A 57671-nucleotide genomic window follows, 5' to 3' on the forward strand; every position below is an offset into this window, starting at 1 on the left:
GTATAGCCCCATTCGTATGTCATGAGAAGCACCGTATTGGCTGCCTCTCCCAGCAGCCGGTAGTCAATACCCTCGTACAAAAGTCCGGGCTGATCGGCAGATACTTTTGGAGCCAGCGCGACGGAGACCATGACCCCGACGGCGTTCATCCTCCGGGTCAGATTCCTCACGAATTCCACATAGGGGATCCTGTCTTCTGCCCGTATAAACTCAAAATCCACATCAACCTCCTGGTAAGGCTTTTGGGAAACTGTTTGAAGCAGATTTTCTATAACTCTGTTCTGCACCTCCAGGTTATTGGTAACTAATGTAACCAGATTATTATCAAAGCTCCCGCTGGCCGAAAACGGCGTGAGCACTAAGACACACCGGGTATCAAATTCCCTGGCCATAGAAATCAGGGGCCCGTCGTCCACAGGAATCAATTCCCCCTCCGGTGTAAATCCATAAGAAAAAATGGAGAGAGCTGTCAGATAGGGAAGTGTCTGCCGAAGGAGGGGACGATTTATAAAGGGGTATGCGTAACCATCTGTCTCCATACTCCCTGTTTTTCCGCCCTCGTAACGAATGATGAGATATTCTCCGGGAACCAGGTAAGGCTGGTTTGATAAAAAGGGGTTATTGCGCAGAAGCTCAAGGGCAGAGATACCGTACTGACTGGATATGGAACTGGGGGTATCCCCGGGGAAGACCTCATGGACCAGTTCCGGTCTCAAAACCAGAAGTGCCTGCCCTACCACCAGATGTGTCTGTTCATTCAGTTGATTGTCATAGGAGAGGCGGGAGGGAGAGACGCCGTACCGTGCAGCAATGGAGGCGATAGTATCCCCTGGGGCAACAATATGAATATCCATATAAATCCTTTTTCTTTTAATGTATGCAGCCATGTTTTTCTTATTGCATACCCAGGGGGAAATTCTGTGACAGCAGGTGTATGCTATAAGAAAAGAAGGCTGGTGAAAAAACATAAGTTCGAATTGTAAACTAGATAGGCAGGTAGAAGTTAAAATACATAGACAAATATTGAAGTAAAATGACAAAATGTAGCTCAAATGTTAATTGATATATCAATTATCTTAAATTAATAATAAGTCTAATTCATTTTCAACACAAGTGTTCCGCATAATGATAAAATAATAATATTAAAGGAAGTTCCTTTTGGCGTTTGATATGAAAAGAGAAAAGGAGTGAGTGTATGAAAAGAAATAGACTATTCGTGTTGGGCTGTGGGCTATTATTAACTGTATCATGTGTTGGAGCAGGTACGGCGGGTATGTTAGTCTACGCCGGGGTACAGGAGCCTGTACAGTTAGAAACTCCTGCTATTGAGGATACAAAGTCTGTCGCAGAGGAGCAGAATCTTGAAAGCGGTGAGGGTGAAAGTAATACCCTTGGTGAGGAGGCGTCCCCAGTGGAACTGCCGGGTGAAACAGAGGAAGTTTTGACAGACATGTATAATGAGAATGAGGCTGTGGGAGATGCCTCTGAGCCGGTTATAGAGGAAGAGCTTTTAGAGGCAGCGGTGGATGAAAGCCAACTGCATCTGGAGGTGAACCGTGCATTTCTAATAACTCTTGATGTGTCAAAGGGAGAGCCTCCATATCAGATCTATGAGTATAACGGACCTGATTGGGCATTTGTTAGAGGAACAGAGATTTTAGGGACACCTAACGAGCCCGGAGAGTATTTATTTACATATAAAGTTAGAGATGCAAATGGCAAGTCCACCACGGGATTAGATTTGACACTTGTGGTAGGCGAGGAGGTTGGAACCATACCAGATGTAAAGCTTCCGTCAGATGACGGGGTGATAACTCTGGTGGCGGGAGAGGCATTTAAACTGCCGTTGGGAGTAATAGGGGGAACACCGCCTTTTACTTATGAGTTTCATGGAGCTCCTGAATGGATGAAAATAGAGGGCGACTATCTTGTGGGTAAGCCGGATAAGGTATATGAGGAGTTTTTAATTGGATTAGGCGTCGCAGACGCTAACAACCTGTCAGGGAATGTCTGTGAATATACAATTAAAGTGATTGAAAAAGAGACGGAAAAACTGCCGGATGCTCAGGATGAGAAAAAGGGGCCTAATACTGCCGAAACTTCTGCTCACAAAATAGATGCAGTTCAAACCAGGGATGCGGCTCCTGTCAGAACGCTGGCCGCCACATTACTTGCCGCATGCACAGGCGCCATTGCCATCATAAAAGGAAAAAGGATAGGGGATGTAAAATAAATAGCCTGAAAAAGGGAGGGGGGTGACAAAGATAAATCACACCCCTCCTTTTCAAATTATTTTTCTCCCCCTATTGAGAGCAGTGATTCGTTAAGCTGCATGCTTAATCTTTCTTCTTCACAGGAATCCAAATCTCACTATAGTATTTTTCATCCTGAACACCATTGGGATATTTGGAAGGATCGTGATACATCTCAATATTATATCCGGCTGCAAACTCGTAGTCTTTACAGTTGGGCAGCCATTCGGAGAAGATTTTCCTGCAAACGTCCTGCATAGCATTTGGCATACTCCCTCTGCAGGGAAATACCGCCCATGTAAATGCAGGAATTGTTTTCGTGACAAAGCCGTCGGGTACCTCAGTCCCTTCCTTGTAATCGTCTGCTATCAGGTATTCAAATTCCTTGCCGCCCATACGCTCATCAATGTTAACTCCGTAGGTTCCGCATACGGTACTGCCCCCGCCGCTCTGATAGTGTTCCGCCCAGAAGTTCGGAATCGCCTCAGCTGCATTTTCATAGGGGAACTTTTTCCATGCGCCGATCACGGTAAATGCTTCTTTTTCAACAATCTTGTAATCCATAGTATAACCGCCTTTCAATGTGAGTGATATTTTCAGAGGAGCAAAGGATTTGATCATAGCTCCGTCTTTTCGTACAGACGTAGGTGTGACGCCGTGAAATCGTGTGAAAGCTTTGGTAAAGCTGTCGGGGGAATCGTATCCATATTTCAGGGCAATGGTAATAATTTTTTCCTCTGTGGAAATAAGCTCACTGCCGGCGCGTGTAAGCCTTCTCTGCCTGATATAATCACTGACAGTAAATCCACAGAGCATGGAAAATCCCTTTTGAAAATAAAATGGCGAAATGAGTACCTTATCCGCAATTTTTTCGATGGTCAGGTCATCGGTAAGATTATCTTCGATGTAACTGATCGCTTTACTGATACTTTCTATCCATTCCATAGCATTTCCTCCCTTGTCTGTGTGTCAATCTTATCACCGGAAAAACAATTGTTCCCGATTTATTGTGCTTTCTTCTGTCCGAAAGGCGAGATAAAGATATTGTACCATATTTATCGTGACTATATGTAGGGATTTTGTGCTGTCATTATAACCTGTTTAGGGATACACTACAAAATATCCATACTGTAGAGACGCTGCACTTGCATTATAGTGTATCCTCTGAGTATACTTACGGTAGCCCATGGTGATTATTGAAGGACTGTCTTGCGGGCACTGCGATGCGGGATGGCCCATGGGCATAAAATAGCAAAACAGAAAGGATGTAAGATATGACATTAGAGGAACAGAAAGCGCGAATGATATCTGGAAAGATGTATAATGACCAGACGAAGGAACTGCTTGAGGCAAGAAAAGAAACGGTATTCCTGACCGATGAATACAACCGTACCTATGGTCAGCCCCCTGAGGTAAGGGAGGCTGTGTTAAAGAGGCTGCTGGGCGAGATGGGGGAGAATGTGTTTTTTGAACCTTCTTTCCGCTGTGAGTTCGGGTTTCATATTAAGATTGGAAATAATTTTTATGCAAACTTCGACTGTGTGATGCTGGACGGCGGCGGTATCGAAATCGGGGATAATGTGCTGTTCGGTCCCAGGGTTGGAATCTATACCACACGGCACAACTTTGACCCGAAAGAACGGGCCGCTGGAGCCTGTTTCGCGAAGCCTGTTACTATAGGCAGCAATGTCTGGATCGGCGGAGGCGTACATATCGATCAGGGAGTAAGCATAGGGGATAACACAATTATAGGAGCAGGGAGCGTGATTACCAGAGATGTGCCGGCAAATGTTGTGGCCGCGGGGGTTCCCTGCAGGGTCATACGGGAACTGACCGGAGAGGAGAAGACAGACTATTTCGAATTGCTGGAAAAGGAATACGGAATGGACAGAAGGTAAAGGTTCAGGAGTCTCCGGATGGGGACTCCTGCTTTGGCTATTTTTAATATTCGTCATTTTTACGGTTTGACAGTTTTTGTATTGACAAAAGCCCGCAGATCATGTATTGTGAAAATAATCAAGATTACCAAACGAATGAGAGGCTGGAGTGAAGTTGAATTCCGATAGAAAAATTGAATATGTCCGAATCACAAGTAAAATTTTAGAGGAGGAAGGCATAGAGGCAGTCACTATCCGTAAGGTAGCAGCAAGGGCAGGTTGTACCAGTGCAGTTTTATATAGGCATTTTGAGAATAAAGGGCATCTGACGATGCTGGCCTGTATAAGATTTTTAGAACCCTATATTTATGCACTTATGAAGAATTCTGAGAGGAAAGATATTTCACTTATCCAGAGGGATCTGCTTAACTGGAAATGTTTTATTGGTGAGGCATTTCGCAACAGACCTTATTATGAGTTCATGTTTTTCGGGAATCAGAGGGAAGAGCTTGAGGAATGTGCCTATGAATATTACCAAATGTTCCCGGATATTCAGAAAAGTTTTGACGCATTTACAGCAAGTATTGCTTTTAGCAGTGATCTGCATGAGCGTGCGGTATTTTATTTGCGCAGTGCTGTGCATACCGGTATGCTTACATCCGAGAACGCTATGCTGTTGGGAAGACTGTCGGTCGCGGTATTTAAAGGTTCTTTTATGGAATATGCCGGCATTGCTATGACTGAGACTGAGATTCGTATGGCCAGTGAAGAATGCTACCAATTGATTTACTCCTTGTATAAACAATATGTGGAACCAGGTACAAAGCTGGAGATAGATGAGTAGTGAAAGAAAATAAATGCTGATAATTTAGTATCAGCTTTTATTATAACCCTTAAGTCATCAAGATGACATAAAATTTTGCGCATAGAGGGCCCCTATCACAAAACATTTTAGCTGATATAGTCAGCTATATTTTATACCCTAAAGTCATCAAGATGACCAAAGTATTCCTAAAAAATGGAGGTAGAAGAATGAAACGAGATACTGAGAAACGAGATGCGGAGATTGTTGAACTGATTCACAAAAATTCCATTAGACTTCTGGCAGAACTGGGGGTTGAAATACTATGGGACGATGCCAGGGAGCTGCTTCAGAAAAATGGTGTTCGGGTGGAAGGAAAACGTGCTTATTTTACGGAGAAACAAGTAATGGATGCTCTTGATGCTGCAACAAAAGAGTTCACCATATATGCCCGCAACAGTAAATATAATGTCAATATGAACACAGAAGATCTGTATATGACCCCCGGATATGGCAGCCCCTTTATCTGTGAAGCCGACGGAACTCTTCGCTCGGCAACTCTTGATGATTTCCTGAAGCTTGCTGTTATAGTACAGGAAAGTGATGAGTTTGCCATCAACGGCGGTATATTGGCACAGCCTTCCGATATTGCTGCAGAGATTTCAGCAGAGGCTATGGTATATGCAACCATATGCCGTTCCGATAAGACACTGTTTACCGTATGCGGCGGTGCTGTACAGGCAGAAAACATAGTGAAAATGTCACAGGTGATTTTTGGGGAAGACATTACAAATATTCCATGTACCATTAATCTGATATCCCCCATGAGTCCGCTGATCCTGACCCAGAATACTTTGGAAAGCATGGAAGTTTATGCAAGAAATGGGCAGCCTCTTGCTATATGCCCCGCCAGTATGGCCGGAGCAACCGGACCGATCTCTGTGATAGGCAATGTTTCTCTGTCTAATGCGGAGTTTCTGGCATCAAATACTTATGCGCAGATGGTCCGCCCGGGAACGCCCGTCATCTATGCATTTGCTGCTACAGTCAGTGATATGGCAAATATGCAGGTCTACAACTCTAACCCTGGCTTCCTGAAACTGGCAAAGTATGGCGCGCTTATGTCCAAAAAATACGGACTTCCCTGCAGAAGCGGCGGAGGAATGGCTGACGCTCCTGGATTCACAGCCCAGGCAGGGGTGGAGAGTGCAATGAATATGTTTGAGTCCTTCTCCCAGAAGGCAAACCTGATGATGCATGCCACGGGCTCCGTTCTTTCCTTCAATGCAGTAAGCTATGAGAAATTCATTCTGGATATTGAAACATATACAAGAATGATGTATTACTTCGGTGAGACTCCCATGGATGAAGACGCGCTGGCCTTTGATGCGGTGAAAGAGGCAGTAGAGGAGGAGAGCGGTACCTTCATCACACTTGACCATACGTATGAGAGATGCCGTATTGACCCCTGGTATCCCCAGGTATCCGTACATAAGAAGACAGATGAAGCGCCTGATCAGGCTCTGCTTCAGTCGATCCAGAAACGTCTGCATACTCTGCTGGAAGGTTATCAGCGTCCGGAATTGACAGAGCAGCAGCGGGCTGCCCTGGATGATATCATGCGCGGCATTGGCATGAAAGAGGAAGATATTGCCAGAGTTTAGAAAGAAAATGTGTCGTTGGGTTCTTGAAACGGGTAATACCCAAAACAATAAAGTGTCATATCTGACATTACCATAAACAAAAAGGAGATATGGATGAATAAAGCATTTATAAAAAAATATGGGACTTTGCTTCTGTTGGCCTGTGCTCCCGGTTTTATTTTTCAGCTTCCTTATATTAGGGAATCATTTTATGTTCCAATCCAGAATGCTATGCAGCTGACGAATGCCCAGATGGGCAGTCTGTCTGCCTGGTATGCGGTTGTGGCAACTCCCGCTTATTTTTTAGGGGGGATTGTAGCTGATAAGTTCTCACCCAGAATCATGCTGACATTTTCTCTGATTTCCACAGGGTTACTGGGAATATGGTTTTCTATGTTCCCGGGCTACAGTGTCAGCCGTATCATTTTTGCACTGATGGGATTTACGACTGTAATGACATTCTGGAGTTCTGTAATAAAAGCAGTCCGGATGCTGGGAACTTCCGATGAACAGGGGCGTCTTTTCGGCCTCCATGAGGGAATGCGAGGGTTCCTGAATGCGGCATTGGTATTCATGATGGCTGCAGTTTATGCACGGTTTTCCAATAATATTATGGGCGCAACATGGGCCATCCGCTTCTGTGCGGCTCTGCTTCTGATTCTCGGTGTTCTCTGCTGGATATTTATTGATGATAAAAACACGAGAGAGCAGACCGAATCTCTAAAAGAGGTTTGCATCGGCATGGCAAAATGTTTAAAAATACCTCGGGTATGGATGCTGGTAGGGATTGTGTTTACGGCTTACAGCGTGTATGCTCTTATGAGTTACATTAATGCGTATCTGGTTACTATGTGCGGTATGTCAGAAACCGCTTCTGCAACCCTCGGCGGTGTCCGCTATCTGATGCAGGGCGTAGGCGGCGTAGCAGGCGGCTTCCTGGCTGATAAGCTTCATTCCCGTCTTAAGGTTATTTCAGGTGCGGGCCTGCTTCTTGCCATAAGCTGGGGAATATTTATTATCATCCCGGCGGGAACCGCTACGTATATTCCTGTATTATGCAACTTCCTGATTGGAGTTATCCTGGTATATACAATCCGAAGCCAATATTTTGCTGATATTGACGATGCCGGTATTGATGTAAATGTAACCGGCCGTGTATCAGGCATTCTTTCCACCTTTGGCTATCTTCCGGATGTATTCCTGCTTACTCTCACAGGATCATGGATTGATTCTTATCCCGGGCAGGCAGGATACAACAGAGTATTCGTTTATGCTGCAGTTATGGGCATTCTGTGTATGTTGATTTCTGCGGCTCTGTTTACCATAGTAAAAAAAGATAAGAAATCTCAAAAAGCATAACGAAAAGGCAAATATTTTGCTTATCCTCTCCAGGCATGTTAGAATAAAAATAAAACACAATGGGAGGACAGTGCTTTGTATTATAAATCATATGGAAATACGGGCATAAAGGTATCAGCCGTCGGCCTGGGCACCATGCGCTATGACGCAGAGGATATCAGGGCCGGCCGGCTGGAAAAATGCGCGGAGATCCCTCTTTATGCTTTTGAAAAGGGGATTAACTACTGGGATACCGCGCCCAATTACTGCGAGGACAAAAGCGAGATTGTAACGGGCATGGCCTTGTCTCAGGTAAAAAGAAGCCAGGTGTATGTGACTTCAAAGACTAACTTCAGCACGCTTGGAACAGAGAAGCCTGACAGGGATCTGTTCCGCAGAAGGCTGGAGATGTCCCTTCAGCGTCTGAAGACAGATTACATTGATTTTTACCATATGTGGTGCATGCTGAATCTGGACTCCTGGGAGAAGCACATGGAAGCCCTTTACCGCTTTTTTGAGGAGGCAAAGGCAGAGGGATTGATCCGCAATATTGTATTTTCTTCCCACATGCAGGGAAATGATATTGAGACTGTGGTAGAGAGCGGGAGATTCAGGGGGATGCTCATAGGTTATAATGCCCTGAACTATCGGTTCCGCCAGAGCGGGATTGAAAAGGCATATGAAAACGGCATGGGAGTGGTGGTAATGAACCCTCTGGGCGGAGGTCTGATCCCGCAGAATCCCAAGGCGTTTTCCTATCTGACGGAGGGGACGGAACTGACAGTACCCCAGGCAGCTCTGCGTTTTGTGGCATCTCACAGGGAAATCACAGTTGCACTGGCAGGATGTACCACAAAAGCCCATGTGGACGATGCGGTAAAAGCGGTGGAGAATCTGGAGGAAAGGCCGGCCAAAGAAGTTGCCCGCAGGTTTGAGGAAAAAGGAATTGCCCTGAATGACCTGTGCACCGGGTGCGGTTACTGCAAAGGATGTCCGAAAGACATTGAAATTCCCAAATTTATGGATGCCTATAACCAGAAGATCCTCACTGGGAAGGACGAGGAAATTAACCGAAGATTCCAGTTCCATTGGGATGTAGACAAAAGGCAGGCGGCTGAGTGTGTGGCCTGCGGGAAATGTGAGAAGCAATGCACCCAGCATCTTCCTATTATTGAGAGGATGAGGGAAATTGCTAATCTGCCGGACGAAACAGAGGCATAGAAAAAAGCCCCTCTTCTGCTGGAAGGCGCCACGCTGGGCCTCCCCGTGAGAAGGGGGGTTTATGTATACTCCTACTACATCTTCTTGAACACTTCGTAGATTGTATTGTAATCTTTTTTATCCTTGTCTGACTGCGGGGTATCTTTATACTCCTGCCACTTGGTATCCCCCCTGCCAAGCACATTATAGGTATGGCTCTGCCCGTCGGAGGAGTCAGAAGCGCTTAACACGTTCTCTTCTATGGTGACATATCCGGCCGTATAAGTTCCCCGGGTAGAATTATACCGCATCACCTTGACCTTGTCCCCCGGATTCATGGCAGTAATATCCTCTGTCGTCCAGTAAAAATAATAGCTTCCGCTGCCGATACCCTGGAGTGACCAGGTTTGCACTCCTGCCTGAGAGGCGCTGAATCCGGCCTGCCCTAAAGCGCTGAGAATCTGTTCGTAGCTCTTTCCTGTTCCGGACGTAGAGTCAATATGTTTTTTCTGGTCCGCATAGCTTTTTATCAGACTGGCAATTTCAGAATTGTTCGCAATTACATGGGAAAGTGCTTCATTCATATTAAAATTATAGTTTTTATCATGCTTTCGGCAAAAGATAACAATGGTTCCGTCAGAACCTCTGCTTACCTCATAGGCACCGCCTTGCTTGCACTTGTATTCAGACTTGTCTGCCAATTCCTGGAGTTCCCTGGTGTCATAGAAGCCTTCTGCCTGTTTGGTATAGATTTCTTCGGCAGTCAGATCTCTGAGGAGCTGAACTTTATTGGCATTGCAGGCAGTTATGGATGCTTTTTTGATATAGCCGGTAAGTGCAGGGATGAGAAAGGCCAGCAGGATACCTAATATGACCAGAACAACGATAACTTCCACCAGAGTAAATCCCCGGTTATGCGGCTTTTTCTTCATAGTGACTTCCTTTCATACGATTCTGTTTTTATTATACCTCCAGAGACCAAATTAGACCAGTATAAAAGAACAAAAATTATCTGCTATTGCATTTCCTGTGATTGTACCCGGTCTCCAAATAGGTTATACTTTGAGTTAAGATAGAATCAAAAAGAAAAGGGGTCTTAGCATGAATGTAGTGATTGGGATTGACACCGGGGGAACTTATACGGATGCGGCTGTCCTGAACGAAGAGACCAGAGAGGTTCTTGCGTCGGCGAAGGCGCTCACCACAAAGGATAACCTGGAAACGGGAATAAAAAATGCACTGAGTCAGGTGCCCGGGGAATATTTCCGGGACTGCAAGATGGTGGCTTTGTCCACAACGCTGGCGACCAATGCGTGTGTGGAGAAAAAATACGGAAAGGCAAAACTGATTCTTTTTGGGACGGATAAGGAGTCTGCCTTAAGAATCACGGCCCAGCTGGGGGCGATCCCTCCTGGGGATCTGATCTGTATTGACACGAAGACAAAGTTTTCCGGGGAAATTCCCTGCATGCCGGACTGGGAGGCGTTCGCCGGGATGGTGCGGGAGGAGTGCTGCGGCTGTGATGTGATAGCTGTCAGCGAGGTATATACTGCACAGACCGGTTCGGTTCTGGAACGGAAGGCCAGGGATATCATCCAGTCAGTTCTGGGAAAAACGGTAGTCTGCGGATATGAGCTTTTCGAAGAGCTGGGATTTATAAAGCGGGGGCTGGGCGCGTATCTGAACGGTAAATTAATTCCTTTGATCGACGAGTTTCTGAGGGCGGTAAAAGGCGTTATGGGAAGACTTGGGATTGACTGTCCGGTTTCCATTGTGCGCAGCGACGGGACACTGATGTCGGTGGAATACACCAGACTTCATCCTATTGAGACGCTCCTGTGCGGCCCTGTGGCAAGTGTAACAGGGGCAGGGGGACTGACGAGAGAGAAAGACGCCTATGTAATTGATATGGGTGGGACAACTTCGGATATCGCAATTTTAAGAGGCGGAGCCCCGTCCATAGTGCGCGGGGGAATTACGATTGGGGACTGGAAGACGTTTGTGAAAGGCGTGTACATAGACACCTTCGGGCTGGGAGGCGACAGCGAGGTAAAATTTCAGGACAACGAACCGGTGATTATGGATAGCAGGGTAATCCCTATCTGTATTCTGGCATCGGAATATCCCCAGATTTGCGAGGAATTGAGTGCCCTGAGAAACAGTGAGTGGCAGATATCCAATCACGCTCATGAGTACTATAAGCTTACAAAACCGGTGGAAAGCCTCAGCAGCTTTCCGGAGCATGAAAGAGAGATAATCTGTGAACTGGAGACAAAACCTATGTCTATGAGACAGCTTGCCAGGACTCTTAAGATGAGCGTCAGCGATCTGCGCCTTGGCAGCCTTGAGAGCAGGGGAATCATTATGAAGTCAGGGCTTACCCCTACGGATATTATGCATGTGAGAGGAGAGTTCACGGACCACAATGCACAGGCAGCCGGAAACCTGGCCGTTTATCTCGCTCACATTCATGGCTGGACGCTGGAGGAACTCTGTGAAAAGATTTATGACCGGGTAAAATTTAAAATGTACCGGAATATAGTCAGGGCAGCCATGGTGAGAAAATACAGCGAGACTGCAAGAGAGGGGATGGGCGGAGTACTGGAACAAATGATAGCCTGTCAGTGGGAGGAGGCGAAAGAAGAGATAAAAGGACGGGAACGTTCCGGCGGCATGGAATTTAGAGCTCTCTTCCGCCTGGAGTATCCGCTCATAGGGATTGGCGGTCCGGTCAAGGTATTTGCAGAGGATGTGGCAAAAGCACTGCAGACCCGGGCTGTAATCCCTGAGAATTTCAGGGTTGCCAATGCCATAGGGGCAGCAATCTGTAATATGGAAGTAACGGCGCAGGCCGTGGTGACTTATGTATATGACAACGGAGGGGCTGTGACCCGCCTTCGGGTCAGCTCCAAGGGAGAGGCGGTTACCTTCGAGCCCAAAGAGGAAGAAAAGGCCTGTGCGCTGGCAGAAAAGCTGGCCGTAAAGCGGGCAGAAGAGGAGGCTCTGGAGCGGGGGTATGATAAAGACAGGCTTGAGATTCAGGTGGAACGTACGGACAAATACTTTATTGGTTTTGGAGGCATTATGGAGACCCTTTTTGTGGCATGTGCGAAATAAGGGGATTGTTCATTCCCCGAACAGTTTCAAATAAAAAACATAGGGTGTAAGTATTGACAAAACCATAAATTTTTCATAAGATATACAAAATACTCTTTGCACTGCATAAATCTACAGTACAAACTGAGCAGGCGATAAATGGATGAACCATTTGTGGGGCCGGGTCGCGCGTATGCGACAGCAGATGTAAGCAGCATCTGCGGGACAGTAGTTTACTAATATTGTTCCGCAGGTGTTTTTTTATTACATAGGAAACTTTGTTCCCTATGTAATAAAAAACCCTCCGGGGGATCACACTGCGGCGGAAAGGAAGATGCTGTCTGCGACAGCCCGCCGCAGGCGGAGATTGCGCTTTCGCGCAATCTTTCTTACACCCTTGCGGGGAACAAAGCAACAGGTTTTTGCGTGGCGGTCAAGCCGCCGGTGCCATAGAGCTATCTTATTCACAGAGAGAATGGAGGTAACTATTATGGAACGAAGGAATAAGGGAAATGTAAACGAAGGTTCAAAAGAAAAAGGGATTGCCATGAAAGTATCCAGGGTAAGTATCGGGGTTAATGTGATCCTGTCCCTTTTTAAACTATTGGCTGGCATTGCCGCCCACTCCGGGGCAATGATCTCCGACGCTGTGCACTCCGCGTCCGATGTATTCGGAACCTTTATCGTGATGATAGGTGTTACCGTAGCAGATAAGAAATCAGACAAAGAACATCCTTACGGTCATGAGCGTCTGGAGTGTGTGGCATCTATTCTGCTTGCCGTCATTCTTATGCTCATTGGGCTGGGCATCGGAATCGGCGGAGTACAGAAAATCATACACCGTGACAAAGAAACCCTGGTGGTTCCCGGAGTTCTGGCACTTATCGCAGCAGTGCTTTCCATTATCGTGAAAGAATGGATGTACTGGTATACCAGGGCTGCCGCGAAGAAGATTAATTCAGGGGCACTTATGGCAGAGGCCTGGCACCACAGATCCGATGCGCTCTCCTCAGTAGGTGCATTCATCGGCATATTGGGCGCAAGGCTGGGGGCACCTATTCTGGATCCCATTGTCAGCGTGGGAATCTGTATCTGTATAGGAAAGGCTGCAATTGATATCTTCCGGGATGCCATGGATAAAATGGTAGACAAATCCTGCGATGAGGAAACCATCCGGAACATGGAGTCCGCCATCATCTCTACTCCGGGGGTAGAGGGCATCGATCTCCTCCGCACCAGAATGTTTGGCGCCAAAGTATACGTAGACATCGAGATCTCTGCCAACGGAGATATGACCCTGAATGACTCCCACAAAATTGCGGAATCCGTCCACGACACCATAGAGAAGGAGTTTCCGCAGGTAAAACACTGCATGGTCCACGTAAACCCAACCAATCCCCCCAAGCAAATAGCAGCCATGCACTCTATCTAGTGCTGGCTGCTATTTAACAAGGGAACATTCCCTACGCCCTGCTCCACAGGATGATACCATTGGCCTTCAGCCAATACTCCTGATACTCATATTCAGGCATCATACTTTCCAATACTTCCCTTGTGGAATACATTCCCTTCAGGAGCTGTGCCAGTTCCAGAATTACCACATAATCCTGCACAGGCTCCGGTGCCAGAAGAAGCCGCCAGTTAAACTGCAATTCCCCTTTTTTGCTGCAGCTTCCCCATTTGGCACGCTTCTCCATGATCGTGATTCTGTTATATGTAACTCCCATGATTTCCGCATAATAGCTGGATTTTTCTTCAAAGAGCTCTGCTGCGGCTTCGTAGTAATAAGAACGCTCTTTTCTGGTAAAGGGCTGGGCATTGATATACCAGGCCTCTGCCTTTTTCTGCTCCGTTTTCCTGGTAATCCAGCCTTCTTTAAAACGGACAAACTGCCGGATTCTTCGTCTTGAGTACTTTTTAGGCGCTTTTACAAGGACAGTGCCTTCTTCTGTGGTCTGTATGGCCAGAGTTGTCCTGTTGCTGTAAATCAATTGGTATTCCATTTTTATTTCCCCTTTATCTAATCTTATCCTCCTTATATTGTCCAGATTCCAGACCTGTATCTGATGTAAAAAATGGTCTGCATTTATTATACTGAAAAAGACAGGAATTTGCCATAGAAACTTATGCAATATCATGTATAAAAGTCCCGAACCGGATGATAGCTGCTATAGTATCTTCGTGTGGACAGGTCTTTGATTTTCGTGTGATGCCGGGAATTTCGCTTGACGTACAGGTGAAAATGGTTATAATAATCTGAGAGCCTGAGATACTATACAAGAAATGGACAGCACCTGCCATGAAAAGAATCGTAAGCAAAAGAGAAAACAGAAGCCTTTACTGGACCGGGTGGGCGCTGCTGGCAGCGTGCACCGGAATCGTTCTGCTCGCAAGATGGCTGAACATCAGCTATTCGGATTACAGTCTTCCCTGTATGTTTCACAGATATACGGGCTATTACTGTCCTGGGTGCGGGGGAACAAGGGCTGTAATGGCTCTTTTTCACGGAAGGCTGGTACAGGCAGTATGGTATCATCCTTTGGTGCCTTATGCGGCAGTATTGTATGTTTGGTTTATGGTGTCCAATACTATAGAAATCCTGTCAGGGAACAGGTGGGAGATAGGGATGAGGTTCAGAGAAGGATATCTGTATGCCGGTCTGGGAATCCTTGCGGTGAATTGGATCTTTAAAAATATTCTGCTGGCTGTGTGGGGCATACAGATGTAATACAAAAGGGAAAGGATGGCATCCTTTCCCTTTTGTAATGACTCTATATCTCATGCTCCTTGTACTGGTGATAATAATCTTCGCCGTTATCGTAATAATCTCCGCCGTCAAAGAAATCATCATAATAATCATAGTAGTCGTCATAGGAGCCGTCCCCGTCAGGTATGCTGTAGGTATCAGGGGGAATGGAGGATCCGCCGCCGGTTTCCGGAACCGTCCCTTTGTCATTGTTGTAGAAGTAATCGTACAGGTATTGCTCCATCTCCTGCTGAGAGTCAAAGGTTAAGTCTCCGTTCATCAGCTGCTCCATAACGGTAAAGAACTTCTGGCCGTCAGTGGTGGTTAAGAAGCTGGTGACAGATACAGAAACAAGGATCAGGCAGAGACTGAAGCCGCCGATGGACAGACCAAGCCCTACTTTTGCATTGCTGGCCATACGGGATCCGCCCCTTGAGAGCAGGGCCAGAATAATTCCCAGAGCTCCAAAGAACAGGGAACCTCCGCAGCAGGCAAATACGATAGAACATATGCCCAGAACCAGAGCGGCAGTGGCCAGACCTTCCGAATGATTTTGAAGCCCGGACATCTGCTGGCTGGAGTTGGTATAAGAAGGGCCGTTTTGAAAGCCTCCGGGCATATGATTGTAATCCATGAAAAGGACCTCTCTTTCGTTTCTAATCCCATTTATTGTATCATGTTACTTTCATTGTATCAAGCGTAACTCTAATCCCCCACACCGAAATCGGTTTTTTCGTAGAGAATCTCTATCCGGGGATCCAAAAGGAGGTGCCTGTATTTGTCCATAAACCAGTTCACCAGTTCCGGATCCCGCTTTACCTCTGTACTGTTATTGGTAAAAATATTAATCGTACCCAGATGAAAGTGTTCTTTCAGTATGGTAATATCATTCGTGATCATCTCCCTGGTCTGTCCCTTTATCCCCACCATAAGACAGGGTGAATCAAAATACCGGCTGACCTCTTCCGGAGAACGGAAATCAGCATGCTTGTTCAGATAGTGCTCCCTGAAATCGTAGTCGAATGTCTCTACCCCAATCTTATAGACAATAGGAATACCCATATAGTCTCTCAGTTCCTGCAGGCGGCTCCGGTACATCCAGTGGGCCTCAAAAAACAGCCGGTGAATCCCTTTCTCCCGGACAACTGTTCGGATTAGGGCGAGGGTTTCCACGGGCAGCTCAAAACAGCTGCCGGAGTTGATAACCTCCAGTACCCCGAACTCACCGGTTACCCGTGAGAGAACGCTGGCGTTCAAGGTCAGCATTTCGTTTTTATCCAGGGTATTGTCTTCAATATAGTCACAGAAACGGCATTTTCCCCAGGCGCAGGGCCGGGATTTCAACAGGACGATTTCTCTCTGATTTTTGTTGGTGATACGGTTATAGCGCTCCACGGTGCCCATCCCCTTTCTGCAATAGATATTTCACAGAGCCGGGAAGAAGCGGGAGGACAGCCAGAGCTGCCGCCATGACAATAGCCCGGTCCGCATAATCTGTTGCTGCCTGTACCAGGAAGACTGATAGGGTGAGATTTGCGCCCATCCCATGAAGAAGCTGCACCAGCAGAGTGGATCCCGAGGAGGTAATCCCTCCGAACAGCAGAGCTGTGACAGAGGCACTGACGGCTGTTCCGGGCAGTGAGACAAACAAAGAGGCGGGCAGTATCTTCCGGCCCTTTGGCGTAAAGCGCTTGAATACAAGTCCTGCGGCAAAGCCGGTGATTAGCTGTACCGGAATATAGTATAGTGCGTAAATATCGCTGGTTATTCCGCAGAAAAGGCCGCTGATAAGCCCAGGCACCATGGCCCAGAATGGCCCGAACAAGGCAGCAGCCAGCATAGTTCCCAGAGTATCCAGATAAATGGGCAGGCGCAGAGCCAGGGCTATGGAGGCGCCTGCAGTATTGAGGGCGGCAGCCAAAGCCAGCAGACACAGCTGCAGTACGGTCATTTTTTTCATAAAATCCCACCCCTTTCCTGGGAATCGCAGGCGGGACCCGGCGCCATTATCTGTCTGAGGACCGGTTCCAGTTGGTTCTCCTTTGTATTTATCACCCGCTGGAAGAAGAACTTCATAAAACCGAAGGGATCTGTCTGTGTCAGGATAAGGCTGTTGTGTGGGTTTTTCCAGAAATCCATAGGATCAGCCACGCTCTGTCCGATGCAGATGCCCTCAGTCTCAATGGCTGTATAGCACGAGAATCCGCTGCAGAGGCGGCGGTCAATAAAATAGGCAACGGCCAGGGGATCGTTGATGACACACCCTATGATTCCTTCCTGTTTCCAGTGAAACTCCATATAGAATCGGGTGATCGCTGCAATCCGGCTGCCCATGGAGGGATTTATAGACTGCATATACCAGAGAAGGCTGGGGGTGAGGACGATATTTCGTGTGACATCCAGACCTACCATATGAATCCGTTTGCCCTTCAGCTGCGGCAGCCCGGCAAAGGCATCGTATACAACCTTTGCGGCATGGGGGTCGCACCAGTAATTGTATTCAGCCACAGGGGAACAGTTTCCATGGCTTTTGTAGCTGCCCCCCATAGACACGAATTCATCCAGCCCATGCAGGCAGTCCGGGGCACGGGAAATAACTCTGGCAATATTGGTCAGAGGTCCCAGTGCAATGATAGATACTTGTTCAGTTGTTTTCAGGGTTTCTGTCAGAAAAGAAACGGCTCCGGGTTTCGGCCGGGCAGCCGTTACAGAGGGGAAACCGGATTCCCCCAGACCATCCAGTCCATGGGTATCCATGGCATCTGTGTAATCCCGAACCAGGGGCTTGTCTTCCCCCAGATACACCGGTATATCCGTACGTCCCATCCAGTCCAGGACTTTCAGGGCATTCTCGGCACCTTTTGCCGCAGGGACATTTCCGCAGACAATGGTAATCCCCAGAATATCCAGCTCCGGTGAAGCCAGTGCCAGCATCAGGGCCAGGGCATCATCGATACCGGGATCACAGTCAATAATGACTTTTTTAGCATTCATTCTCCAATCTCCTTTACATTTTTAGTCTGCCGATGGCAGCAATTGAGATACTTGGTTTTTTATACTGGGAAGTTCGCGAACCAGTCCAGAAGCCGGCTTGAAAGCCGTAAGTTCTGTTTGTATAAATGCACGGCTCCTATTATACCATAAAAAGACAGGAGCGTACACGGGGAAAAAATAATATACAGGCCAAAACAAAGGCATATGGATGGAACTTGACAAATGAGTCCCTCATTGCTATTGTGAAAGTTAGAGTAAAAGGAAAGGATCAAATTGTATGGATATTATTCAGGCATTAACAGAAGAATTACAGGTGAAAAAGTGGCAGGTTGAGGCTGCTGTGAAATTAATAGATGAAGGGAATACCATCCCATTTATTTCCAGATACCGGAAGGAAGCTACCGGTTCCCTGAACGACGAGGTGCTGCGCGGCTTGTTTGAACGTTTAAACTACCTCAGAAATCTGGAGGAAAAGAAGCAGCAGGTACTGTCCAGCATCGAAGAGCAGGGGAAGCTGACCGGGGAGCTGAAGGCCCAGATTCTGGCGGCCCAGACCCTGGTTGTGGTAGAAGATTTATATCGTCCTTACCGGCCTAAGAGAAGAACAAGAGCTACCATTGCCAAAGAAAAAGGGCTGGAACCGCTGGCAAATATTATCAGTCTGCAGATGACAGGCCAGCCTGTAGAGAAAGAGGCTGAAGCTTTTGTGTCTGAAGAAAAAGAAGTCCGGACCGTGGATGAGGCTATTGCAGGGGCCAGGGATATTATCGCAGAATACATCTCCGATGAAGCCGATTACCGGATGCGTATCCGGGATATGACCTTCAAAAACGGAAGGATTGTCTCTGCTGCCAAGGATGAAAAAGAGCAGTCTGTATATGAAATGTATTATAATTTTGAAGAACCTGCAGCTAAGGTGGCCGGCCACAGAACCCTGGCGCTGAACCGGGGGGAAAAGGAAAAGATTCTCACGGTAAAGATTGCAGCTCCTGAGGAGGACATTCTGCGCTATCTGAAAAAGCAGGTGATAACCAGGGACAATCCTTATACGGCTCCGGTTCTTGAGGAGGCTGTGGAAGACAGCTATAAAAGACTGATTGCGCCGGCCATTGAGCGGGAGATACGCAATGATATGACGGAAAGGGCAGAGGACGGGGCTATTAAGGTGTTTGGGAAAAACCTGGAGCAGTTACTCATGCAGCCCCCTATTGCCGGACAGGTAGTACTGGGGTGGGATCCTGCCTTTCGTACCGGATGTAAGCTTGCGGTGGTAGATGCCACCGGGAAAGTGCTGGACACGGCAGTTATCTACCCCACGGCGCCTACCTCGGAGGCGAAGATTGCTGCAGCAAAAGAAACCTTGAAAAAGATGATTAAAAAGTATCATATTACTCTGATTTCTGTGGGCAACGGCACAGCTTCCAGGGAGTCCGAGCAGATTATTGTGGAGCTCTTAAAGGAAATACCGGAAAAGGTACAGTATATTATAACCAACGAGGCCGGTGCCTCTGTGTATTCAGCCAGTAAATTGGCCACTGAGGAATTTCCCAATTTTGATGTGGGACAGAGAAGTGCGGCATCCATTGCCAGGCGGCTGCAGGATCCCCTGGCCGAACTGGTTAAGATTGATCCCAAATCCATCGGTGTAGGCCAGTATCAGCACGATATGAACCAGAAGAAGTTAGGGGAAGCCTTGACGGGTGTGGTGGAAGACTGTGTCAATAAGGTAGGTGTGGATCTTAATACTGCCTCTGCGTCCCTGCTGGAATACATCTCGGGCATTTCGAAAACTATTGCGAAGAATATTGTAAGCTATCGGGAGGAAAACGGACGTTTCCAGAGCCGCCGGGAGCTTCTGAAGGTAGGCAAACTGGGACCTAAGGCATTTGAACAGTGTGCGGGATTTATGAGGATTCTGGAGGGAAAAGAACCTCTGGACGCCACCAGCGTGCATCCGGAGAGTTATGAGGCCGCGAAGAAGCTGTTGGAGCGGCAGGGATATACCACCGGGGATGTGGCGGGAAGAAAACTGGCCGGCCTGTCAAAAGGTATCCGGGACTATAAAAAGCTGTCCCAGGAACTGGGAGTGGGCGAGATCACGCTCCGGGATATTGTGAAGGAGCTGGAAAAACCGGGCCGGGATCCCAGAGATGAGATGCCGAAACCTATCTTAAGGACAGACGTTATGGATTTGAAAGACTTAAAAGAGGGCATGATATTAAAGGGTACAGTGCGCAATGTAATTGATTTCGGTGCATTTGTGGATATCGGTGTGCACCAGGACGGACTGGTCCACATTTCTCAGCTGACAGACAGAAAATTTGTCAAGCATCCCCTGGAGGTAGTCAGTGTGGGGGATGTAGTGGAAGTAAAGGTTTTAAGCGTGGATTTGCAGAAAAAAAGGATTGCGCTGACAATGAAAGGAATTTCTTAGGGGGAGACGACAGGAAGGAGAGAGCAGAAATTATGATAAAAGAAAGGATTCAGGCGCTTAGGAGTCTCATGCTGAAACGAGGCATAGATTGTTACCTGGTGCCCACCGCAGATTACCATCAGTCTGAGTATGTGGGGGAATACTTTAAACTCCGAGCATTTCTGTCTGGATTTACAGGATCAGCGGGAACCCTGGTGGTAACCAGGAAGGAGGCGGCTCTCTGGACAGACGGAAGATACTTTGTTCAGGCAGCCAAAGAACTGGAGGGGAGCGGAATCCTTCTCATGAAAATGGGGGAGGAGGGCGTTCCAACTACAGAGGAATATATTGAAAAGAATATTCCAACGGACGGATGCCTTGGCTTTGACGGACGGACTGTAAGTGCTGCTTTGGGCAAGACGCTGGAACAGTGCATAAAAAGCAAACATGGAGTCATTGCCTGGGAAGAGGATCTGGGAGACACTGTGTGGCCGGATCGCCCGAAGATGTCCTGTGAGCCGGTATACCGTCTGGAGGAGAGCTATGCCGGCAAATCCAGGAAGGAAAAAATAAAAGAGCTCAGAAAAGAGATGGAGCAGAGAGGCGCCGCTGTTCATATCCTTGCCAGCCTGGATGATATTGCCTGGCTCCTGAATCTGAGGGGCAACGATATTGCGTACAATCCAGTGTTTTTATCCTATGCGGCAGTTACAAAGGATAAGTTTGTACTGTTTGTCCAGAGGGAAGCAGTGGAGGAAGGCCTCCGCCGGGAGTTGGAGGAAGACGGAATTACCTGCCAGAGTTATTTCTCCGTCTGTCAATATGCGGACAGGCTTACAGCTCAGGAGGCCGTTCTTTTAGATGAGGAGACTGTGAACTATGCTATTTATCAGGCGGTGACCGGGCGTTTCTGCAGGATTATAGACGACAGAAATCCAACCGCGCTGAAAAAGGCAGTGAAGAATGAGACAGAAATCAAAAATATAAAGACTGCTCATATCAAAGACGCAGTAGCTGTATGCCGTTTTCTGTACTGGCTCTCTGTGCGGGTGGGAAAAGAGAGGATTACGGAGTTAGATGCAGCTGCCTATATAGAGAAGCTGCGGAGGGAAGACCCAGACTGTCTGGGGCTAAGCTTCTCCACCATAGCCGCCTATGGGGCGAATGCAGCAATGTGCCACTACAGTCCAACAGAGGAGTCAGACACAGAGATACGTCCGGAGGGCTTTTTTCTGCTGGATTCCGGGGGCCAATACTGGCAGGGGACTACCGATATCACCAGAACCGTGGCTGTGGGACCTTTGACCAGGGAACAAAAGGAACATTTTACCCTTGTTCTGAAAGGGAATATCCGCCTGGCAAAAGCCAGATTCCGCTATGGGTGCTGCGGTGCGAATCTGGATTATCTGGCCAGAGGACCTCTTTGGGAATACGGCCTTGATTATAATCACGGGACCGGCCACGGGGTTGGGTATCTTCTGAATGTTCATGAGGGACCTAATTCTATCCGGTGGAAGGTTTCTTCTGCCTCTGGGGGAAATGCTGTGCTGGAGGAGGGGATGCTTACCTCCGATGAACCTGGATTCTATGCAGAAGGGAAGTATGGGATCCGAACTGAGAATCTGCTTTTGTGCAGAAAAGCTGAGAAAACCGGGTACGGCCAGTTTATGGAATTTGAGCCGGTGACTTTGGTGCCCATTGATACGACTGCCGTGCTTCCTGAGATGATGCGGGGAAAAGAGATTCAGTGGCTGAATGAATATCATGAGAGGGTGTACCGGACCATCGGGCCGCTTCTGCCGGAAAAAGAGCGGGAGTGGCTCAGAAGGGCAACGCTGCCATTGAAAAAGGAATTATAAAAATAATGCTTGTATTTTAAGGTCGGTTGTTATAGACTTAAGTTGGGTCTATAGCAACCGACCTTATATGATTTACCGGATAGAGGAGGAAATTGCATGGAATATTATAAACTTTGTGACAGTGATTACCGTTTTATGATGGTAGTGTGGGAACATGCGCCGGTGGGATCAGGAACACTGGTGCAGCTGTGCCGCGAAACCTTGGGATGGAAGAAATCCACGACATACACCGCAATTAAGAAGCTCTGTGAAAAGGGGTACATCCAGAGTGTGGATGCCGTTGTCTCTGTCCTGATCCCCAGAGAAAAGGTGCAGGCAAAGGAGAGCGATTACTTTGTGGAGCGCACGTTTAACGGATCGCTTCCATCCTTTCTCACCGCATTTCTGGGAGACAAAAAGATATCAGAACAGGAGGCGGAAGAACTAAAAAAGCTGATTGATTCCCACAGGGAGGTGTAGCGATGGCAGAAAGATTATTTTTCAGGATCCTGGATCTGGGTGCCATGGGCGGATGTGTGATTCTGGCTGTGCTTGTGATCCGGTGTTTCTTAAGAAAGGCACCCAAGGTTTATTCCTACTGTCTTTGGAGTGCGGCGGCCTTCCGGCTGGTTTGCCCCGTATCCCTGTCTTCCTGGCTGAGTCTTTTTAATCTCTCAGTCTTTGGACCTGGGGAGAGTCTGAATGACAGCGGGCTTATCACCAGGGTTCCTGAGAATGCAGCGGCAAGAGGTACAGCGGAGGTTGTGCGTGGGGCGGACAATCTTACCGGAACGGGCAGCACCGCCGGGGATGTGTTCCGAGTGCGGGGAAACCTGTCTCTGGGACAGATTGGTTCCGCAATATGGATCGCCGGGATAGTGCTGCTTCTGCTTTATGGGGGAATCTCATATTTCAGGATACAGAAGAAGGTATCCAAAGCTGTCCTTATGCGGGAGAATATTTATGAGTGCGATGAGATTGCTTCCCCCTTTGTCATGGGATTGATGTCTCCAAACATCTATGTTCCCTTTCGGCTGCCCAAGGATCAGATGGAGGTTATTCTGCTCCATGAACAATATCATATCAGACGGAGGGACTACCTGATTAAATTATTTGCATTTGCTCTTCTGGCAGTTTACTGGTTTCATCCGCTGGTCTGGGCTGCCTATTACTGCATGGAGCGGGATATGGAGATGAGCTGTGACGAATGGGTGATCAGGCAGCTGGGAGAGGATGCCAAAGCGGACTACAGTATGGCTCTGCTGTGTTTTGCCACTGGGCGAAGGTTCTCTGTGCCTCAGCCATTATCCTTTGGGGAGAGTCAAACGAAAGGAAGAATAAAAAACATTCTCAGATTCCGAAGACTGGGCGCATGGGCCACAGCAGGCCTTGTATGTCTGTGCGCTGTTCTGCTTGTAATCTGCGGAACCAATGGAATCGGAAAGAAGAATTATATACAGTTTCGGAATCTGCAGCCGTCTGTACTGGAGATCATGCCCGGGGAATCTTCCACGTTTTCTTACCGTCTGCAGAAAAAAATCAAATCCTTTGCCCTCTATACAGAAGTGTATCATAAAGGCAGTTTATACCAGAGAGAGGTGAAAGTCTGCGGTGGAGTAGGGGCGGGAGGTATCCCTTTCCGTGGAACTGGCACAACTGGGTTCTGGGCGGAGGGAAGTCCGGAGGGGGGATACAGCACTGCACACCTGAAACTGCAGTTTTCATCAGAAGATGCAGGTTATGAGCTGGTCAGTGAATTGCCCGGAAATACCTGCAGGGGAATCAGTCTCTCTGTGCTGGAGGCTTCGAAGGAGGCAGACAAAGCTTTTCGCAAGGTGTCGTTTGAACCGGACCAGGACCTGGTGCTGACAGCTGTGAATGCATCGGAGGGCATGCTCCATGGGTACTCCTGCAAAGACTATATGGAGAATCCCTGGGCTGCAGGTGAGAATGACCTTGCCATTTTGTACCGGATCGTTTTTTCAGAGAAAGATCAGGAAGAATTAATGACAAGTCTTGCGATCTCACGGCAGGCCAATGCGCTGTTTGAGGCCAGACATCCCTATCTGGGAGATGCTTCCGCCAATGGGAAGCTGTTAGCGGTTCTCTCCGGTAATGGATATATGCCTGGGGCGGCTTATACTATGGAACTGGAGACAAGCGAGCGCCCTTATGCTCTTCGGGTGGTCTTTAAGGAACCGCTGTCTGACGACCATGAACTGGAGCGGACAATGATGAGAGCCTCGGCCCTGCTGCTGGCCCTGACAGATAATCTGGATGAGGTACAGTGGCAGTATCCCCTAAAAGAGGCCGGGGAGGAAACCCTGATGACAAAATACTGGGAGGAAAGCAGTCTTCCCTTTCTGCAAGAGGGGAGCAGTATCAAAGAGTACGGAAGCTCAGCAAAAAGGGTGCAGGAACTGCTGGATCTGTTTCAGGAAGAGGACATCTCCGTGATAGGCGGCGCAGAGGGTCCGGTGTCGATTTATCTGGAATAGATAACCGTGGTGATTATTTTTCCGATCTGTGTTAAGATAGGAGGGAATGCAGGAGACACGGAGGAGAATCTATGAATCGATCGATTTTAATAATAGAGGACGACGCTGATATCCGGGAGATGCTGGAGGAGGCGCTTGCTCTGCCGGGCTATACTACATCCTCAGCTGCTGACGGGCAGGAAGCACTGGATATTTTTGCTGAGAACACCGGGTATGATTTGCTTGTGCTGGATCTGATGCTTCCCAGAGTGGATGGGCTTACGGTCCTGAAGAAAATACGGGCGGTAAGTACAGTGCCAGTGCTGATACTTTCCGCCAGAAATGAAGAGTATGAAAAAGTGCTGGGACTGGAATACGGGGCAGATGACTATATCACCAAGCCTTTTTCTGTGGTGGAACTCCAGGCCAGGGTAAAAGCTTGTCTGAGACGGAATAAAGAGTATCAGGAGAAGGAGAGCAGTGACGAGGGAAAGATCCGGCTGGGGGATCTTTTGATTGATACGGAAAATCTGACGGCGTCCAAGGGCGGAAGACTGCTGAAACTTACGGCTAAGGAGTATGAACTGCTGAAGCTGTTTGCCCTCCATCCCAGTAAAGTATACACTAAGGTACAGCTCTATCAGGAAATATGGGATGATGAATTTCTGAACGATGAGAATGTAATAAATGTGACCATTCGGCGTCTAAGGGAAAAGATAGAGGATAACCCCTCTCAGCCCCGGTACATTAAGACGGTATGGGGGATTGGGTACAAACTGGGGAGTGAGTAAGGAGGACACATATGGCAGTCATACTTCTGACTATTTTAGCCCTTATATTGGGAACTCTGTGGCTGAGAGCCCAGAGCAGATACAGAAACCAGACAGAGCAGCTTAAGGCCCTCACCAGGGAGCTCGCAGAATACGGGAGCAATGCAAAGCAGGATCAAATCCTGCTTTTTTCTGATGAAAAAGCGATCCAGGAGCTTCTGATCCAAGTCAACCTGTTTTTGGAGCGTCTGTCCCATATGGAACAGATGCAGAGACAATATGAGGAGCAAAGCAGGAAGATGCTGGCGAATATCTCCCATGATCTCAAGACTCCTCTCACTGTTATCTACGGATATTCAGAGATGATACTGAGCAGCCGGGAGAACATGGAGCCGGGGAACTGTGAAAAAATAGAAAAGATCCACCGGAAAACGAAAGATGTGCTCTGCATGATCAATGAGTTTTTTGACCTGGCAAAGCTGGAGGCAGGGGACATTGCCCTGGAACACACCCGGCTGGATATCTGTGAAGTCTGCAGAAATGAGATTATTAATTATTATGATACGCTAAACCGGCCCGGTTTTCGGACCGACATCCGGATTCCGGAGACTCCGCTTTATATAGAAGGTGACAAGCAGGCCCTTCAGAGGATCTTAAATAATCTGCTGCAGAATGCCATGAAATATGGAGCGGACGGCGGCTATCTGGGGCTTTGCGTGAGAGAGAGCTCCGGCACGGTCTTCATCGAGGTTTCTGACAAAGGAAAGGGGATTGTGGAGGAGAATCAGAACCAGGTTTTTGAGCGCCTGGTAACCCTGGAAGACTCCAGAAACAAAAAACATCACGGAAGCGGTCTGGGGCTTACCATTACCAAACGCCTTACAGAGGCCATGGGGGGCCGGATCCGCCTGGAGAGCAGCCCCTTTGTGAAAACTGTCTTCACAGTGGAATTTCCCCTGCGGAAGAGGGAGGGAAATTGTAAGATTCCTAACAGAAAAATGTAAGGAATTTGTTATATATAGAATTTCCTGTACGCTATAATAAACCTCAGATACCCTAAGTTGACAAGGGTAAGTAAATAAGAAAAAAGAGGGAACTGCTATGTCAGATATAATTGTATTAGAAGGTGTGACAAAACAGTATAGGGATGCAGAAGTAGTGAGCAATGTATCCATGCATGTACAGGAGGGAGAAATATACGGCTTTCTGGGTCCTAACGGAGCCGGGAAAACCACGATTATGAAGATGATATTGAACCTGGTAAAGCCTACTATGGGTAATATCCGTGTCTTTCAGGAACCGGTGCTGAACCAGTCCGTCGCCTATCTCAGACAGATTGGCAGTATTATAGAGACACCAGTATTCTACAGCAGGCTGTCTGCCTGGGAGAATATGAAGCTTCACTGCGCATATATGGGGTATTATGATCAGAAAAAAATGGAAGAGACGCTGGAGATGGTGGGGCTGTCCTCCTGCCGGGATAAAGTGGTCTCAGAGTTTTCTCTGGGTATGAAGCAGCGGCTGGGGATTGCCAGAGCAATCGTTACACGCCCCCGTCTGCTCATTCTTGATGAACCTATCAATGGCCTGGATCCTATGGGGATCCGGCAGATACGTGAGCTGTTGGTGAGCTTGAGGGACAACTGCGGAACAACGATACTAATCTCCAGTCATATTATTACAGAGATTGAACAGATTGCGGATGAGATAGGAGTGCTTGACAAAGGCCGCCTGCTCAGAGAGGTATCTATGAAGGAGATCAGAAAAGATGCCGTACAGTATATAGAGCTGGAACTGGATGATGTGCAGAAGGCGGCTACTGTGCTGGATCACAGATTCCCTGAGCTGAACTTCAGAGTGATCTCTCCGTCCGGTCTCAGAGTTTATGGGATAGAGGATCAGACATTGATAACCAGAGCTTTGGTGCAGGAAAACATTGGAATTCTCAATATGTCCTGTAAAAATGATTCCCTGGAGGATTATTTTATGGACACTGTGATAGGAGGAGGAGAGCATGCTTAAATTAATGAAATTGGAATTTGCAAAATTAAAAGTAAGCAGTATTGTGAGGGCGTTTGTGATTATTGCAGCGTCAATCCTTGCTTTTACAATCCTGACAGGATCCATTATTGACGAGGGAGAGCGGATGTTTGATCATGCTGCCCAGATGCTGGCCTTCGGAGAAATTCTCTGCCGGATTTCTTACGGAATCTTCGGCGGTGTGATGTTAGGGAACGTTGTGATTGGAGAATATAAAGAGGGTACGATACAGAACCTATTCACTTATCCTATCTCCAGAAAGAAGATTATGGGATGCAAGCTCTGCATTGTTTTTGGTTTTACCTTTATAACCATACTGGTGTCTGAGATTATTTTTGGTATGGGGATGTTTCTTGCAAACCGCTGGGTTACCATTGTCACAGAGCCAATCACTCTGATGCAGATAATGGGAAGGCTTCCGGGTGCAGTGTTCAGCGCCGGGGCAACTGCGGGACTTAGTATGATTCCGCTCTATTTCGGAATGCGCAAAAAGTCAGTGACGGCTACGATTGTAGCGGGGGTGGTGATCAATAGTCTGGTAAACTCTTCCTTCGGAGGGGATCAGGGGCAGTTATCCCTGTTTTCATTCAGCCTGGTGCCTGCAGCATTGTGTATTCTTGGGCTGGCGATTGCCTACGTTTCCTACCGGGATATCGATAAGAGAGACGTAATATAAAAAGGGGTATAATGACTCATCTGCGCTCCGCCAGTCCTTTTATGGAGGATGCATATTCAGAAGGGGTCATCCCGGCAATTTTTTTAAACTGTCTGGAAAAATAATGTACAGAGGTATACCCCAGATCATCGGAAATCTGTGTAAAGTTGTGATGGTTTTCCCGTATAAGCTGCTTGGCCAGTTCGATTTTGCGGCAGGAAAAATAGTAAATAACCCCGCAGCGGTTCCGCTCCCGAAAAAGCTTCTGGAGCTGGGACCTTCCGATGAGGTTTGCCTTGCAGATCTCTTCAATGGTCATATGTTCCCGGATATGTTCCTCCAGGTAATTGACCACTCTCTGATAGAGTATAGATTCGTTGTGCTGGGTAACAGACTTTACCGGATGGGCGTCCCCTGGGGCACTTTGATCTCCCCGGCGTATCATCAGAAGCAGCATCTGCTCCATATACAGTTTGATCAACTGTTCTGCCCCGAATACTGGCTCTTCGAGCCGCTGCATTTTTTCAGTATAAGGGTTGTCAAAGGGCGGACGGATACAATTTCTGGCTTCGGAAATGATACTGGCCAGCAGCGTCCGTTCGGTCTCTGTAATATCCATGACTCTGTCCCTGAAAAACTCCATGCACCCAGCTTTGCAGTGAAAGGAGATTACCACTAGATTGGGGGCGGTTCGGCCATTTGCTCTCAGCGAGTGAAACTGGTTAGGAGCATGGAAAAATATCTGTCCCCGCTTGAGAATATAGGGGATATCATCTGCCGTGATAATCACTTCTCCTTTATCTACACACACAAGTTCCCAGAAGTCATGGGACTCTCCCGGAAAATCAAAAGTATTCATATATTCAAAGTAATGAATGGTAACGATATTGCATACAGACAGCTCTTCCCTCAGATTAAGCGCTTCGAATGGCATAAAAACCTCCCTACTAGTTTTAAATATAGTATAAGTATAGTATAAGTATAGTCTATCTTTTAATAAAAGACAATTAAAAGGAGAACCAATCGTACAATTTTGTGAATATATCGTATAAAGCATTTTTGTAACAAGCGTATTATACTATCTTATGCAGCAGGAGACAGCCGGCGCCATGGCCGGGCTTTTGTTGCACGGTACCTATAAGATGTGATAAACTCTAGAGGATGTTCAAAAGCCGGCGGAAGACTGCAGAGTCGCTGAAGCGCCCCTGCCCTGGACACCCCGGAGCTTGCAGGTATACAATAAAGGAAACAGAATCAATGGAGGTTGGAGCGTATGAAAAAACCAGTATTAGTAATCATGGCAGCAGGTATGGGAAGCCGGTACGGCGGATTAAAGCAGATCGATCCGGTGGACGATCAGGGACATATTATCATGGACTTTTCCCTGTATGATGCCAAAAAGGCCGGATTTGACAAAGTAGTTTTTATTATAAAGAAGGAAAATGAAGCGGACTTCAGGGAAAGTATCGGGAACAGAATGGGCAGGTATATGGAGGTTTCCTATGTGTATCAGGAATTGACGAATATTCCCGGCGGATACCAGGTCCCGGAAGGGAGAGTGAAGCCTTTTGGAACCGGCCATGCAGTGCTTTCCTGCGCAGATACAGTGGACGGGCCTTTTGCGGTTATCAATGCGGATGACTATTATGGACGGCATGCATTCCAGGCTATTTTTGACTATCTCTCCACCCATGAGGATGATGAGAAATACCGCTACACCATGGTGGGATATATTCTGGAAAATACCCTTACAGAGAATGGCCATGTGGCCAGAGGCGTATGTGAGACAGACGAACATGGATATTTGGTTGGGATCCGGGAACGCACCAGAATTGAAAAAAGAGGAGGCCAGGCGGCCTACACAGAAGATGACGGGGCCACCTGGGTGCCGCTGCCGGAGGGAAGCACGGTATCTATGAATATGTGGGGATTTACTCAAAGTATGTTAAAAGAGTTAAAAGAACGTTTTCCTTTATTTCTGGAAAGGAATCTGAAAGAGAATCCCATGAAAGCCGAATTCTTCCTTCCGTCTGTTGTGGGAGAGCTTCTGGAAGAGAAGAAAGCAACTGTTGAGGTCCTGAAATCCTCTGATAAATGGTATGGAGTTACTTATAAAGAAGATAAAGAGGTTGTGGTAGAGGCTGTTAAAAGTATGAAAGCAAAGGGCCTTTATCCGGAGAAGCTTTGGGAGGAGTAGGCGTGGAGCAGGAGATTATGCAAGAGGTAATACAACATTTCCGGTTTCCGGAACATCTGAAAGAGGAGATACCCTACGGCAGCGGGCACATCAATGATACGTTCCGCCTTACCTTTGAGGGGGAGACAGGGAAACCCAGGAGGTTTATCCTGCAGAGAATGAATAAAGAGATTTTTCTGAGGCCTGTAGAGCTGATGGAGAATATTGTTGGAGTGACTACCTGGCTACGCGGCAAGATTATTAGCAATGGGGGGGATCCCGAGAGAGAGACACTGAACCTTGTTCCTGCAGCGGATGGAAACTGTTATTACAGAGATTCCGCAGGAGATTACTGGAGAGCGTATCTTTTTATCGAAGATGCAGTCTGTTATAATCAGGTGGAGAAGCCGGAAGATTTTTATGAGAGTGCCCTGGCATTCGGGCATTTTCAGAGGCTCCTTGCGGATTATCCTGCCAAGACCCTGCATGAGACCATCAAAGATTTCCATAATACGGAGGAGCGTTTTTTAAAACTTCAGAAGGCAGTCCGGGAAGATGTCTGCAAACGGGCAGACAAAGTGAAAGACGAGATTGCATTTGCGCTGTCCAGAGAAAGCCTTGCCCACACGCTGTGCAGAATGCAGAAAAACGGAGAGCTTCCCCTGCGTGTTACCCACAACGACACGAAACTGAATAACATTATGATGGATCGGGCTACAGGAAAAGGGATCTGTGTAATTGATCTTGACACGGTTATGCCGGGACTGGCAGTGAATGATTTTGGGGATTCTATCCGCTTTGGCGCCAGCACCGGCGCAGAGGATGAGCGGGATCTCTCGAAAATTTGGTGCAGCCTGGAGCTTTTTGAGGCTTATACCAAAGGGTTTCTGGAAGGATGCGGAGGGAGTCTGACGCATGAGGAGATATGTATGCTCCCGGATGGGGCCATTACCATGACCTATGAATGCGGCATCCGGTTTCTGACAGATTATCTGTCCGGAGATACGTATTTTAAGACGCACAGAGAGGGACAAAATCTGGACCGCTGCAGGACGCAGTTTAAACTGGTGGCAGACATGGAACAGAAGAAGCAGCAGATGTACGAGATAATAGCAAACTATGCAAATATAAAACAACATAAATGTTTTAAAACAAATTTAATAAAATAAATATTCGGATTCAGTTGTTATTCTTTCTTATCCGTGATAGAATGATTAAGAAATTAAGAGACAATCTATAAAACTGCAGATGAAGGAGGAGTTTATTATGGCAATATTAGTAACCGGCGGTGCAGGCTATATCGGAAGTCATACTTGTGTAGAGCTGTTGAATCAGGGGTACGAAGTAGTTGTGTTGGATAATCTTTACAATTCCAGTGCAAAAGCTCTGGACAGAGTGGAGCAAATCACAGGAAAAAAAGTGAAATTTTATGAAGGCGATTTGCTGAACCGTCCGGATATTGAAGCAGTGTTTGACAGAGAATCTATTGATTCTGTCATCCATTTTGCAGGGCTCAAAGCCGTGGGGGAATCCGTGTCCAAGCCTCTGGAGTATTATCACAATAATATTACAGGAACCCTGCTGCTGTGCGATGTAATGAGAAACCACGGCTGCAAGAATATTGTCTTCAGTTCCTCCGCTACTGTATACGGGGATCCTGCATTTGTTCCCATAACAGAAGAGTGCCCCAAGGGAAAGATTACCAATCCTTACGGACAGACCAAAGGAATGCTGGAACAGATCCTCACAGATCTGCATGTAGGCGATCCGGAATGGAATGTAATTCTGCTCCGGTATTTTAATCCCATCGGTGCCCATGAAAGCGGTCTTATCGGTGAAGATCCCAAGGGGATTCCCAACAACCTGGTGCCTTACATTGCCCAGGTGGCTGTGGGCAAACTGGAATGTCTGGGCGTGTTCGGGGATGACTATCCCACACCGGACGGAACAGGCGTAAGAGATTATATTCATGTGGTTGATCTGGCAGCAGGCCATGTAAAGGCAATTCAGAAGCTGGAAACTGCTAAGGGTGTTATGATTTACAATCTGGGAACGGGAATCGGCTACAGTGTGCTGGATGTGGTGAAAGCTTATGAAAAAGCCTGCGGTAAGAAAATACCGTACCAGATTAAGCCAAGGCGGGCCGGTGATATTCCTACCTGCTATGCAGATGCGGCAAAAGCCAAAGAAGAACTGGGCTGGGAGGCCAAAAGAGGAATCGAAGAAATGTGCCGGGATTCCTGGAAATGGCAGTCTATGAATCCTGATGGATACAGATAAAAAGAAACTAAAGGACGCCGGGAAACAGAAGGAGAACTTCTGCTTCCCGGCGTCTTTTGCATATCCAGAAGAATATTACGGCTGCTGTTCCTTTCTGTCTACAGATGCCTCAACAAACCCGCGAAACAGGGGATGGGGCCTGTTGGGCCTGGATTTCAGTTCCGGATGAGCCTGGGTTCCGAGGAAGAAGGGGTGATTTTTCAGCTCTATCATCTCTACAATTCTGCCGTCGGGGGAGGTGCCGGAGAGGGTCATGCCGTATTTGGTCAGGTCGTTCCGGTAATCGTTATTCACCTCATAGCGGTGCCGGTGACGCTCATATATGATTTCTTCCCCATACAGCTCATAGGCCTTTGAGGATTTGTCCAGGACACAGGGATAAGCTCCCAGACGAAGTGTGCCGCCGATGTCCTCAATTCCATTCTGATCCGGCATGAGATCTATGACAGGGTGTATCGTATGGGGATCCAGTTCTATGCTGTGTGCATCCGAATATCCTACTACATTGCGGGCATATTCCACGATGGACAGCTGCATGCCCAGGCAGAGGCCCAGAAACGGTACCTTGTGTTCTCTGGCATAGCGGATTGCCGTGATTTTGCCCTCAACACCCCGGTCTCCAAAGCCCCCGGGAACCAGGATTCCGTCCGCTTCGGATAGAAAGGCTTCTGCATTTTCGGGCGTAATTTCCTCGGAATCCACCCATTTCAGATTTATGGTGGCGTGACTGGCGATTCCTCCATGCTTGAGGGCTTCTACCACACTGAGGTAGGCATCGTGGAGCTGGATGTATTTTCCCACCAGGGCGATGGTGACTTCCTTGGTGGGATGGCGCAGAGCCTCAACCATTCCTTTCCAGTCAGCGAGATCCGGCTGGGGACACTCCAGATTGAGGCACTCGCAGGCCACCTGCGCCAGATTCTCTCTTTCCATGGCAAGGGGAGCTTCGTATAGGTATTCTACATCCAGATTTTGCAGGACATGACTGCTTGGAACGTTGCAGAACAGGGCAATTTTATCTTTAATTCCCTGGTCCAGCGGACGTTCGGAGCGGCAGACGATAATGTCAGGGCGGATTCCCATACCCTGAAGCTCTTTAACACTGGCCTGCGTGGGTTTCGTTTTCATCTCGCCGGAAGCCTTCAGATACGGAATCAGAGTGACGTGGATTAGGATGGCATTCTCCCGCCCCACATCGTGCTGAAACTGCCGGATTGCCTCCAGAAAAGGCTGGCTTTCAATGTCTCCCACCGTGCCGCCCACTTCAATGATAGCAATTCTGGTCTCTTCAGAGGTATAATTGCGGTAAAACCTGCTTTTGATTTCATTGGTAATGTGGGGAATTACCTGGACCGTGCCGCCCCCGAAATCCCCCCGGCGTTCTTTCTGCAGGACGGACCAATAGATCTTACCTGTTGTCACGTTGGAATTTTTATCCAGACTCTCGTCAATAAAACGTTCGTAGTGGCCCAGATCCAAATCAGTCTCCGCACCGTCATCGGTGACAAAAACCTCCCCGTGCTGCATGGGATTCATAGTTCCCGGATCCATATTAATGTAAGGATCAAATTTCTGCATGGTGACTTTGTAGCCCCGGGCTTTCAGCAGACGTCCCAGAGATGCTGCAGTGATTCCTTTTCCCAGACCGGATACTACCCCGCCGGTTACAAATACGTACTTTACTGGCATGATTTCCCTCCTTTGGAAGACGGCCCCTTTGGGGCTTTCAATCAGAGAAGTCCCGGCAGCTGAAAAGCCTGTCATGCTGCCCTCGCAGATGAACGGCTGTTTCAGCAAATTGCCGGGACTCCATTGTCCTAGTGAATGCTTTTAAATTTCAAAATAACGGAAAAAATTATACAACACATGTGCAGGAAAAAACAAGTGCTTTTGGTAAAAAAATTAAAGTCAGACAATTACCAAAACGCTGCTGCTTTCTGGTAGTTTTAGTGGTAGATCCGTTTGTTCTCGTATTTTGCCTCTGAAGTCAGCTGCACAGACAGCTTTTTAAATTCTTTTAAATCTACATCCGACAACATAACGGAAGTATGGGCCTGGCAGTCCTTTAACTTTGGAAGCTGCTCTAATGCCAGCTCTGCATTGGAATCAGTCGCCGCACTGATGGACAGGGCGATAAGGACTTCGTCGGTATGAAGGCGGGGGTTCCGGCTTCCCAGATATTTTGTCTTAAGCTTTTGAATGGGTTCTATGGCAGCAGGGGAAATCACGTGAACCTTATGATCAATGCCGGCCAGTTCTTTTAGCACATTCAGCAGCAGAGCAGCGGAAGCCCCCAGAAGATTAGAAGTCTTACCAGTGATGATGCGTCCGTCGGCCAGCTCCAGGGCGGCAGCAGGTGCACCAGTTTCCTTTGCGTGTTCCACGGCCACAGCCACCACTTTTCTGTCATCCGTGGTAATATGGGCCTGTTTCATAAGAAGCTCGATTTTAAAGGCTTCTTCTTCCAGACGGGTGCCGTCAGCCAGACCGTTCAAAGCCTGATAATAGCGCCGGATAATTTCCTGGCAGGAGGCTTCCCTGCAGACCTCATCGTCGGAAATGCAGTTTCCGGCCATATTGACGCCCATGTCCGTGGGGGACTTGTAGGGACTGGAACCGTAAATTTTTTCAAATATGGCGTTGAGTACAGGAAAAATTTCTACATCCCTGTTATAATTAACGGCTGTTTTATTGTAAGCTTCCAGATGGAAGGGATCAATCATATTGACGTCATTGAGATCCGCAGTTGCAGCCTCATAGGCCATATTCACAGGATGCTTCAGAGGAATGTTCCAGATGGGAAAGGTCTCAAACTTGGCGTATCCTGCATGGATGCCCCGTTTGTGCTCGTGATAGAGCTGGGACAGGCAGGTCGCCATCTTACCGCTTCCCGGACCTGGGGCAGTGATGACTACCAGAGGACGGGTAGTCTCGATATATTCATTTTTGCCGTACCCGTCGTCACTTACGATTAACGGTATATTACTTGGATAGCCCTCAATAGAATAGTGGATATATACCCGAATACCCAGCTTCTCCAGACGCATCTTGAAGAGATTGGCGCTGTTCTGCCCCTGATACTGGGTGATTACAACGCTGCCCACATACAGGCCTTTTTCTTTGAAGGCATCCATCAGGCGCAGCACATCGGAATCATAGGTAATTCCTAAATCCCCCCTGATTTTATTTTTCTCAATATCCCCGGCGCTTATCACAATCACCAGTTCCGCCTGGTCTGAGAGCTGCATCAGCAGGCGGAGCTTGCTGTCAGGTGCAAAACCGGGAAGGACTCTGGCGGCATGATAGTCATCAAAAAGCTTTCCGCCGAATTCCAGATATAATTTGTTGTCAAACTGATTAATTCTTTCACGGATATGTGCAGACTGCATATCCAGGTATTTTTGGTTATCAAATCCAATTTTCATTTGCTTTTTTAACCTCTGTCTCCCTAAGATATTATAAAAGTAGCAGGCATAAATGCCTCAGATTTTAGTATACTACAGGTTAGATTGTTTTTTCTACCCATTACGGAAAAAATAGATGTCGATTTTCATTGGATTTTAGAAAAGTTTAAGAAAAGTGTCTTCTTTTTCACAATCTGGTTATTGATTTATAGCCGGTCTGTCCTTATAATAGAAGAGACAAGAATGAGGAGGAAGGAAATGGACCAAAATAATAATCAGAATCCTAAAAATAACAGGAATAACGGACCAGGCGGACCGAAGAATAGACAGACGTTGCTGATGCTCCTGATTTGTATTCTTATTAGTTTGGCATGTATGAGTTTCTTCGGCAGCATGCAGAAGGATCTCACCTCCAGAGAAATCTCATATAATGAGTTTATTTCTATGGTGGATAAAAACGAGATCAGCAAAGTACAATTGAAATCAGACACTCTGACCATCATTCCCAAGAAGCAGTCGAATCCTAACCTTGAGGTTACCTACTACACGACTTTGATGGAAGATGAAACAGCTCTTACGGAACGTCTGGCAAAATGCGATGCGGAGTTTTCCAAGAAGCCCCCGGATCCGGCATCTACCATACTGTACAGTATCCTGAGCTTTATCATTCCTTTTGTATTATTATTGCTCGTACTTAACTTCTTCATGCGCCGGATGAACAAAGGCGGCGGCATGATGGGCGGCGTAGGAAAGAGTAAAGCAAAAGCATATGTGCAGAAGGAGACAGGCGTTACGTTCAAGGATGTGGCGGGGCAGGACGAGGCGAAAGAATCTCTCCAGGAAGTAGTAGATTTTCTCCATAATCCGGGAAAATATACGGCTATCGGGGCAAAGCTTCCCAAGGGCGCCCTTCTTGTGGGACCTCCGGGTACCGGTAAGACACTGCTGGCAAAGGCAGTAGCCGGGGAGGCACACGTTCCGTTTTTCTCACTGTCAGGTTCTGACTTTGTGGAAATGTTCGTGGGAGTGGGAGCTTCCCGTGTCCGTGACTTGTTTGAGGAGGCAAAGAAGAACGCTCCCTGCATCATTTTTATTGATGAGGTGGACGCCATCGGTAAAAGCCGTGACAGCCGTTACGGAGGCGGAAATGACGAGCGGGAGCAGACCCTGAACCAGCTTTTGGCTGAGATGGATGGTTTTGACACGTCCAAAGGGCTTTTGATACTGGCTGCAACCAATCGTCCGGAGGTACTTGATCCTGCGCTTCTGCGTCCGGGACGTTTTGACCGACGAGTAATTGTAGACCGTCCGGACTTGAAAGGACGGGTTGATATCCTGAAAGTACATGCAAAGAATGTGGCATTGGATGAAACCGTAGATTTGGATGCTATTGCTCTGGCTACCTCAGGGGCGGTTGGTTCCGACCTGGCGAATATGATTAATGAGGCGGCTATTCTGGCAGTTAAAAAGGGAAGGCGTGCGGTATCTCAGAAGGATTTATTTGAAGCAGTGGAAGTGGTGCTTGTAGGAAAAGAGAAAAAGGACAGAATCCTCAGCAAGGAGGAACGAAAGATTGTCTCTTACCACGAAGTAGGTCATGCGCTTGTAAGCGCTCTGCAAAAGCATTCAGAACCGGTGCAGAAGATTACCATTGTGCCTCGTACCATGGGGGCTCTAGGGTATGTTATGCATGTACCGGAGGAGGAAAAGTATCTGAACACCAAGAAAGAGCTGGAGGCTATGCTGGTCGGATATCTGGCAGGCCGTGCCGCGGAGGAACTGGTTTTTGATACTGTGACTACCGGGGCGTCCAATGATATTGAGCAGGCCACAAAGGTGGCAAGGGCAATGATTACCCAATATGGAATGTCCGAGAGATTCGGACTTATGGGACTTGCAGACGTACAGAGCCAATATCTGGACGGAAGGGCGGTTCTGAACTGCGGAGATGCCACTGCCACGGAAATTGACCATGAGGTAATGGAGCTTCTTAAAAAGTCTTACGATGAGGCAAAAGGCCTGCTGGCGGAGAACCGGGAGGTAATGGATAAAATTGCGGAATTCCTGATTGAGAAAGAAACCATAACAGGGAAAGAGTTCATGAAGATTTTCCGGGAGGTCAAGGGTATTCCTGAACCTGAAGGGGAAGAGAATAAGGAGTACCGTATCCTCCAGAGAGAAAGTAAAGAGAACGTAGAAACACCGGATTCGGAGATAACGACAAATAAGGAGCCTGTCTTGCCAGAGCTCTTGGAGCCTGCAGAAGAAGAACAGACAGAGGCTTCTCTGGACCAGGCGCAGGAGGTCAGACAGGAAGATATCCCGAACTCAGAGGAAAAAGAGACAATCACAGAAGACTAAAATATCATAAGAGCCGGAGCATATATGTTCCGGCTCTAAATGTCGGTAGCAGTACCGCCCAGGCGTCAAGATGAGATAAAAGTAAGGCACCGGGCAGAGGAGAAAGGACTTAAGAGAGAGACAAAATGAAGAAAAAGTGGATAAAGAGAATAGGAATAGTATTTGCGGTTCTCCTTGTATTACTTTTTGCGGCAGCATATATACTTGTGGATGTGGCTCTGGTGCCGGCTTCTATGGAAAAGACCCAGGCGTTTGAGGATATTACGGAAGAGAGTGTAGCGGCACTGGTGCACACAGATGATATACAGGAAAACCGCTCCAAAGCTTCCGGTAAAACGGAGGTGTGGCTGTCGGCTGCACCCCAGGCAGAGCTGGAGGCAGAGTCGGCGGACGGCTATAAACTGAAGGCCAGAGTATTTTATCAAAAGGAGAAGAGCCATAAGTGGGTGCTCCTGCTTCATGGGTACACCGGCTGGAAAGAGGAGATGAATCCCATAGCCTGCGAATATGCCTTAAAAGGATATCAGGTACTTACGCCGGATATGCGATGCCATGGAGAGAGCGAAGGTGATTTTATCGGTATGGGATGGACGGACAGGGCGGATAATATGATATGGATCCGTTACATATTGAGTCAGGATCCTCAGGCAGAGATAGTGATTCACGGACAGTCTATGGGGGCCTCCTGTGCACTGATGATGGCGGGGGAGAAGATGCCCGACAATGTAAAGGCAGTGGTCTCTGACTGTGCATACACGGATGTGTACAGCATTTTTAAGAAACAGCTCAGGGAATGGTTTCACCTTCCGCCGTTTCCTCTTCTGGATGCAGCCAATGTGGTTCTGCAGATGCGGGGAGGCTACAACATAAAGGAAGCGTCTGCTCTGGAGCAGGTCAAAAAAACCAGCCTGCCGGTGTTGTTTATACACGGGAACGAAGATGCATTTATACCTGCAGAAATGGCGGAAGAGCTGTATCAGGCTGCTGGAGGGGAAAAAGAATTGTTAATCGTAGAGGGTGCAGGGCATGCCCAGTCTCAGGACAAGGATCCGGAGGCATATTACGGAACCGTATTTTCATTTACAGATAAATATATTTCGGCAGGAGAATAACCTGGTTCCCCGGGCAGTGTCCTCCGGGAAGCAGGCCTTTCAGGCAGATAGAGGAGAGCAGTATGGATTTGGAAGAGGAATTAAAAAAACTGCCGGCAAAGCCCGGCGTCTATATCATGCATGATAAGAAAGATGCAATTATATATGTGGGAAAAGCCATCAGTCTGAAAAACCGGGTGCGGCAGTATTTTCAGTCAAGCAGGAACAAAGGCGCTAAAATTGAGCGTATGGTCACGCAGATTGAGCGTTTTGAGTATATTATTACAGATTCAGAGCTGGAGGCGCTGGTCCTGGAGTGTAATCTCATCAAAGAGCACCGGCCTAAATATAACACTATGCTTAAGGATGATAAGGGATATCCCTTTATCAAGGTGACCGTGAACGAAGAGTTTCCCCGGGTACTTTTCTCTCACCAGATGAAAAAGGATAAATGCCGGTATTATGGCCCCTATACCAGTGCAGGTGCGGTGAAGGATGCAGTGGAGCTTTCCAGAAAGCTTTATCATCTGAGGTCCTGCAACCGGAATCTCCCCAAGGATATCGGAAAGGAACGTCCCTGCCTGTATTACCATATTAAACAGTGCAAAGCCCCCTGCCAGGGCTACATTTCTAAGGAGGAATATCATAAACAGGTAGAGAAGCTTCTGGATTTTCTGGGAGGGAACAGTAAGCCGGTAATCCGGGAGTTGGAAGAAAAGATGAAGCAGGCGGCAGAAGAGATGAACTTTGAGGACGCTGCCCAGTACCGTGATCTGATCCAAAGCGTAGGAAGGATTCAGGAGCGTCAGAAGATTACGGATCAGCATGGAGACGACAAGGATGTAATCGCTGTGGCTATGGACGGAGAGGACGCGGTGGCCCAGGTATTCTTTGTCAGGGACGGACGTCTAATCGGAAGAGATCACTTTTATATTAAAGTGGCAGAAGGTGACGGCAGAGCTTTGGTGGTCTCCAGCTTTCTGAAACAGTTTTATGCAGGTACGCCATATATTCCGAAGGAAATTATGCTTCAGGAAGAGATAGAGGATCAGGAAATCATAGAAGAATGGCTCGGCAAACGGAGGGGCCAGAAGGTAAGACTGAAAGTGCCCAAAAAGGGGACAAAGGAAAAGTTGGTGGAGCTGGCGGCCCAGAATGCCCAGCTTGTTTTAAGCCAGGATCGGGAAAAGATAAAGCGGGAAGAGGGAAGAACCATAGGGGCAGTCAAAGAGATCTCCCAATGGCTGGGACTTCAGGATGTAAACCGGATAGAAGCTTTTGATATCTCTAACATCAGCGGATTTCAGTCTGTGGGCTCTATGATTGTCTATGAAAAAGGAAAACCAAAGCGCAGTGATTACAGGAAATTTAAAATCAAATGGGTGAAGGGCACCAACGATTATGCCAGTATGGAAGAGGTACTTACCCGCCGGTTTACCCATGGGATGGATGAACAGGAAGAACAGAGGGAGAAAAATCTGGAACGGGAATACGGAAGCTTTACTAAATTTCCGGATTTGCTTATGATGGACGGGGGAAAAGGACAGGTAAATATTGCCCTGGATGTTCTGAACCGCCTGGGTCTGGAGATTCCAGTATGCGGAATGGTAAAAGATGACAAACACAGGACAAGGGGGCTGTATTTCAATAATGCAGAGATTCCAATTGACCGGTCCAGCGAAGGGTTCAAACTGATTACCAGAATCCAGGATGAAGCCCATCGGTTCGCCATTGAATATCACCGGTCGCTGAGAAGCAAGGGGCAGGTTCACTCTGTCTTGGATGATATTGAGGGAGTAGGGCCTGCCCGCAGAAAGGCGCTGATGAAGTATTTCAAGGGGCTGGAACCTATCAGGGAGGCATCCTTAGAGGAGCTGGAAAAGGTGCCGTCTATGAATGCAAGAAGTGCACGCCAGGTGTATGCATTTTTTCATGAAGGGGAAGATTAGCAGATGGATTTGTTGAAGTGAAAGATCGTATGTGGTAGAATAAAATCTAAGAAATCGCAAAGGAGAGCACATATGAAAGGTGTAGAACTTAAGAAAATGGTGCAGGAGCTGGGGCTTTATAATGCAACCCCTGATATTGATATGTCTGAGATAAGGATTACCCTTCCGGATATTAACCGGCCGGCACTTCAGCTGACAGGTTATCTGGAGCATTTTGAGAATGAAAGGGTACAGATTATCGGATACGTGGAATACACATATCTTCAGCATCTTACCCGGGAAGAAAAAGTCGCCGCCTATGAAAGGTTTGTGTCCAGCAAAATTCCCTGTGTGGTTTTCAGCACGATGACACATCCGGATGAGGATATGCTCCGGCTGGCTGAAAAGTATCAGGTACCTACCTTAACGGTAGATAAGACAACCTCTAATTTTATGGCGGAGATTATCCGCTGGCTGAATGTTCAGCTTGCGCCTTGTATCTCTGTCCACGGTGTGCTTGTAGATGTGTACGGAGAGGGCGTTCTCATCATGGGTGAGAGCGGGATAGGTAAGAGCGAGGCTGCTCTGGAGCTGATTAAAAGAGGACACCGTCTGGTAAGTGACGATGTTGTGGAGATTCGGCGTGTCAGCGATGTGACACTGGTAGGTTCGGCTCCGGATATTACCAGGCATTTTATTGAGCTGAGGGGAATTGGAATTATAGATGTAAAAACCCTGTTCGGCGTAGAGAGTGTAAAGGATACCCAGGCCATTGATCTGGTAATTAAGCTGGAGGAATGGAGTAAGGATAAAGAGTATGACAGACTCGGGCTGGAGGAGGAATATACAGAATTCCTGGGCAATAAGGTAGTGTGCCATTCTCTTCCTATACGTCCGGGAAGAAATCTCGCTGTGATAGTTGAATCTGCTGCAGTAAACCACAGACAGAAAAAGATGGGATATAATGCGGCAAAGGAACTGTACAAGCGGGTACAGGAGAATATTGCGAAAAAGAGGGAGGATTAATGTATGGCACAGTATTGCTTTGGAATTGACGTAGGCGGTACTACAATAAAGTGCGGCCTATTTGACACCAGTGGGAAGGTACTGGACAAATGGGAGATTAAGACCCGTGTAGAGGAAGGGGGAATGCACATACTGCCCGATGTGGCAGAGTCCATTCTTCGAAAGGCAAAGGATGCTTCCATCCCTGCAAAGGATGTGGCTGGTATAGGAATCGGTGTCCCCGGACCGGTGAATGAAAAAGGGGAGATTCCCTGTGCGGTTAATCTCCATTGGGGACAAAAGTGTATAGAGGAAGAATTGAGGACTCTTTCCGGATACCCTGTCAAAGCGGCAAATGATGCCAATGTGGCTGCCCTGGGAGAGATGTGGAAGGGCGGCGGTGAAGGAGCCAGAAACATGATTCTGGTTACTCTCGGAACTGGTGTTGGCGGAGGAATTATCGTAAACGGCAGGATCGTGGCAGGTGCCCACGGTGCAGGAGGGGAGATTGGGCATGCCTGTGTGGATCCCAACGAAGAAGAAGCGTGCAACTGCGGCGGCCACGGGTGTCTGGAACAGACCGCGTCGGCTACGGGAATCGCCAGGATCGCCCGCAGGATGCTTGCCCAATCAGAAAAAACGTCTGTACTTCGGGGACAAGAGATTACTGCCAAAGCAGTCTTTGACGCCTATAAAGAGGGAGACCAGCTGGCGGCAGATATAGTCTCTGTCTTTTCCGACTGCCTGGGACGGGCACTGGGTAATTTTTCCTGTGTAGTAGACCCTGAGGTCATTGTTATCGGGGGAGGTGTTTCAAAGGCAGGGGATGTATTGATACAGGCTGTTGAAAAGAGCTATAAAAAATATGCCTTCAGTGCCTGCAGGGACACTCCGCTGGTTTTGGCAAAGCTGGGTAATGATGCGGGTATTGTGGGAGCCGCAAAGCTGATACTGGATGCTGTGGGGAGCTGATTGTGATATCTACCCGGCCCCAATTTCTCTCTGGATTTGTATCCTGCAATTTGGGCGTCTTGCAGCTCCATGCGCGGGATAAGAGAAAACAAAGGACATTGCGCTTGTAAGCGCAATGTCCTTATGTGATCTTATGCTCTGTCAGGTGCCCGGCTGTGGGGTATCCCCGCCCGGCTGATCCCCGGTATTGCCTCCGGGCTGATCTCCGCCTTCTACGGGCGGTGTGGGCGTTGTCGGCTCTTCCGGAGTACCCGGCTGTCCGGTGTTGCCTCCGGGCTGATCCCCGGTATTGCCGTTAGGATTTTCCGGCTGGTTATTGTTTGTATTATTGCCGTTAGGATTCTCTCCGGTGGTTGGAGGAGTGGTGTTATTCGTGTTTTCCTCCCTCTGATTGCTGCCGGAAGATTCATTATTGGATTCTGTGTCGTCGCTTCTCCGGTAATTGCTGTGCTTGTTGCACCGCTTGGTGGGAAGTGTTGTCTTATCGAAATATTCTGTGATAGTCGGGCATCCGGCATTTGGACGAAGCCCGGTAGTAGCACATACCGTTTCTTTCTCCACCGTGGAGGGCATCTCAAAATCTTTTTCTTTCAGATCCTCATGAATTCTGCCCATAATTTTTTTCCATAAAGTCTGGTGATAGGACCTGTAGATTCCGGATTTCGGAAGCTTCTCATTATCATCATAGCCTGCCCATACCGCGCAGGTATAGTAAGGCGTATAGCCTGCAAACCAAACATCGTTATAACCGGAGGTGGTACCTGTTTTACCTGCTACAGGCATACCGGATAATTTTAAACGCGTACCTGTACCCTCTTTGACCACGTCTTCCATCGCACTTGTGAGAAGATAAGCAGTGCTTGGCTTGATTACAGATGTGGTCTCAGGTGTATTGTCAATGACGGTATTTCCGTCGCTGTCCAGAATCTTAGTGTAGAAAATTGGTTTGGTATAGGTACCCTCGTTGGCAATGGCGGCGTAGGCAGCGGTCAGCTCAAGATTGCTCACACCAAGGGTGATACCTCCAAGTGCCAGAGGCTGCCGGACATCGCTGTATATCTTGCCGTTAATTTCCTTGTAGTCATAAATAGTAGTAAATCCGAATTTTTTCAGATACTCATAACCCAGTTCCGGGGTGATTTCTGTTAGACATTTGACTGCCACCACGTTGACAGAATTAATGATAGCATCCCGTATGGTAGTGGTTCCCCCGTAGGAATTGGTCAGCCAGTTCTTGACCGGACGGCCTCCCTCATATTCAAACGGTTCATCCTCATAAGTGCTCGCCAGTGTCTTGTCACAGACGTCCAGAGCAGGGGCATAGGTGGATACTATTTTGAAGGTAGAACCTGGCTGCCTAAGTGTATTAGTGGCCCGGTTCAGTGTCAGGCTGGCAGTTTTCTCCCCTCTGCCTCCAACCAGTGCTTTTACATATCCTGTATGCTGATCCATTACTACCAGCGAAGACTGGGGCTGGGGTGTGTAGATTGCCTTTTCAGCTACCACTGTACTGCCATCGGCCATAAGATGCTCTTTGTATGAGTCAATATAGGGCTGGGCATCTTCTTCGCTGTCAAAGAGGAGTGTAAAGTCAGAATCTGATTCCTGGAAGTAGGCTTTCATCATTTCTTTGCTGTAATTCTCCTCTTCTCCGTTAGGATGCTTGAGGGTAAGGGCATAGTCCAGACTCACCTGTGACCCGGACGGGAAATTATCAGGGTCCTGGTATTCCTCATCGCAGATCTGCTGTATATTCTGGTCCTGTGTACAGTAGATCTGAAGACCGCCGCTGTACAGAGCATTGTATGCCTGCTGGGAGGTATAGCCCTTCTGATCCTGCAGATCCTGGATCACCTGCTTGGTCAATTCATCGATATAATAGCTGTATACAGAGTTATCGTCTGCTGTCTCTGCCTCTGTCTGCTGAATTCTCTCGTAAACATTGTCAGCCAGTACCTCATCGTGCTGTTCCTGGGTGATATAACCCTGTTCCAGCATGTTTTTCAGTACTTTTTGCCGGCGCTCTGCATTGTCCTCAGGATGCGTGATTGGATTGTACTTGGTCGGATTTTGTGTAATACCTGCCAAAACCGTGCATTCAGACAAGGTCAGGTCTTGTACATCTTTATCAAAATATCGGTGAGATGCCGCCTGTACCCCGTAGGTACCAGCGCCCAGGTTAATTGTGTTTAAATAGTTTTCCAGAATTACATTTTTATCCTTCAGCTGTTTCTCAAGCTGGATGGCAAGGTACTGTTCCTGGAATTTTCTTTTGAATCTTTCTACCGTTGACTCGTGTGTCCAGCCGGTGAATACGTTATTCTTTAATAACTGCTGGGTAATTGTACTGGCGCCCTCAGAAAAGTGGCCTGTAGTGATACCCTTAACACCTGCACGGATAATACCGCGGATATCGATTCCGTTATGCTCATAAAACCGTTCATCCTCAATAGCAACTACGGCGTGTTGCAGATCCAGAGGAATCTGGTCAATGGTCACAGGCATACGATTCGAATTGGGTGCAGTTAATTTCTGAATCTGATTGCCCTCTGTATCATACACGAAGGTAGCAGCACCAATGGGCATAATATTTACATCGGAAATCTCAGGGGCATTGTCAATCAGACCCCTCACAGCACCGAAGCCTGTACAGGCGCACAGGACAAAAACTGCAATCAGAGATGCAAATATAACCCGAAGGAAAGAAACGTGTGCTTTGTTACCTACCATAGTGGAACGGGAGGTTAGGGCATTGCGTTTCTTGGAAGTCGCTCTTTTTCCAAAGTTCATGAATGTTGCCTCCTTTTCCCATCCATTATAACAAAAGAGAATTGTGAAATAAAGCCCCAATTAAAAACTTCACAATTGCTTCCCAAATCCTTAAGAAACATGTTAAAATAAAGGCGAAGATACTACAAAACTATAAAGAGGATACGAATATTATGCGAAATGAATATAAAATCGTGGAAATTGGGGGAGAGGGAGAGATTGTAGAGAAAAAATCAAGATTTATAGCTACAGTTCGCCCGGTGAAATCAGAAGAAGAAGCGCTGTCTTTTCTTGAGGAGATGAGAAAAAAATACTGGAATGCCTCCCACAATTGTTATGCTTATGTCATCGGAGCGCAGGGGGAAACTATGCGCTGCAGCGATGACGGGGAGCCCAGCCAGACTGCTGGAAAGCCTATGCTGGATGTGCTTCTGGGGGAGGAGCTTCACGATACGGCAGTGGTAGTCACCAGATATTTTGGGGGAACCCTGCTGGGAACCGGCGGCCTGGTAAGAGCATATTCCAAAGCAGTGCAGGAGGGATTGAAAAATAGCAGTGTGGTGATAAAGCGTCATGTCATACTTCTGGAGATTGCGACGGATTACAATGGGATCGGGAAAATTCAATACCTGCTGGGGCAGAGAGGACTGCCTGTGAAGGATGCTGAATATACGGAACAGGTGCGGCTTCAGGTACAGGTCCCCTTTGAAATGGCTGAGGAACTGAAGTATGAGATTACAGAGGCTACCAGCGGGCAGGCCAGAATGGAAAAGATCTGGGAGGGGATGGCGTAGCCCGCCTTCTTCCGGAATAGGATATTTTTTTTGAGAAATGATTGACAACGGATGGACTCATGATTATAATGAAACCAATTGAATAGCGATGCAGGGGAACTAAGTGTAGTTGAGAATGACAGAAGAGGCTGTCTAACCCTTTGAACCTGACAGTTAACACTGTGGTAGGGAGCATTCGGAATTTAGTAAAAGGCAGAATGTTCACAGTTATTAGTGAACTTTTTTTATTTTATAAAGACCCAATGGACTGGCAGGTAGTAATATACCTGCCTTTTTTGTGTCCGTTTGGAAACGTGTTCTGGCGCATTTGCTATTCAAGAAATACATAAAGGAGGATAGGATAATGCGCGAATATTACACGCAGATGGAAGCGGCGAAAAAAGGAATTGTAACTCCGCAGATGAAAGCAGTGGCTGAAAAAGAACAAATGGATCTGAGGGAGCTTATGGGAAAAATGGCGTCTGGGGAGGTGGCAGTGCCTTCTAATATCCACCATACTTCTCTGTCTCCGGAAGGGGTTGGCGCCGGACTCCGGACAAAGATTAATGTTAATCTGGGAATCTCAGGAGACAGCAAGGACTATGAGCGGGAGATGAAGAAGGTGGATATGGCGCTGGATTTTGGCGTGGAATCCATTATGGATCTGAGCAATTACGGAAAAACCCATGATTTCAGAGAAAAACTCATCGAAAAATCTACTGCCATGATAGGGACGGTGCCTATGTATGATGCCATCGGGTATCTGGACAAAGATTTGCTGGAGATCTCAGCACAGGATTTTCTGAGCGTGGTGGAGGCCCATGCCAGAGAGGGCGTGGACTTTGTCACCATTCATGCGGGCCTGAACCGCAGGGCTGTGGAGAGTTTCCGCCGGGAGGGCAGAAAGATGAATATTGTTTCCAGGGGAGGTTCTCTTCTCTTTGCATGGATGGAGATGACAGGCAATGAAAATCCTTTCTTTGAGTATTATGACCAGGTGCTGGAGATTTTGAGAGAACATGATGTCACCATCAGCCTTGGGGATGCTCTCCGGCCGGGATGTCTGGAGGACGGATCGGATGCGGGACAGATTGCAGAGTTGATTGAAATCGGGGATCTCACCAGAAGGGCCTGGGCAAAGGATGTACAGGTACTGGTAGAGGGGCCTGGACATATGGCTATGGATGAGATTGCCGCGAATATGAAGATACAAAAACGTCTGTGTCACAATGCTCCTTTCTATGTGCTTGGTCCTCTGGTGACGGATATCGCACCAGGGTATGATCACATTACTTCCGCCATCGGGGGAGCTATAGCAGCCGCCAGCGGTGCGGACTTCCTCTGTTATGTAACTCCTGCAGAGCACCTGCGTCTGCCGGATGTAAATGATGTGAGAGAAGGAATTGTGGCGAGCAGGATCGCAGCACATGCAGCAGATATTGCAAAGGGGATAAAAGGGGCCAGAACCGCGGATGACAAGATGGCAGCGGCAAGACATAAGATGGACTGGGAAGAGATGTTTGCCCTGGCAATTGACAAAGAGAAGGCCAGAGAGTACTTTGAGAGCACCCCCCCTGCAGACAGACATACCTGTTCCATGTGCGGGAAGATGTGTGCTGTACGCACCACTAACATGATACTGGAAGGCAAAAAAGTGGAATTCTGTTCTGAGAGATAGGAGAGAGGCCGGATGAGAGTGAACGGAAAAGACGTAGCCCTTGAGGAGAGGATAACACTGGAAATGTTCTTACGGGAACACAAATATCCATTGGATAGAATTGCGGTAGAGAGAAACCATGAAATCATATCCAAGAGCAGATACGGTGAGGTAGTGCTCACCGAAGCTGACACTCTTGAGATTGTAAGCTTTGTGGGCGGAGGTTGATCCATGAGAGTGGTTCTGAATGGGGAAGAGAGAGAGCTTCCCGCCTGTACGCTGGAGCAGCTTCAAAAGGAGTTGGGCAGAGCGGATGACATAACCATTGTAAATGGATACTGCACCTCGGGGGTGTACTCTGTGCAGCCCGGGGATGAGATTTTTTTTGTCTCCAGAGGCAGTATGCCAAAGCCCGGGGAGCTTGAGACCATGATGGCGGCCCGGCATACCCCGGGAGTCCACCGAAAGGTGAAAAAAGGAAGAGTGGGAATCGCAGGTCTTGGGGGACTGGGTTCCCATATTGCAGTTATGCTGGCCCGCACCGGGGTGGGACATCTTCTGCTGGTGGATTTTGATGTGGTGGAACCCAGCAATCTGAACCGGCAGAATTACATGATATCCCATCTGGGAATGAAAAAGACAGAGGCTTTGAAAATGCAGATTGGGCAGATAAATCCATATATAGAGGTGGAGACAATAGACGTGAAGATCGATGCTGAAAATGCAAAAGGTATATTTCAGGGATGTCAGGTTATCTGTGAGGCCTTTGATGCCCCGGAGACAAAAGCAGAGTTTACCGCAGTCATCTTAGAAAAACTTCCCGGCACCTATTTGGTCGGGGCTTCGGGTATGGCAGGATACGCCAGCGCCAATGCCATACATACAGAAAAAAGGATGGAGCGTTATTTTCTCTGCGGGGATCAGACAAGCGGGGCAGCCCCCGGCCAGGGACTTATGGCCCCAAGAGTACAGATATGTGCGGGTCATCAGGCAAATATGGTCCTGCGGCTGCTGTTGGAATTACATGAGGAATAGGAGAAAAGTAAGATGATTGACAAGTTAATAATAGGAGGACATGAATTTCGGTCCAGATTTATACTGGGATCCGGAAAGTTCTCACTGGAGATGACAGATGCAGTAATAAAAAACGGAGGTGTGGAAATGGCTACCCTGGCCATCCGCAGAGCCAATATGGGGGGAGAAGAGAATATACTGGACTATATGCCCCAGGGAATCACCCTTCTTCCCAATACCTCCGGCGCCCGGAATGCACAGGAGGCTGTCCGGATCGCCAGACTGGCCAGAGAACTGGGGTGCGGGGATTTTGTAAAGATTGAAGTTGTGCACGACAGCAAATACCTTTTGCCGGATAATTACGAAACAATTAAAGCAACAGAAATCCTGGCAAAGGAAGGATTTGTGGTTATGCCTTATATGTATCCGGACCTGAATGCGGCAAGAGATATGGTAAACGCCGGGGCAGCGGCTATTATGCCTCTGGGAGCACCTATTGGAAGCAATAAGGGGCTCTGTACCAGAGAGTTTATCAAGATTCTGGTGGAGGAAATCCAGCTTCCTATTATTGTGGACGCCGGTATTGGGCGCCCCTCCCAGGCATGTGAGGCTATGGAGCTGGGAGTTGCCGCAATTATGGCCAATACGGCTATCGCTACTGCCAGCGATGCTGCGCTGATGGCGTCTGCATTTAAATTAGCCATAGAATCTGGCCGTATGGCCTACCTGGCAGGACTGGGAAGAGTAGTAGAACACAAAGCCGTAGCATCCAGCCCTCTGACCGGCTTTCTGGAGGATTAAATATGATAACAGAACAGACCTGTCATATGGAATATCAGGAGGGTATGGAAGCTACAGACCATCAGCTTATGGACAGAGTACTGAAAAAAACGGCAGCATATGATTACAACCGTTATACACCTGCCCAGGTGAAGGCCGCGCTGAGAAAAGAGTCTCTGGATACAGAAGATTTTGCAGCCCTGCTTTCTCCGGCGGCGGCTCCATACCTGGAAGAGATGGCGCAAAGAGGCAAAGAAGAGACGGCAAAGCATTTTGGTAATTCCGTTTCCCTGTTCACCCCTCTGTACATAGCCAATTACTGTGAAAATAACTGTGTTTACTGTGGGTTTAACTGCAAAAACAGAATTCACAGAGGGAAACTGTCCATGGAGGAGATCGAACGGGAGCTGAAGAACATTGCAGCCACCGGGCTGCAGGACATTCTGATTCTCACAGGGGAGTCAAGACATGCCTCTGGCGTAGATTATATCGGAGAGGCGGTCAGACTGGCGGCCAAATATTTTGCTCTGGTGGGAATTGAGATTTATCCTCTCAATAGTGACGAATATGCATATCTCCATGCATGCGGGGCCGACTATGTCTGCGTTTACCAGGAGACGTATCAGCCCGAAAAATACGAACGACTCCATCTGAGCGGTCCCAAGAGGATCTTTCCCTATCGCTTCAATGCTCAGGAGAGGGCATTAAAAGGTGGAATGCGCGGGGTAGCCTTCGGTGCCCTTCTGGGATTGGATGACTTTAGAAAAGACGCCTTTGCCACCGGGCTGCACGCCTGCTATATCCAGCAGAAGTATCCTCACGGGGAGATTTCATTCTCTCCCCCCAGACTTCGCCCTATCATAAATAATGACAAGGTAAATCCTAAAGATGTCCACGAAACACAGCTTCTCCAGGTAATGCTGGCGTACCGGCTATTCATGCCGTTTGCCGGAATTACCATATCTACCAGGGAACGGGCAGGTTTTCGGGATCATGTCATCGGTATGTGTGCCACAAAGATATCAGCCGGGGTTAAAGTGAGTGTGGGCGGTCACGGGGAAGAGGCAAAGGGGGACGAACAATTCGAGATTTCAGACCCCAGAAATGTGGAGGAAGTGAACCAGGCCATCCTTGACCGGGGACTGCAGCCGGTTTATGTGGACTATGTCAGAGTATAAATCCATGATTTGCATTACCAACAGACATCTGTGCGGGGAGGATTTTCTTCAGAGGATCCACAGTCTTGCAGGGATTCCGGAGATAGAAAGAATTATTCTCAGGGAAAAGGATATGGCTCAGGAGGACTATGAGAGTCTGGCAGAACAGTGCCGGGACATCTGCCGTCATGCAGGAAAGCCCTTTGCGGTGAATCATTTTATCCAGGCTGCCCGGAGGCTTAAAATCCCGGACATTCAGATAGCATTTGCCCAAATGGAGAAAAACAGGGAGTATCTGGGGGAGTTCTCCTCAGTGGGAGTATCTGTGCATTCTTCGGAGGAAGCCCGGCAGGCGGAAGCGCTGGGCGCTTCCTATATCATTGCGGGACATATCTATGCAACGAACTGCAAAGAAGGGATCCCTCCCAGAGGTCTGCGCTATCTAAAAGAGGTCTGTGACTCCACCGGCCTGCCGGTGTACGCCATCGGCGGGATTACCCCGCGCAATATGGCAGAGGTACTGGCAGCCGGGGCGGCCGGAGGATGTATGATGTCAGGGTTTATGAAATACTGAAAAACGCTTCCGGGGAACCATCATCAGTTGGTTCCCCGGAAGCGTTTTTCAGTCTCTGACTGAGAGATTAGCACTTTTCAGGTTCTGGATAGTCGACGCCAAAGGTTTCCACTGTCATACTCTGAATGACCTGGGGCTCTCTCGGCTTGTCGCTGTAATCGGTATCTGTCTCTGCAATCTTATCTACAATATCAAGGCCTTCTGTCACCTTTCCAAATGCGGCATACGCCCCGTCCAGATGCGGGGAAGTCTTGTGCATCAGAAAGAACTGGGAACCGGCGGAGTCCGGATGCATGGCGCGGGCCATGGAGAGGACTCCGGGTGTATGCTTCAGATCATTGGAGAATCCATTCTGGGCAAACTCTCCTTTTATGGTATAGCCGGGACCTCCCATGCCGTTGCCGTCCGGGCATCCGCCCTGGATCATAAAACCTTTGATGACCCGGTGAAAAATCAGACCGTCATAGAACCCTTTCTTTACAAGGCTGATAAAATTATTTACTGTATTGGGTGCGAGTTCCGGGTATAGCTCTGCCTTCATCACATCCCCGTTTTCCATGGTAATAGTTACTACTGGATTTGCCATAAGATAGTACTCCTTTTCCTTTACGTATTTGGCATACTGCCGTAAAACTTATTATAATATGGGATGGAGAAAGGTGCAAGTACTGATTCACCAGGTGTGCGGGAGGCCTCCTGTAGAAATGTGAGATTGCAGTGCGGTGCAGCCTTGTGCTATAATTGTACAGAATCACATGATTCAGACAGGATTCTAAGTGAAAACGGATAGGAATAGGATAATTATGATATATGAAACAAACAGCCCAGAGGAAACCTTCCGGCTGGGGGAAACCATTGGACAGAGAGCCCATCCGGGAGAAATTTACACATTGATGGGTGATCTTGGTGTGGGAAAAACAGTATTCACACAGGGAGTGGCAAAGGGTCTGGGAATTACAGAGCCTATCAGCAGTCCTACTTTTACCATCATTCAGGAATATGAAGACGGAAGGCTGCCCTTTTATCATTTTGACGTCTACCGCATCGGGGATGTGGAGGAGATGGAAGAGATTGGATATGATGACTACTTTTTCGGAAACGGAATCTGTCTCATAGAATGGGCGAATCTGATTGAAGAGATTCTTCCTGAGGATGTCAGGCAGATTACGATAGAGAAAGATCTGGAAAAAGGCTTTGATTACCGCCGCATTATAATAGAAGGGATGGATTCATTATGAAACTTTTAGCTCTTGACAGTTCCGGGCTGGTGGCCTCTGTGGCTGTACTGGAAGATGACAGGCTCTTGGCAGAGTACACCATAAACTATAAAAAAACACATTCTCAGACACTGCTTCCTATGCTGGATGAGATTGGTAAAATGATCGAACTGGATCTTAACTCCCTGGATGCCATTGCCGTCGCTGCAGGACCAGGGTCCTTTACGGGACTGCGCATAGGCGCCGCCACTGCCAAAGGGCTGGGGCTTGCTCTGGATAAACCGTTAATCGGGGTTCCCACAGTGGATGCGCTGGCTTATAATCTCTACGATGCCAGACAGCTAATCTGCCCTATGATGGATGCCAGAAGAAGTCAGGTGTATACAGGGATCTACAGATTCGAAGATGGGAAGATGAACATTATCACAGGACAGAAGGCAGTAAAGGTTGAGGAACTAATGGGGGAGCTGAATGCACTTGGGCAGGAAGTAATCTTTTTAGGGGACGGTGTCCCGGTCTACGCAGATCTGATACGGGAAAAGATAAAGGTTCCCTATTCCTTCGCGCCGGCGCATGTGAATAAGCAGCGGGCCGGATCTGTGGGGGCACTGGGAATGGTGCTGTATCAGAGTGGACAGGTACAGTCCGCAGCAGAGCACCAGCCGGAATATCTGCGGGTATCACAGGCGGAAAGAGAACGGGCGGCAAGGTTAAAGGGACAGAAACAGGTATGATACGGATTCGCAGAATGGAGCCCAGAGACACTTGTACGGCTGCAGACATAGAAAAGGAGAATTTTTCCCGCCCCTGGAGCAGAGAGAGCTTTGACTCCAGCGCTTTTCGAAAAGATACCTTGTATCTTGCCGCGGAAAAGGATGGACGCCTCGTAGGATATGCGGGAATGTGGATCTCTCTGGACGAAGGCGAGATTACCAATGTGTCAGTTGCGCAGTGTGAACAGGGAAAGGGCATTGGACGGATGCTCCTGGAGCAGCTTCTCACAGAGGCAGAACAGGCAGGGGTTGCCTCCTGCTTTCTGGAGGTCAGAAAGAGTAATGTACGGGCACTCGCACTCTACGAAAGTATGGGGTTCCAAAGGGTGGGAACCCGCAGGAATTTTTATGAAGCCCCTGTGGAGGACGGAATTGTAATGATCAGGAGATGAGAAAAATGTAATCTTTTGCTAAATTTGAAAACCGTTCCCACTATATTTATGTATTTTTTTTCGATATAATACATTTGTAAACGCAGAAGGGGATTCTAAAGGGAGGATACAGATGAGGAAATACAAAAACCAACAGGCCAAACAGCTGGAGCAGGTGTCCTGCAACATGTGTGGAAGAGAACTGAAGGTGGAAAACGGAATTGTGATGGAAGGGGTTTTCCCTGTAGATATTGTATGGGGATATTTTTCCAGTCGTGACGGGGAGCGTCATTCCTTTGACTTATGTGAATCCTGCTATGAACGGTGGACTGCAGGCTTTCAGATTCCTGTGGCCAAAGGGCAGGAAAAGGAGTTAATTTAGTACCTCCCTGATAGATAAGCGCTGGTGATACAGCTATAGGTTTGACAAAAAGAGTGCCGCAGTGAGATTTTATACACTGCGGCATTTTTTTTTGCGTAAACGGACGGAACCTGGGGATATTGCGCTTACTAAAACAAAATAAGAAAATATGTCCATTTTCAGCAGAAAATAATACAGGTGTACCTTTCGTGTATGCTATCGGACAAAACTTCCAATTTTGAGGTTTGAAGGGAAGAATGGTACATGATATTATCTTTCTAGAGGGAGTGCCCCGGATAAACGAAAACGGGATGAGGCAATTCAAATATGGAATAGCCTTAAGAATAATTGGAATTGTGCACAAAAAAGTACAATGTTATAATAAATATAACGTGAAAATACATAAAGACTATGATAAAATATAGACAAAGTCTGGAAAATATGTAAATATTTTGCCTTGTTCTCTTGCTCCGCTCGGAGTGAAACTGAAAGAATCCCTAATTTATTTGTGTACCGCATTTACTTTCTGGTAATGCAGTACAGCGCTGGAATGAAACGAATCATAATTTCTCTATAGTCAAGGAGGTGTATCATTGCTACTTATATTTATTTTATTCTGGATTGTGTTAAACGGGAAGATAACCGGAGAAATTATTGGAGCGGGAATCGTCATTTCTCTGCTGGTATTTATTTTCGCCTGCAGGTATCTGGGTTACAGCTTAAAAAGGGATGTCCGGTTTTTGAAAAAAATCCCAGTTGTGTGCTGGTATCTGGGTAATCTTATCCTGGAGGTAATAAAGGCAACAGCCAGTGTCATGAGATTTATTTTTTCTTTTAAATATGAGGTGGAACCTGTGCTGGTGCATTTTACAGTGGACTTTAAGACGGATATAGGACGGGTTATGATGGCTAACTATATCACGCTGACACCAGGGACCATTACGGTAGATGTGGACGGGAATGATTTTACTGTACATTGTCTGGACAAAGACTTTTCTCAGGGGATAGACGAATGTCTTATGATCAGGATTATTAAAAAAGTGGAGGAATAAGTATGGAACAGTATTACAGAGGTCTTTTTATCCTGTGCCTGATTATCCTGGCAGTTATTATTCTGATTTATGTCATTCGTTCCATTATAGGGCCGAAGCTCACAGATCGGATTATAGCTGTCAATGCAATCGGTACTCTTACAATTGTGGCAATAGCGATTCTGGCGATGCTTCTAAAAGAGTCTTATCTGCTGGATGTGTGTCTCATCTATGCTATGCTGAGCTTTTTGGCTGTGGTTGTTCTGGTACAGTTATATTTAAAGGTGTATGCAGAAAAACAGAAGGAGGACGAGGAAGAACATGATTGGGGAGAAAATTAGATTTGTACTGTGCGCTGCATTTATGCTGAGCGGCCTGGTGATTATGCTTGGGGCAGCCATCGGCAATTTTCGTTTCCGAACGGCTCTTAACCGGATGCATGCGGCAGCCATGGGGGACTCGCTGGGGAAGCTCTGCCTTCTGATAGGCCTTATGCTGTATCAGTGGGGCGGCACAGTTGAAGCAAAACTTCTGTTCATCCTGGCTTTTTTCTGGATGGCAGGTCCCGTGTGCAGCCATATGCTCTGCGAATTCGAAGTGACAACCAATGAGCTGATGAAAAAAGAGAAAGAGGTGAAGAAGGATGCTGACAGCGTTTAAATTTGTAATGTTTTTCGGACTAATTGTATGCGCTCTTTCCGCCTGTCTGGCCAGGCGTCTTCTGATATCTGTAGCTATATTTATGTCGTACAGTGTCATTATGTCTATTTTGTGGGTGGTGCTTAAGTCCCCGGATCTTGCTATCACGGAGGCTGCGGTTGGCGCCGGGGTAACCAGCGTCTTATTTTTTGTAACCCTCAAACGTATCCGGGCAATTGGAGAGGACGAAAAGCATGAGTAAGATTAAGAAAGACTACGAGCATACCTTTTTTGGCAAACTAGAGCGTTGGATTGCCGGGGAAAATGATGTTTTTTACGAAGATCCTGAACCCATGGCCCTGGAAGAACGGGAAAAGAAAGCAGGGCATAACTATCTCGCATATCTGGAACAGATCCCGGATGTTGGATATTCCTATGAAAAAGCGAAGGCCTACCATTATATATACCGGATTCTGACGGTGCTTATGGGTGTATTTATTGTAGGAACTTTGCTTTATGTGGTGTATTTTCTCCCTCCCTTTGGGGATGCAGACAATCCGGTAAACAATGAAGTGTCCCGGCGTTACATAGAAAAAGGGATGGAAGAGACAGGCGCTGTGAACATTGTTGCAGGAATGATCCTGGACTACAGGGCATTCGATACCTTCGGGGAATCCAATGTTTTATTTATCGCTGCTTCTGCGGTGCTTCTCCTTCTGAAGGCCGGCGACGGCGCGAAGACAGCGAAATCCCAGAAGGAGATTGGAATGAAGGAAGATGTAATCCTGCAGAGAGTAACTTTTATTCTGTCTCCTATGCTGTTCCTATTTGGAATTTATGTGATTCTCAATGGTCATCTGTCGCCGGGAGGGGGATTTTCCGGAGGCGCAATTATAGGAGGGAGTCTGATCCTTTTCAGGAATTCCTATGGATATGAGGCCATTGAACAGTTTTTTACAGAAAAGACGTTTCAGAACTGTACTCTGATTGCCCTTGGGTTTTACTGCCTTGCCAAAAGCTACTCTTTTTTTACAGGTGCGAATCACCTGAACAGCCATATTCCGCTGGGAACGCCTGGTGATATCTTCAGTGCAGGGTTAATCCTGCCTCTGAACATTGCAGTTGGCATTGTTGTGGCCTGTACCATGTATTCGTTCTATGCACTTTTCAGCAAAGGAGGGATTTGAGATGCTGGAG

At 47.6% G+C, this 57671-nt stretch carries 55 protein-coding genes and 3 riboswitches (1 of these 58 running past the window's edge); of the genes, 42 read left to right on the forward strand and 13 right to left on the reverse strand.

Going from position 1 to position 57671, the window contains the following annotated elements; genetic code table 11:
- Positions 1-854 (reverse strand): LysM peptidoglycan-binding domain-containing protein (locus tag BUA56_RS17345; protein ID WP_072854000.1); only part of this gene is annotated, 854 nt, incomplete at its 3' end.
- Between the two features lie 341 nt (positions 855-1195).
- Between BUA56_RS17345 and BUA56_RS17350 the strand changes: the two genes are divergently transcribed.
- Positions 1196-2233, forward strand: a complete 1038-nt coding sequence (locus BUA56_RS17350) for a hypothetical protein (protein ID WP_139249504.1) — start codon at positions 1196-1198, stop codon at positions 2231-2233.
- Positions 2234-2336: 103 nt separating this feature from the next.
- On the opposite strand, the gene BUA56_RS17355 is transcribed toward BUA56_RS17350, so the two are convergent.
- Complete coding sequence (locus tag BUA56_RS17355; RefSeq protein WP_072854004.1) at positions 2337-3197, reverse strand: AraC family transcriptional regulator; 861 nt, start codon at positions 3195-3197, stop codon at positions 2337-2339.
- A 329-nt stretch (positions 3198-3526) separates the two neighbouring features.
- On the opposite strand from BUA56_RS17355, the gene BUA56_RS17360 reads away from it, so the two are divergent.
- The 5 genes from BUA56_RS17360 to BUA56_RS17380 all read left to right on the forward strand — a co-directional run bounded on the left by BUA56_RS17360 (position 3527) and on the right by BUA56_RS17380 (position 9133).
- The gene (locus BUA56_RS17360) at positions 3527-4150 is read left to right on the forward strand and encodes a sugar O-acetyltransferase (protein ID WP_072854006.1); all 624 of its coding nucleotides are present in this window, start codon (positions 3527-3529) and stop codon (positions 4148-4150) included.
- Between the two features lie 148 nt (positions 4151-4298).
- Entirely contained in the window at positions 4299-4973 is a 675-nt protein-coding gene (locus BUA56_RS17365) for a TetR/AcrR family transcriptional regulator (RefSeq protein WP_072854007.1), read from the forward strand.
- Positions 4974-5161: 188 nt separating this feature from the next.
- Positions 5162-6595: a trimethylamine methyltransferase family protein gene (locus tag BUA56_RS17370; protein WP_072854009.1), complete on the forward strand. Its 1434-nt coding sequence runs from the start codon at positions 5162-5164 to the stop codon at positions 6593-6595.
- 93 nt (positions 6596-6688) lie between these two features.
- A complete protein-coding gene (locus BUA56_RS17375; protein ID WP_072854011.1) occupies positions 6689-7933 on the forward strand; it encodes an MFS transporter in 1245 nt (414 codons plus the stop codon).
- Between the two features lie 75 nt (positions 7934-8008).
- Entirely contained in the window at positions 8009-9133 is a 1125-nt protein-coding gene (locus BUA56_RS17380; protein ID WP_072854013.1) for an aldo/keto reductase, read from the forward strand.
- Between the two features lie 74 nt (positions 9134-9207).
- Here BUA56_RS17380 and BUA56_RS17385 read toward each other — a convergent pair whose 3' ends face one another.
- Positions 9208-10044 (reverse strand): prepilin-type N-terminal cleavage/methylation domain-containing protein, encoded by an 837-nt coding sequence (locus tag BUA56_RS17385; RefSeq protein WP_072854015.1) that lies wholly within the window; start codon positions 10042-10044, stop codon positions 9208-9210.
- A 169-nt stretch (positions 10045-10213) separates the two neighbouring features.
- On the opposite strand from BUA56_RS17385, the gene BUA56_RS17390 reads away from it, so the two are divergent.
- Both BUA56_RS17390 and BUA56_RS17395 read left to right on the forward strand, forming a co-directional pair.
- Positions 10214-12229 carry a hydantoinase/oxoprolinase family protein gene (locus BUA56_RS17390; RefSeq protein WP_072854017.1) on the forward strand — a complete coding sequence of 672 codons (2016 nt, stop codon included), beginning with the start codon at positions 10214-10216 and terminating at the stop codon, positions 12227-12229.
- Between the two features lie 113 nt (positions 12230-12342).
- A riboswitch (NiCo riboswitch) is annotated at positions 12343-12439 on the forward strand.
- A gap of 259 nt (positions 12440-12698) precedes the next feature.
- Positions 12699-13640, forward strand: a complete 942-nt coding sequence (locus BUA56_RS17395; protein WP_072854019.1) for a cation diffusion facilitator family transporter — start codon at positions 12699-12701, stop codon at positions 13638-13640.
- Positions 13641-13671: 31 nt separating this feature from the next.
- Here the strand turns inward: BUA56_RS17395 and BUA56_RS17400 are convergent, their stop codons facing one another.
- On the reverse strand, positions 13672-14211 hold the full coding sequence (locus BUA56_RS17400) for a M48 family metallopeptidase (RefSeq protein WP_072854021.1): 540 nt from the start codon (positions 14209-14211) through the stop codon (positions 13672-13674).
- A gap of 296 nt (positions 14212-14507) precedes the next feature.
- Here BUA56_RS17400 and BUA56_RS17405 point away from each other — a divergent pair, with 296 nt between their 5' ends.
- On the forward strand, positions 14508-14936 hold the full coding sequence (locus BUA56_RS17405) for a DUF2752 domain-containing protein (RefSeq protein ID WP_072854023.1): 429 nt from the start codon (positions 14508-14510) through the stop codon (positions 14934-14936).
- A 43-nt stretch (positions 14937-14979) separates the two neighbouring features.
- Here BUA56_RS17405 and BUA56_RS17410 read toward each other — a convergent pair whose 3' ends face one another.
- The 4 genes from BUA56_RS17410 to BUA56_RS17425 all read right to left on the reverse strand — a co-directional run bounded on the left by BUA56_RS17410 (position 14980) and on the right by BUA56_RS17425 (position 17948).
- Positions 14980-15588 carry a DUF4190 domain-containing protein gene (locus BUA56_RS17410; protein ID WP_072854025.1) on the reverse strand — a complete coding sequence of 203 codons (609 nt, stop codon included), beginning with the start codon at positions 15586-15588 and terminating at the stop codon, positions 14980-14982.
- Positions 15589-15659: 71 nt separating this feature from the next.
- Entirely contained in the window at positions 15660-16349 is a 690-nt protein-coding gene (locus tag BUA56_RS17415) for a radical SAM protein (protein ID WP_072854027.1), read from the reverse strand.
- On the reverse strand, positions 16336-16914 hold the full coding sequence (locus BUA56_RS17420) for an ECF transporter S component (RefSeq protein ID WP_072854029.1): 579 nt from the start codon (positions 16912-16914) through the stop codon (positions 16336-16338). The genes BUA56_RS17415 and BUA56_RS17420 overlap by 14 nt, the downstream gene beginning before the upstream one ends.
- A complete protein-coding gene (locus BUA56_RS17425) occupies positions 16911-17948 on the reverse strand; it encodes a nucleoside hydrolase (RefSeq protein ID WP_072854031.1) in 1038 nt (345 codons plus the stop codon). Before BUA56_RS17425 ends, BUA56_RS17420 begins: the two co-directional genes overlap by 4 nt.
- Positions 17949-17993: 45 nt before the next feature.
- Positions 17994-18038: riboswitch (PreQ1 riboswitch) on the reverse strand.
- A 187-nt stretch (positions 18039-18225) separates the two neighbouring features.
- Between BUA56_RS17425 and BUA56_RS17430 the strand changes: the two genes are divergently transcribed.
- The 8 genes from BUA56_RS17430 to BUA56_RS17465 all read left to right on the forward strand — a co-directional run bounded on the left by BUA56_RS17430 (position 18226) and on the right by BUA56_RS17465 (position 28162).
- Positions 18226-20382 (forward strand): Tex family protein, encoded by a 2157-nt coding sequence (locus BUA56_RS17430; RefSeq protein ID WP_072854032.1) that lies wholly within the window; start codon positions 18226-18228, stop codon positions 20380-20382.
- Positions 20383-20414: 32 nt separating this feature from the next.
- On the forward strand, positions 20415-22220 hold the full coding sequence (locus tag BUA56_RS17435) for an aminopeptidase P family protein (protein ID WP_072854034.1): 1806 nt from the start codon (positions 20415-20417) through the stop codon (positions 22218-22220).
- A 96-nt stretch (positions 22221-22316) separates the two neighbouring features.
- The gene (locus BUA56_RS17440) at positions 22317-22679 is read left to right on the forward strand and encodes a BlaI/MecI/CopY family transcriptional regulator (protein WP_072854036.1); all 363 of its coding nucleotides are present in this window, start codon (positions 22317-22319) and stop codon (positions 22677-22679) included.
- 2 nt (positions 22680-22681) lie between these two features.
- Complete coding sequence (locus BUA56_RS17445) at positions 22682-24697, forward strand: M56 family metallopeptidase (protein ID WP_072854038.1); 2016 nt, start codon at positions 22682-22684, stop codon at positions 24695-24697.
- Positions 24698-24768: 71 nt separating this feature from the next.
- Positions 24769-25467 carry a response regulator transcription factor gene (locus BUA56_RS17450; RefSeq protein WP_072854040.1) on the forward strand — a complete coding sequence of 233 codons (699 nt, stop codon included), beginning with the start codon at positions 24769-24771 and terminating at the stop codon, positions 25465-25467.
- A gap of 11 nt (positions 25468-25478) precedes the next feature.
- Positions 25479-26450 carry a sensor histidine kinase gene (locus tag BUA56_RS17455; RefSeq protein ID WP_072854042.1) on the forward strand — a complete coding sequence of 324 codons (972 nt, stop codon included), beginning with the start codon at positions 25479-25481 and terminating at the stop codon, positions 26448-26450.
- Between the two features lie 97 nt (positions 26451-26547).
- A complete protein-coding gene (locus tag BUA56_RS17460; RefSeq protein ID WP_072854044.1) occupies positions 26548-27468 on the forward strand; it encodes an ABC transporter ATP-binding protein in 921 nt (306 codons plus the stop codon).
- The gene (locus tag BUA56_RS17465; RefSeq protein WP_072854045.1) at positions 27461-28162 is read left to right on the forward strand and encodes an ABC transporter permease; all 702 of its coding nucleotides are present in this window, start codon (positions 27461-27463) and stop codon (positions 28160-28162) included. The genes BUA56_RS17460 and BUA56_RS17465 overlap by 8 nt, the downstream gene beginning before the upstream one ends.
- A gap of 16 nt (positions 28163-28178) precedes the next feature.
- On the opposite strand, the gene BUA56_RS17470 is transcribed toward BUA56_RS17465, so the two are convergent.
- The gene (locus tag BUA56_RS17470; protein WP_072854047.1) at positions 28179-29075 is read right to left on the reverse strand and encodes an AraC family transcriptional regulator; all 897 of its coding nucleotides are present in this window, start codon (positions 29073-29075) and stop codon (positions 28179-28181) included.
- A 339-nt stretch (positions 29076-29414) separates the two neighbouring features.
- Here BUA56_RS17470 and BUA56_RS17475 point away from each other — a divergent pair, with 339 nt between their 5' ends.
- From BUA56_RS17475 to galE, 3 genes are all read left to right on the forward strand, one after another.
- Positions 29415-30338 carry a nucleotidyltransferase family protein gene (locus BUA56_RS17475; RefSeq protein WP_072854049.1) on the forward strand — a complete coding sequence of 308 codons (924 nt, stop codon included), beginning with the start codon at positions 29415-29417 and terminating at the stop codon, positions 30336-30338.
- 2 nt (positions 30339-30340) lie between these two features.
- Positions 30341-31486 (forward strand): phosphotransferase enzyme family protein, encoded by a 1146-nt coding sequence (locus tag BUA56_RS17480; protein WP_423241204.1) that lies wholly within the window; start codon positions 30341-30343, stop codon positions 31484-31486.
- 97 nt (positions 31487-31583) lie between these two features.
- Entirely contained in the window at positions 31584-32597 is a 1014-nt protein-coding gene (gene galE, locus BUA56_RS17485; protein ID WP_072854051.1) for a UDP-glucose 4-epimerase GalE, read from the forward strand.
- A 75-nt stretch (positions 32598-32672) separates the two neighbouring features.
- Here galE and BUA56_RS17490 read toward each other — a convergent pair whose 3' ends face one another.
- Together BUA56_RS17490 and BUA56_RS17495 are read right to left on the reverse strand one after the other, a co-directional pair.
- Positions 32673-34286 (reverse strand): CTP synthase, encoded by a 1614-nt coding sequence (locus tag BUA56_RS17490; RefSeq protein WP_072854099.1) that lies wholly within the window; start codon positions 34284-34286, stop codon positions 32673-32675.
- A 257-nt stretch (positions 34287-34543) separates the two neighbouring features.
- Complete coding sequence (locus BUA56_RS17495) at positions 34544-36022, reverse strand: DUF1846 domain-containing protein (RefSeq protein WP_072854053.1); 1479 nt, start codon at positions 36020-36022, stop codon at positions 34544-34546.
- Between the two features lie 237 nt (positions 36023-36259).
- Between BUA56_RS17495 and ftsH the strand changes: the two genes are divergently transcribed.
- The 5 genes from ftsH to BUA56_RS17520 all read left to right on the forward strand — a co-directional run bounded on the left by ftsH (position 36260) and on the right by BUA56_RS17520 (position 43358).
- The gene (gene ftsH / locus BUA56_RS17500) at positions 36260-38362 is read left to right on the forward strand and encodes an ATP-dependent zinc metalloprotease FtsH (RefSeq protein ID WP_072854055.1); all 2103 of its coding nucleotides are present in this window, start codon (positions 36260-36262) and stop codon (positions 38360-38362) included.
- Between the two features lie 125 nt (positions 38363-38487).
- The gene (locus tag BUA56_RS17505; protein ID WP_084068066.1) at positions 38488-39474 is read left to right on the forward strand and encodes an alpha/beta hydrolase; all 987 of its coding nucleotides are present in this window, start codon (positions 38488-38490) and stop codon (positions 39472-39474) included.
- Between the two features lie 62 nt (positions 39475-39536).
- Positions 39537-41402, forward strand: coding sequence for an excinuclease ABC subunit UvrC (uvrC, locus tag BUA56_RS17510; RefSeq protein ID WP_072854057.1), 1866 nt, complete (start codon positions 39537-39539; stop codon positions 41400-41402).
- 72 nt (positions 41403-41474) lie between these two features.
- Positions 41475-42407, forward strand: coding sequence for an HPr(Ser) kinase/phosphatase (hprK, locus tag BUA56_RS17515; protein ID WP_072854059.1), 933 nt, complete (start codon positions 41475-41477; stop codon positions 42405-42407).
- 3 nt (positions 42408-42410) lie between these two features.
- Entirely contained in the window at positions 42411-43358 is a 948-nt protein-coding gene (locus BUA56_RS17520; protein WP_072854062.1) for an ROK family glucokinase, read from the forward strand.
- Positions 43359-43499: 141 nt separating this feature from the next.
- On the opposite strand, the gene BUA56_RS17525 is transcribed toward BUA56_RS17520, so the two are convergent.
- The gene (locus BUA56_RS17525) at positions 43500-46148 is read right to left on the reverse strand and encodes a transglycosylase domain-containing protein (RefSeq protein WP_072854064.1); all 2649 of its coding nucleotides are present in this window, start codon (positions 46146-46148) and stop codon (positions 43500-43502) included.
- Between the two features lie 152 nt (positions 46149-46300).
- Between BUA56_RS17525 and BUA56_RS17530 the strand changes: the two genes are divergently transcribed.
- The 7 genes from BUA56_RS17530 to BUA56_RS17560 all read left to right on the forward strand — a co-directional run bounded on the left by BUA56_RS17530 (position 46301) and on the right by BUA56_RS17560 (position 52082).
- A complete protein-coding gene (locus tag BUA56_RS17530; protein ID WP_072854066.1) occupies positions 46301-46921 on the forward strand; it encodes a YigZ family protein in 621 nt (206 codons plus the stop codon).
- 82 nt (positions 46922-47003) lie between these two features.
- A riboswitch (TPP riboswitch) is annotated at positions 47004-47109 on the forward strand.
- 155 nt (positions 47110-47264) lie between these two features.
- On the forward strand, positions 47265-48578 hold the full coding sequence (thiC, locus tag BUA56_RS17535) for a phosphomethylpyrimidine synthase ThiC (protein WP_072854068.1): 1314 nt from the start codon (positions 47265-47267) through the stop codon (positions 48576-48578).
- A gap of 12 nt (positions 48579-48590) precedes the next feature.
- On the forward strand, positions 48591-48785 hold the full coding sequence (gene thiS / locus BUA56_RS17540) for a sulfur carrier protein ThiS (protein WP_072854069.1): 195 nt from the start codon (positions 48591-48593) through the stop codon (positions 48783-48785).
- A gap of 3 nt (positions 48786-48788) precedes the next feature.
- Positions 48789-49592, forward strand: coding sequence for a sulfur carrier protein ThiS adenylyltransferase ThiF (gene thiF / locus BUA56_RS17545; RefSeq protein WP_072854071.1), 804 nt, complete (start codon positions 48789-48791; stop codon positions 49590-49592).
- A gap of 12 nt (positions 49593-49604) precedes the next feature.
- Positions 49605-50372: a thiazole synthase gene (locus BUA56_RS17550; RefSeq protein WP_072854073.1), complete on the forward strand. Its 768-nt coding sequence runs from the start codon at positions 49605-49607 to the stop codon at positions 50370-50372.
- Between the two features lie 2 nt (positions 50373-50374).
- A complete protein-coding gene (thiH, locus tag BUA56_RS17555; protein ID WP_072854075.1) occupies positions 50375-51529 on the forward strand; it encodes a 2-iminoacetate synthase ThiH in 1155 nt (384 codons plus the stop codon).
- Positions 51516-52082, forward strand: coding sequence for a thiamine phosphate synthase (locus BUA56_RS17560; RefSeq protein WP_207650950.1), 567 nt, complete (start codon positions 51516-51518; stop codon positions 52080-52082). Before thiH ends, BUA56_RS17560 begins: the two co-directional genes overlap by 14 nt.
- Before the next feature lie 67 nt (positions 52083-52149).
- Here the strand turns inward: BUA56_RS17560 and BUA56_RS17565 are convergent, their stop codons facing one another.
- Positions 52150-52668 (reverse strand): peptidylprolyl isomerase, encoded by a 519-nt coding sequence (locus BUA56_RS17565; protein ID WP_072854077.1) that lies wholly within the window; start codon positions 52666-52668, stop codon positions 52150-52152.
- Between the two features lie 217 nt (positions 52669-52885).
- Between BUA56_RS17565 and tsaE the strand changes: the two genes are divergently transcribed.
- From tsaE to BUA56_RS17615, 10 genes are all read left to right on the forward strand, one after another.
- Positions 52886-53320 carry a tRNA (adenosine(37)-N6)-threonylcarbamoyltransferase complex ATPase subunit type 1 TsaE gene (tsaE, locus tag BUA56_RS17570; protein WP_072854079.1) on the forward strand — a complete coding sequence of 145 codons (435 nt, stop codon included), beginning with the start codon at positions 52886-52888 and terminating at the stop codon, positions 53318-53320.
- Complete coding sequence (tsaB, locus tag BUA56_RS17575; protein WP_072854081.1) at positions 53317-54033, forward strand: tRNA (adenosine(37)-N6)-threonylcarbamoyltransferase complex dimerization subunit type 1 TsaB; 717 nt, start codon at positions 53317-53319, stop codon at positions 54031-54033. The genes tsaE and tsaB overlap by 4 nt, the downstream gene beginning before the upstream one ends.
- A complete protein-coding gene (gene rimI / locus BUA56_RS17580) occupies positions 54030-54464 on the forward strand; it encodes a ribosomal protein S18-alanine N-acetyltransferase (RefSeq protein ID WP_072854083.1) in 435 nt (144 codons plus the stop codon). The genes tsaB and rimI overlap by 4 nt, the downstream gene beginning before the upstream one ends.
- Positions 54465-54576: 112 nt before the next feature.
- Entirely contained in the window at positions 54577-54825 is a 249-nt protein-coding gene (locus BUA56_RS17585) for a hypothetical protein (protein WP_072854085.1), read from the forward strand.
- A 572-nt stretch (positions 54826-55397) separates the two neighbouring features.
- On the forward strand, positions 55398-55856 hold the full coding sequence (locus BUA56_RS17590) for a Na+/H+ antiporter subunit E (RefSeq protein ID WP_072854086.1): 459 nt from the start codon (positions 55398-55400) through the stop codon (positions 55854-55856).
- A 2-nt stretch (positions 55857-55858) separates the two neighbouring features.
- Positions 55859-56176 carry an MrpF/PhaF family protein gene (locus tag BUA56_RS17595; protein ID WP_072854087.1) on the forward strand — a complete coding sequence of 106 codons (318 nt, stop codon included), beginning with the start codon at positions 55859-55861 and terminating at the stop codon, positions 56174-56176.
- Positions 56157-56495, forward strand: a complete 339-nt coding sequence (locus BUA56_RS17600) for a cation:proton antiporter (protein ID WP_072854088.1) — start codon at positions 56157-56159, stop codon at positions 56493-56495. The genes BUA56_RS17595 and BUA56_RS17600 overlap by 20 nt, the downstream gene beginning before the upstream one ends.
- Positions 56479-56736, forward strand: coding sequence for a hydrogenase subunit MbhD domain-containing protein (locus BUA56_RS17605; RefSeq protein ID WP_072854089.1), 258 nt, complete (start codon positions 56479-56481; stop codon positions 56734-56736). Before BUA56_RS17600 ends, BUA56_RS17605 begins: the two co-directional genes overlap by 17 nt.
- Complete coding sequence (gene mbhE / locus BUA56_RS17610) at positions 56729-57661, forward strand: hydrogen gas-evolving membrane-bound hydrogenase subunit E (RefSeq protein WP_072854090.1); 933 nt, start codon at positions 56729-56731, stop codon at positions 57659-57661. The genes BUA56_RS17605 and mbhE overlap by 8 nt, the downstream gene beginning before the upstream one ends.
- A 1-nt stretch (position 57662) precedes the next feature.
- Positions 57663-57671, forward strand: the beginning of a protein-coding gene (locus BUA56_RS17615; RefSeq protein ID WP_072854091.1) for a sodium:proton antiporter. 366 nt of this gene lie beyond the right edge of the window; only the first 9 of its 375 coding nucleotides appear in the window; it begins with the start codon at positions 57663-57665; its stop codon lies beyond the right edge, outside the window.

Origin of the sequence: Lactonifactor longoviformis DSM 17459 (assembly GCF_900129135.1) — a bacterium.
GTDB classification, from domain to species: domain Bacteria; phylum Bacillota; class Clostridia; order Lachnospirales; family Lachnospiraceae; genus Lactonifactor; species Lactonifactor longoviformis.

Bases quoted from the DNA above. Each gene is read 5' to 3' on its own strand.
- BUA56_RS17350 (WP_139249504.1), top strand. From the start codon at position 1,196: ATGAAAAGAAATAGACTATTCGTGTTGGGCTGTGGGCTATTATTAACT.
- BUA56_RS17355 (WP_072854004.1), bottom strand. From the start codon at position 3,197: ATGGAATGGATAGAAAGTATCAGTAAAGCGATCAGTTACATCGAAGAT.
- BUA56_RS17360 (WP_072854006.1), top strand. From the start codon at position 3,527: ATGACATTAGAGGAACAGAAAGCGCGAATGATATCTGGAAAGATGTAT.
- BUA56_RS17370 (WP_072854009.1), top strand. From the start codon at position 5,162: ATGAAACGAGATACTGAGAAACGAGATGCGGAGATTGTTGAACTGATT.
- BUA56_RS17375 (WP_072854011.1), top strand. From the start codon at position 6,689: ATGAATAAAGCATTTATAAAAAAATATGGGACTTTGCTTCTGTTGGCC.
- BUA56_RS17385 (WP_072854015.1), bottom strand. From the start codon at position 10,044: ATGAAGAAAAAGCCGCATAACCGGGGATTTACTCTGGTGGAAGTTATC.
- BUA56_RS17390 (WP_072854017.1), top strand. From the start codon at position 10,214: ATGAATGTAGTGATTGGGATTGACACCGGGGGAACTTATACGGATGCG.
- BUA56_RS17395 (WP_072854019.1), top strand. From the start codon at position 12,699: ATGGAACGAAGGAATAAGGGAAATGTAAACGAAGGTTCAAAAGAAAAA.
- BUA56_RS17400 (WP_072854021.1), bottom strand. From the start codon at position 14,211: ATGGAATACCAATTGATTTACAGCAACAGGACAACTCTGGCCATACAG.
- BUA56_RS17405 (WP_072854023.1), top strand. From the start codon at position 14,508: ATGAAAAGAATCGTAAGCAAAAGAGAAAACAGAAGCCTTTACTGGACC.
- BUA56_RS17410 (WP_072854025.1), bottom strand. From the start codon at position 15,588: ATGGATTACAATCATATGCCCGGAGGCTTTCAAAACGGCCCTTCTTAT.
- BUA56_RS17420 (WP_072854029.1), bottom strand. From the start codon at position 16,914: ATGAAAAAAATGACCGTACTGCAGCTGTGTCTGCTGGCTTTGGCTGCC.
- BUA56_RS17425 (WP_072854031.1), bottom strand. From the start codon at position 17,948: ATGAATGCTAAAAAAGTCATTATTGACTGTGATCCCGGTATCGATGAT.
- BUA56_RS17430 (WP_072854032.1), top strand. From the start codon at position 18,226: ATGGATATTATTCAGGCATTAACAGAAGAATTACAGGTGAAAAAGTGG.
- BUA56_RS17435 (WP_072854034.1), top strand. From the start codon at position 20,415: ATGATAAAAGAAAGGATTCAGGCGCTTAGGAGTCTCATGCTGAAACGA.
- BUA56_RS17440 (WP_072854036.1), top strand. From the start codon at position 22,317: ATGGAATATTATAAACTTTGTGACAGTGATTACCGTTTTATGATGGTA.
- BUA56_RS17445 (WP_072854038.1), top strand. From the start codon at position 22,682: ATGGCAGAAAGATTATTTTTCAGGATCCTGGATCTGGGTGCCATGGGC.
- BUA56_RS17450 (WP_072854040.1), top strand. From the start codon at position 24,769: ATGAATCGATCGATTTTAATAATAGAGGACGACGCTGATATCCGGGAG.
- BUA56_RS17455 (WP_072854042.1), top strand. From the start codon at position 25,479: ATGGCAGTCATACTTCTGACTATTTTAGCCCTTATATTGGGAACTCTG.
- BUA56_RS17460 (WP_072854044.1), top strand. From the start codon at position 26,548: ATGTCAGATATAATTGTATTAGAAGGTGTGACAAAACAGTATAGGGAT.
- BUA56_RS17465 (WP_072854045.1), top strand. From the start codon at position 27,461: ATGCTTAAATTAATGAAATTGGAATTTGCAAAATTAAAAGTAAGCAGT.
- BUA56_RS17470 (WP_072854047.1), bottom strand. From the start codon at position 29,075: ATGCCATTCGAAGCGCTTAATCTGAGGGAAGAGCTGTCTGTATGCAAT.
- BUA56_RS17475 (WP_072854049.1), top strand. From the start codon at position 29,415: ATGAAAAAACCAGTATTAGTAATCATGGCAGCAGGTATGGGAAGCCGG.
- galE (WP_072854051.1), top strand. From the start codon at position 31,584: ATGGCAATATTAGTAACCGGCGGTGCAGGCTATATCGGAAGTCATACT.
- BUA56_RS17490 (WP_072854099.1), bottom strand. From the start codon at position 34,286: ATGCCAGTAAAGTACGTATTTGTAACCGGCGGGGTAGTATCCGGTCTG.
- BUA56_RS17495 (WP_072854053.1), bottom strand. From the start codon at position 36,022: ATGAAAATTGGATTTGATAACCAAAAATACCTGGATATGCAGTCTGCA.
- ftsH (WP_072854055.1), top strand. From the start codon at position 36,260: ATGGACCAAAATAATAATCAGAATCCTAAAAATAACAGGAATAACGGA.
- BUA56_RS17505 (WP_084068066.1), top strand. From the start codon at position 38,488: ATGAAGAAAAAGTGGATAAAGAGAATAGGAATAGTATTTGCGGTTCTC.
- uvrC (WP_072854057.1), top strand. From the start codon at position 39,537: ATGGATTTGGAAGAGGAATTAAAAAAACTGCCGGCAAAGCCCGGCGTC.
- hprK (WP_072854059.1), top strand. From the start codon at position 41,475: ATGAAAGGTGTAGAACTTAAGAAAATGGTGCAGGAGCTGGGGCTTTAT.
- BUA56_RS17520 (WP_072854062.1), top strand. From the start codon at position 42,411: ATGGCACAGTATTGCTTTGGAATTGACGTAGGCGGTACTACAATAAAG.
- BUA56_RS17525 (WP_072854064.1), bottom strand. From the start codon at position 46,148: ATGAACTTTGGAAAAAGAGCGACTTCCAAGAAACGCAATGCCCTAACC.
- BUA56_RS17530 (WP_072854066.1), top strand. From the start codon at position 46,301: ATGCGAAATGAATATAAAATCGTGGAAATTGGGGGAGAGGGAGAGATT.
- thiC (WP_072854068.1), top strand. From the start codon at position 47,265: ATGCGCGAATATTACACGCAGATGGAAGCGGCGAAAAAAGGAATTGTA.
- thiS (WP_072854069.1), top strand. From the start codon at position 48,591: ATGAGAGTGAACGGAAAAGACGTAGCCCTTGAGGAGAGGATAACACTG.
- thiF (WP_072854071.1), top strand. From the start codon at position 48,789: ATGAGAGTGGTTCTGAATGGGGAAGAGAGAGAGCTTCCCGCCTGTACG.
- BUA56_RS17550 (WP_072854073.1), top strand. From the start codon at position 49,605: ATGATTGACAAGTTAATAATAGGAGGACATGAATTTCGGTCCAGATTT.
- thiH (WP_072854075.1), top strand. From the start codon at position 50,375: ATGATAACAGAACAGACCTGTCATATGGAATATCAGGAGGGTATGGAA.
- BUA56_RS17560 (WP_207650950.1), top strand. From the start codon at position 51,516: ATGTCAGAGTATAAATCCATGATTTGCATTACCAACAGACATCTGTGC.
- BUA56_RS17565 (WP_072854077.1), bottom strand. From the start codon at position 52,668: ATGGCAAATCCAGTAGTAACTATTACCATGGAAAACGGGGATGTGATG.
- tsaE (WP_072854079.1), top strand. From the start codon at position 52,886: ATGATATATGAAACAAACAGCCCAGAGGAAACCTTCCGGCTGGGGGAA.
- tsaB (WP_072854081.1), top strand. From the start codon at position 53,317: ATGAAACTTTTAGCTCTTGACAGTTCCGGGCTGGTGGCCTCTGTGGCT.
- rimI (WP_072854083.1), top strand. From the start codon at position 54,030: ATGATACGGATTCGCAGAATGGAGCCCAGAGACACTTGTACGGCTGCA.
- BUA56_RS17585 (WP_072854085.1), top strand. From the start codon at position 54,577: ATGAGGAAATACAAAAACCAACAGGCCAAACAGCTGGAGCAGGTGTCC.
- BUA56_RS17595 (WP_072854087.1), top strand. From the start codon at position 55,859: ATGGAACAGTATTACAGAGGTCTTTTTATCCTGTGCCTGATTATCCTG.
- BUA56_RS17600 (WP_072854088.1), top strand. From the start codon at position 56,157: ATGATTGGGGAGAAAATTAGATTTGTACTGTGCGCTGCATTTATGCTG.
- BUA56_RS17605 (WP_072854089.1), top strand. From the start codon at position 56,479: ATGCTGACAGCGTTTAAATTTGTAATGTTTTTCGGACTAATTGTATGC.
- mbhE (WP_072854090.1), top strand. From the start codon at position 56,729: ATGAGTAAGATTAAGAAAGACTACGAGCATACCTTTTTTGGCAAACTA.